This is a genomic window from Niveispirillum sp. (genome assembly GCF_052437035.1).
Lineage (GTDB): Bacteria > Pseudomonadota > Alphaproteobacteria > Azospirillales > Azospirillaceae > Niveispirillum.
In genome coordinates this window covers 403,018-460,688 of record NZ_JBQVOH010000003.1, presented here as the reverse complement: position 1 = coordinate 460,688, position 57,671 = coordinate 403,018, and the positions used below count along the sequence as shown (strand labels likewise).

The 57,671-nt window shown below is 63.1% G+C and carries 47 protein-coding genes (2 of these 47 only partly in view); 34 read left to right on the top strand and 13 right to left on the bottom strand.

The window, feature by feature from the left end; all coding sequences use genetic code 11:
* From ACT6Q8_RS11180 to ACT6Q8_RS11160, 5 genes are all read right to left on the bottom strand, one after another.
* On the bottom strand, positions 1-671 hold the 5' portion of the coding sequence (locus tag ACT6Q8_RS11180; protein ID WP_444732171.1) for an MlaD family protein. The gene continues 268 nt to the left of window position 1, outside the view; only the first 671 of its 939 coding nucleotides appear in the window; its start codon is at positions 669-671; its stop codon lies beyond the left edge, outside the window.
* A gap of 3 nt (positions 672-674) precedes the next feature.
* The gene (locus ACT6Q8_RS11175) at positions 675-1,442 is read right to left on the bottom strand and encodes an ABC transporter ATP-binding protein (protein ID WP_054166534.1); all 768 of its coding nucleotides are present in this window, start codon (positions 1,440-1,442) and stop codon (positions 675-677) included.
* A 1-nt stretch (position 1,443) separates the two neighbouring features.
* Positions 1,444-2,583 carry an ABC transporter permease gene (locus ACT6Q8_RS11170; RefSeq protein WP_444732172.1) on the bottom strand — a complete coding sequence of 380 codons (1,140 nt, stop codon included), beginning with the start codon at positions 2,581-2,583 and terminating at the stop codon, positions 1,444-1,446.
* Positions 2,584-2,700: 117 nt separating this feature from the next.
* Positions 2,701-3,480: an ABC transporter permease gene (locus ACT6Q8_RS11165; protein ID WP_444732173.1), complete on the bottom strand. Its 780-nt coding sequence runs from the start codon at positions 3,478-3,480 to the stop codon at positions 2,701-2,703.
* Positions 3,477-4,235: an ABC transporter ATP-binding protein gene (locus ACT6Q8_RS11160; RefSeq protein ID WP_444732174.1), complete on the bottom strand. Its 759-nt coding sequence runs from the start codon at positions 4,233-4,235 to the stop codon at positions 3,477-3,479. The genes ACT6Q8_RS11165 and ACT6Q8_RS11160 overlap by 4 nt, the downstream gene beginning before the upstream one ends.
* A gap of 108 nt (positions 4,236-4,343) precedes the next feature.
* Here ACT6Q8_RS11160 and ACT6Q8_RS11155 point away from each other — a divergent pair, with 108 nt between their 5' ends.
* The 3 genes from ACT6Q8_RS11155 to ACT6Q8_RS11145 all read left to right on the top strand — a co-directional run bounded on the left by ACT6Q8_RS11155 (position 4,344) and on the right by ACT6Q8_RS11145 (position 6,933).
* A complete protein-coding gene (locus ACT6Q8_RS11155) occupies positions 4,344-4,700 on the top strand; it encodes a hypothetical protein (RefSeq protein WP_444732175.1) in 357 nt (118 codons plus the stop codon).
* Positions 4,700-5,425 (top strand): SDR family NAD(P)-dependent oxidoreductase, encoded by a 726-nt coding sequence (locus tag ACT6Q8_RS11150; protein ID WP_444732176.1) that lies wholly within the window; start codon positions 4,700-4,702, stop codon positions 5,423-5,425. The genes ACT6Q8_RS11155 and ACT6Q8_RS11150 overlap by 1 nt, the downstream gene beginning before the upstream one ends.
* A gap of 164 nt (positions 5,426-5,589) precedes the next feature.
* Entirely contained in the window at positions 5,590-6,933 is a 1,344-nt protein-coding gene (locus ACT6Q8_RS11145; protein WP_444732177.1) for a glutamine synthetase family protein, read from the top strand.
* 106 nt (positions 6,934-7,039) lie between these two features.
* Here the strand turns inward: ACT6Q8_RS11145 and ACT6Q8_RS11140 are convergent, their stop codons facing one another.
* On the bottom strand, positions 7,040-7,510 hold the full coding sequence (locus ACT6Q8_RS11140) for an outer membrane protein assembly factor BamE (RefSeq protein ID WP_054166527.1): 471 nt from the start codon (positions 7,508-7,510) through the stop codon (positions 7,040-7,042).
* A gap of 235 nt (positions 7,511-7,745) precedes the next feature.
* Here ACT6Q8_RS11140 and ACT6Q8_RS11135 point away from each other — a divergent pair, with 235 nt between their 5' ends.
* The 10 genes from ACT6Q8_RS11135 (at position 7,746) to ACT6Q8_RS11090 (ending at position 15,264) form a co-directional block, all read left to right on the top strand.
* A complete protein-coding gene (locus tag ACT6Q8_RS11135) occupies positions 7,746-8,279 on the top strand; it encodes a ubiquinol-cytochrome C chaperone family protein (RefSeq protein ID WP_444732178.1) in 534 nt (177 codons plus the stop codon).
* 50 nt (positions 8,280-8,329) lie between these two features.
* A complete protein-coding gene (locus tag ACT6Q8_RS11130; protein ID WP_444732179.1) occupies positions 8,330-8,914 on the top strand; it encodes a YceD family protein in 585 nt (194 codons plus the stop codon).
* Between the two features lie 98 nt (positions 8,915-9,012).
* Positions 9,013-9,201: a 50S ribosomal protein L32 gene (gene rpmF, locus ACT6Q8_RS11125; RefSeq protein ID WP_054166525.1), complete on the top strand. Its 189-nt coding sequence runs from the start codon at positions 9,013-9,015 to the stop codon at positions 9,199-9,201.
* A gap of 49 nt (positions 9,202-9,250) precedes the next feature.
* Complete coding sequence (gene plsX, locus ACT6Q8_RS11120; protein ID WP_444732180.1) at positions 9,251-10,339, top strand: phosphate acyltransferase PlsX; 1,089 nt, start codon at positions 9,251-9,253, stop codon at positions 10,337-10,339.
* Positions 10,339-11,313, top strand: coding sequence for a beta-ketoacyl-ACP synthase III (locus ACT6Q8_RS11115; RefSeq protein ID WP_444732181.1), 975 nt, complete (start codon positions 10,339-10,341; stop codon positions 11,311-11,313). Before plsX ends, ACT6Q8_RS11115 begins: the two co-directional genes overlap by 1 nt.
* A gap of 116 nt (positions 11,314-11,429) precedes the next feature.
* Positions 11,430-11,741 (top strand): integration host factor subunit alpha, encoded by a 312-nt coding sequence (locus ACT6Q8_RS11110; protein ID WP_054166522.1) that lies wholly within the window; start codon positions 11,430-11,432, stop codon positions 11,739-11,741.
* Positions 11,742-11,749: 8 nt separating this feature from the next.
* Entirely contained in the window at positions 11,750-12,283 is a 534-nt protein-coding gene (locus tag ACT6Q8_RS11105; protein ID WP_054166521.1) for a MerR family transcriptional regulator, read from the top strand.
* 190 nt (positions 12,284-12,473) lie between these two features.
* On the top strand, positions 12,474-13,523 hold the full coding sequence (locus ACT6Q8_RS11100) for an aromatic ring-hydroxylating dioxygenase subunit alpha (RefSeq protein WP_054166520.1): 1,050 nt from the start codon (positions 12,474-12,476) through the stop codon (positions 13,521-13,523).
* Between the two features lie 11 nt (positions 13,524-13,534).
* Positions 13,535-14,266 (top strand): GntR family transcriptional regulator, encoded by a 732-nt coding sequence (locus ACT6Q8_RS11095; protein WP_054166519.1) that lies wholly within the window; start codon positions 13,535-13,537, stop codon positions 14,264-14,266.
* A gap of 26 nt (positions 14,267-14,292) precedes the next feature.
* Complete coding sequence (locus ACT6Q8_RS11090) at positions 14,293-15,264, top strand: PDR/VanB family oxidoreductase (RefSeq protein ID WP_444732182.1); 972 nt, start codon at positions 14,293-14,295, stop codon at positions 15,262-15,264.
* Between the two features lie 88 nt (positions 15,265-15,352).
* On the opposite strand, the gene ACT6Q8_RS11085 is transcribed toward ACT6Q8_RS11090, so the two are convergent.
* Complete coding sequence (locus ACT6Q8_RS11085) at positions 15,353-15,835, bottom strand: MarR family winged helix-turn-helix transcriptional regulator (protein ID WP_054166517.1); 483 nt, start codon at positions 15,833-15,835, stop codon at positions 15,353-15,355.
* Positions 15,836-16,032: 197 nt separating this feature from the next.
* On the opposite strand from ACT6Q8_RS11085, the gene ACT6Q8_RS11080 reads away from it, so the two are divergent.
* The 11 genes from ACT6Q8_RS11080 (at position 16,033) to ACT6Q8_RS11030 (ending at position 32,175) form a co-directional block, all read left to right on the top strand.
* On the top strand, positions 16,033-18,426 hold the full coding sequence (locus ACT6Q8_RS11080) for a TonB-dependent receptor (RefSeq protein WP_054166516.1): 2,394 nt from the start codon (positions 16,033-16,035) through the stop codon (positions 18,424-18,426).
* Between the two features lie 182 nt (positions 18,427-18,608).
* Positions 18,609-19,106 (top strand): TRAP transporter small permease, encoded by a 498-nt coding sequence (locus ACT6Q8_RS11075; RefSeq protein ID WP_444739378.1) that lies wholly within the window; start codon positions 18,609-18,611, stop codon positions 19,104-19,106.
* The gene (locus ACT6Q8_RS11070) at positions 19,096-20,400 is read left to right on the top strand and encodes a TRAP transporter large permease (RefSeq protein WP_444732184.1); all 1,305 of its coding nucleotides are present in this window, start codon (positions 19,096-19,098) and stop codon (positions 20,398-20,400) included. Before ACT6Q8_RS11075 ends, ACT6Q8_RS11070 begins: the two co-directional genes overlap by 11 nt.
* A 2-nt stretch (positions 20,401-20,402) precedes the next feature.
* Complete coding sequence (locus ACT6Q8_RS11065) at positions 20,403-21,479, top strand: TRAP transporter substrate-binding protein DctP (RefSeq protein ID WP_054166514.1); 1,077 nt, start codon at positions 20,403-20,405, stop codon at positions 21,477-21,479.
* Positions 21,476-22,684, top strand: a complete 1,209-nt coding sequence (locus ACT6Q8_RS11060) for a CaiB/BaiF CoA transferase family protein (RefSeq protein WP_444732185.1) — start codon at positions 21,476-21,478, stop codon at positions 22,682-22,684. The genes ACT6Q8_RS11065 and ACT6Q8_RS11060 overlap by 4 nt, the downstream gene beginning before the upstream one ends.
* A 10-nt stretch (positions 22,685-22,694) precedes the next feature.
* On the top strand, positions 22,695-23,687 hold the full coding sequence (locus ACT6Q8_RS11055) for a CoA transferase (protein WP_444732186.1): 993 nt from the start codon (positions 22,695-22,697) through the stop codon (positions 23,685-23,687).
* Complete coding sequence (locus ACT6Q8_RS11050; protein ID WP_444732187.1) at positions 23,684-24,883, top strand: CaiB/BaiF CoA transferase family protein; 1,200 nt, start codon at positions 23,684-23,686, stop codon at positions 24,881-24,883. Before ACT6Q8_RS11055 ends, ACT6Q8_RS11050 begins: the two co-directional genes overlap by 4 nt.
* Positions 24,880-26,133, top strand: coding sequence for a CaiB/BaiF CoA transferase family protein (locus ACT6Q8_RS11045; RefSeq protein WP_444732188.1), 1,254 nt, complete (start codon positions 24,880-24,882; stop codon positions 26,131-26,133). The genes ACT6Q8_RS11050 and ACT6Q8_RS11045 overlap by 4 nt, the downstream gene beginning before the upstream one ends.
* Positions 26,133-28,499, top strand: coding sequence for a 2-hydroxyacyl-CoA dehydratase (locus tag ACT6Q8_RS11040; RefSeq protein ID WP_444732189.1), 2,367 nt, complete (start codon positions 26,133-26,135; stop codon positions 28,497-28,499). The genes ACT6Q8_RS11045 and ACT6Q8_RS11040 overlap by 1 nt, the downstream gene beginning before the upstream one ends.
* 85 nt (positions 28,500-28,584) lie before the next feature.
* Complete coding sequence (locus ACT6Q8_RS11035; RefSeq protein WP_444732190.1) at positions 28,585-29,607, top strand: LacI family DNA-binding transcriptional regulator; 1,023 nt, start codon at positions 28,585-28,587, stop codon at positions 29,605-29,607.
* A 96-nt stretch (positions 29,608-29,703) separates the two neighbouring features.
* Positions 29,704-32,175 carry an MGH1-like glycoside hydrolase domain-containing protein gene (locus ACT6Q8_RS11030; RefSeq protein WP_054166508.1) on the top strand — a complete coding sequence of 824 codons (2,472 nt, stop codon included), beginning with the start codon at positions 29,704-29,706 and terminating at the stop codon, positions 32,173-32,175.
* Here the strand turns inward: ACT6Q8_RS11030 and ACT6Q8_RS11025 are convergent, their stop codons facing one another.
* Positions 32,176-33,033 (bottom strand): exonuclease domain-containing protein, encoded by an 858-nt coding sequence (locus ACT6Q8_RS11025; protein WP_444732191.1) that lies wholly within the window; start codon positions 33,031-33,033, stop codon positions 32,176-32,178. It abuts the gene before it with no gap.
* A 33-nt stretch (positions 33,034-33,066) separates the two neighbouring features.
* On the bottom strand, positions 33,067-35,247 hold the full coding sequence (locus tag ACT6Q8_RS11020; RefSeq protein ID WP_444732192.1) for an intermembrane phospholipid transport protein YdbH family protein: 2,181 nt from the start codon (positions 35,245-35,247) through the stop codon (positions 33,067-33,069).
* 121 nt (positions 35,248-35,368) lie between these two features.
* Between ACT6Q8_RS11020 and ACT6Q8_RS11015 the strand changes: the two genes are divergently transcribed.
* From ACT6Q8_RS11015 to ACT6Q8_RS10970, 10 genes are all read left to right on the top strand, one after another.
* A complete protein-coding gene (locus ACT6Q8_RS11015) occupies positions 35,369-35,968 on the top strand; it encodes a peptidylprolyl isomerase (RefSeq protein WP_444739377.1) in 600 nt (199 codons plus the stop codon).
* Between the two features lie 118 nt (positions 35,969-36,086).
* Entirely contained in the window at positions 36,087-36,566 is a 480-nt protein-coding gene (locus ACT6Q8_RS11010; RefSeq protein ID WP_444732430.1) for a peptidylprolyl isomerase, read from the top strand.
* Between the two features lie 166 nt (positions 36,567-36,732).
* On the top strand, positions 36,733-37,698 hold the full coding sequence (locus tag ACT6Q8_RS11005; RefSeq protein WP_444732194.1) for a GIN domain-containing protein: 966 nt from the start codon (positions 36,733-36,735) through the stop codon (positions 37,696-37,698).
* Between the two features lie 525 nt (positions 37,699-38,223).
* On the top strand, positions 38,224-41,523 hold the full coding sequence (locus ACT6Q8_RS11000; RefSeq protein WP_444732195.1) for a TonB-dependent receptor: 3,300 nt from the start codon (positions 38,224-38,226) through the stop codon (positions 41,521-41,523).
* A gap of 63 nt (positions 41,524-41,586) precedes the next feature.
* Positions 41,587-43,107, top strand: coding sequence for a tryptophan halogenase family protein (locus ACT6Q8_RS10995; protein WP_444732196.1), 1,521 nt, complete (start codon positions 41,587-41,589; stop codon positions 43,105-43,107).
* Entirely contained in the window at positions 43,104-44,618 is a 1,515-nt protein-coding gene (locus ACT6Q8_RS10990; RefSeq protein WP_444732197.1) for a tryptophan halogenase family protein, read from the top strand. The genes ACT6Q8_RS10995 and ACT6Q8_RS10990 overlap by 4 nt, the downstream gene beginning before the upstream one ends.
* A 19-nt stretch (positions 44,619-44,637) precedes the next feature.
* A complete protein-coding gene (locus tag ACT6Q8_RS10985; protein ID WP_444732198.1) occupies positions 44,638-46,572 on the top strand; it encodes a sialate O-acetylesterase in 1,935 nt (644 codons plus the stop codon).
* Between the two features lie 113 nt (positions 46,573-46,685).
* Positions 46,686-47,225, top strand: coding sequence for an RNA polymerase sigma factor (locus tag ACT6Q8_RS10980; protein ID WP_444732199.1), 540 nt, complete (start codon positions 46,686-46,688; stop codon positions 47,223-47,225).
* Positions 47,222-48,169 (top strand): FecR family protein, encoded by a 948-nt coding sequence (locus ACT6Q8_RS10975; protein ID WP_444732200.1) that lies wholly within the window; start codon positions 47,222-47,224, stop codon positions 48,167-48,169. The genes ACT6Q8_RS10980 and ACT6Q8_RS10975 overlap by 4 nt, the downstream gene beginning before the upstream one ends.
* A gap of 145 nt (positions 48,170-48,314) precedes the next feature.
* Positions 48,315-50,741 (top strand): TonB-dependent receptor domain-containing protein, encoded by a 2,427-nt coding sequence (locus ACT6Q8_RS10970; RefSeq protein ID WP_444732201.1) that lies wholly within the window; start codon positions 48,315-48,317, stop codon positions 50,739-50,741.
* Between the two features lie 106 nt (positions 50,742-50,847).
* Here the strand turns inward: ACT6Q8_RS10970 and ACT6Q8_RS10965 are convergent, their stop codons facing one another.
* From ACT6Q8_RS10965 to ACT6Q8_RS10950, 4 genes are all read right to left on the bottom strand, one after another.
* The gene (locus ACT6Q8_RS10965; protein ID WP_444732202.1) at positions 50,848-52,239 is read right to left on the bottom strand and encodes an alkaline phosphatase; all 1,392 of its coding nucleotides are present in this window, start codon (positions 52,237-52,239) and stop codon (positions 50,848-50,850) included.
* Positions 52,240-52,296: 57 nt separating this feature from the next.
* Positions 52,297-54,465: a TonB-dependent receptor gene (locus tag ACT6Q8_RS10960; RefSeq protein ID WP_444732203.1), complete on the bottom strand. Its 2,169-nt coding sequence runs from the start codon at positions 54,463-54,465 to the stop codon at positions 52,297-52,299.
* A gap of 229 nt (positions 54,466-54,694) precedes the next feature.
* Positions 54,695-56,191, bottom strand: a complete 1,497-nt coding sequence (locus ACT6Q8_RS10955) for a carboxylesterase/lipase family protein (RefSeq protein WP_444732204.1) — start codon at positions 56,189-56,191, stop codon at positions 54,695-54,697.
* Between the two features lie 13 nt (positions 56,192-56,204).
* A protein-coding gene (locus ACT6Q8_RS10950) for a glycoside hydrolase family 3 protein (RefSeq protein ID WP_444732205.1) crosses the window boundary here: on the bottom strand, positions 56,205-57,671 show its 3' portion. 486 nt of this gene lie beyond the right edge of the window; only the last 1,467 of its 1,953 coding nucleotides appear in the window; its start codon lies off the right edge, out of view; it ends in the stop codon at positions 56,205-56,207.

Here is a 57,671-nt window from a genome sequence, read left to right as displayed (position 1 = left end):
CCGACAGTGTCGTTGGCGGTTGCCATTAACACTTCCGCCTGCTTGCTGAGCGTGTCGGCCTGCCGGCGCAGATCGACGATCAGCAGGTTGGCGTTACGCATTGTATCATTGGCATTGCCCGACGCCTGCGCCAGATTGGCCAGCAAGGTGCCGATGGATTTCTGATTATCGTCGTTCAGCAGCAGGGTCAACCGGTTGGAGATCTTCATCAGATTCTCCAGAACCTCTGGCGCCTTGGACAGCACGGCGGCGATAGAACTGGGGCGCGACGGGATCACGGGGATGCCGCTGACCTTCTCACGCAGCAGGGGCGCGTCCTTGCTGCCCCCTTGGATTTCCACATAGACGCCACCTGTAACACCCACCGGTTCCAGCGATGCGATGGCATCGGTCTTGATGGGCGTATCCTCCGGCACCTCAATGGTCAGGCGCACTTCCTCGACATTGTCGGGATTGATGCGGATATCGCTGACCGTGCCGACATTGACGCCGCGATAACGCACAGGTCCGCCTTCCACCAGCCCCGTCACAGTGCCGGTGACCATGATGTAATAGGGCTGGATCGCCTTGTCGAATTGCACCTTGGCCAGCCAGATGACGAAGACGAACACCGCCGCCGCCAGCGCCAGGACGAAGGCACCGACAGCCGTATAATTGGCCCGTGTTTCCATGCCCTAACTCCCTTTCGCCGCACTGGCCGCCCGACCGCGGGGCCCATGAAAATAGTCACGTATCCAGGGATGTTCCTGGCGCAACAGTTCGTCAATCGTACCGATCACCAGCTTCTTGTCCACCAGGACAGCGATGCGATCACAAATGGCATAGAGGCTGTCCAGATCATGGGTCACCATGAAAACGGTCAGGCCCAGGCTTTTTTGCAGAGACCCGATCAACTCGTCAAAGGCCGTCGCCCCGATCGGGTCCAGGCCCGCCGTGGGTTCGTCCAGGAACAGGATCTCCGGGTCCATGGCCAGCGCCCGGGCCAAGCCAGCCCGCTTGCGCATGCCGCCCGACAATTGCGACGGATACTTATCCCCCGCATCGGGCGGCAGGCCCACCATCGCCACCTTTACCCGCGCAATCTCATCGATCAGGTCGGGCGGCAGTTTGGTATGTTCCTTCAAAGGGACCTTGATATTCTCCAGAACGGTTAGCGAGCTGAACAGCGCGCCATCCTGGAACAGCATACCCCAACGGGCTTGCAAAGATAGTCTTTCGGACTCCGACAGATTTTCCGTATCCTTGCCCAACACTTCGATCTTGCCGGCGGACGGAACCATCAGGCCCACAATCTCCCGCAGCAGCACGGATTTACCCGTGCCGGAACCGCCGACAAGGCCGATCACCTCCCCCTTGCTGACATCCAGGTCGACGCCATCATGCACGACCTGCTGGCCGAAGCGCGTCTTGAGACCCCGGACACGGATGACGGGCGCCGCCATGTCAGATCCCGATATAGGAGAAAAGGATGGAGAAGATGGCGTCCAGAACGATCACCAAGAAGATCGATACGACAACGGAACGGGTCGTCAGAAGGCCGACGCTTTCCGCCGACCCGCTAACGCGAAGCCCTTCGTAGCAGCCGACCAAGGCGATGACCACCGCGAAGACCGGGGCCTTGATCAGGCCCACGAACAAGGTGGTGGTACTGACGGCGATCTGCAACTGACGGGCAAACTGCCCGAAATTGATGTCGAGATAGACATAGGCCATCACGGCACCACCAGCCAGCGCCACCATATTGGCGAAGAATCCGATCAGCGGCAGGGCGATCAGCAGCGCCAGCATGCGCGGCAGCACCAGCATCTCCACCGGGTCCAGGCCCAGGGTACGCATGGCATCCACCTCCTGGTTCACCTTCATGGTCCCGATCTGGGCCGTGAAGGCGGAACCGGAACGGCCCGCCACGATGATGGAGGTCATCAGGATGCCGATTTCCCGCAGGACACCAATGCCCAGCAGGTTAACGACATAGATTTCGGCACCGAAACGACGCAGCTGATCCGCCCCCTGATAGGCCAGAACGATACCGATCAGGAAGGAGAGTAGGCCCACGATGGGCAGCGCGTTCAGCCCCACTTGCTCCAGGTGGAAAAACAGGGGCTTCAGCCGGATACGGTTTGGCGTGCGCAGCAGCCGGACAGCCGTAACGGTGACCAGACCCAGGAAGTTCAGCATCGACAGGATATCCTGCCAGATGCCGATCGTTGCGCGTCCGACACGGTCCGCCAACGGAAAGGCGGGCCGCTTTTCGGCGGGTGCAGGGGTTTTCGGCTCTGCACCCGCCGCTGCCCGTTGCACATCCTTCAGAAGGGCACAAAGGTCGGATCGGGCGCCGACAACTGCCACGACATGGCCCTGCCCCCGCAACCGCTTGATCAGCCGGTCAAGCAGCAAAGCGCCGGCAGTATCCAGGGCCGTCAGGCCAGAGAGGTCAAGACAGACGGGCGTGCCCTTGCGTCCAGGCATGCGGTCGCGCAGCATCGGTCCCAGCCGCTCGGCGGACGCAATGTCCCAGCGGCCGGACGCTGCCAGCACGAACTGATTCTCTTCCCAATTGGCGCTTAAGGTTCCGGTCTGCACGTTCCTGGCCCATGGTGCGCCGCATCGAACGACGACGCACCCCGCCAATTGACATTACCGGACAGGGTGGGTCAACAGCCCGTGAACGATGTGTCACCAATGGCTGTATCGCGTGACCTATTCCCCCCCGCCCGGATGCCAGCGGCGCAGCAGCAGGCGCTGTACCCAGGTCAACAGGGCGAAGATCAGGATTCCCAAGAGGGAGAGCAGGACCAGGGCCGCGAACAGGCGCGGCATGTTCAGGCGGTTACCCGCCTCGATCACTCGCCAGGCAAGCCCCGTCGCCGTACCTGACCCAGCCACAAACTCCGCCACCACGGCCCCGATCAAGGCCAGACCGCCGGAAATCTTGGCCCCAGCCAGAATGTAGGGCAGTGCCGATGGGAGCTGCAGACGCCACAGCATCTGCCAGCGGCTGGCCCCATATAGCCGGAACAGGTCACGCAGGTTGGGATCAACGGCGGCTAGGCCCGCCGTGCTGTTCGACAGGACAGGGAAAAAGGCCACGATCCAGGCGAGGACCAGCAACGCGAGGTTCACCCGTTCATACCCGACCCAGATGACGACCAGTGGTGCGATGGCCACGATGGGCGTTACCTGAAGGATCACGGCATAGGGGTATAATGCTGCCTCCAGCGTGCGGGACTGTTTGAACAGTACCGCCAGCGCCACTCCGCTGGTAAGGGCCAGCAGGAATGCCTGAACCGTGATGATCAGGGTGATCCAGCTTGATTGCAGCAGCAGCGGCGCATCGTTCCATAGCGCATGGGCCACAGCAGTCGGCGGCGGCAGAACGAAGGGCGGAATGTCCCAGGCGCTGACCGCGGTTTCCCAGCCCAGGAGAAACAGCACCCCCACCAGCGGCGGCAAAAGGCGCCGTGCCCAGACCCCGTTCATGCCGCCAACCCCATTGCGGCATGTAGCCGGTCAGATACATCACGGCAGATGGCGCCATAGTCGGTGCCCGTTCGCACCGACAGATCGCGTGGAAAGGTCAGCGGCACTGGCACCTCTGCCACGACACGCCCGGGCCGGGGACCGATGATGGCGATACGGCCCGACAGATAGACGCTTTCAAACACCGAATGCGTCACAAACAGTGCCGTAAAGCGCTGCGCATACCACAGCGACAGCAGATCATCGTTCAGTTTCAGCCGCGTGATCTCATCTAGTGCGGCGAACGGTTCATCCAGCAGCAGCAGGCGCGGGTTGGTGACCAGGGCGCGGGCCAGCGACGCCCTCATCTTCATGCCGCCCGACATTTCGGCGGGAAAGGCCTTCTGAAAATCACCCAGGCCGACGCGGGCCAGACCGTCAGCGGCCCGGTCATTCCCCTCCCCCTTCGGCACCCCGGCCAAGTCCAGCGGCAGACGGACATTGTCGATGATGCGTGCCCAGGGCATCAGGGTCGATTCCTGAAATACAAATCCGATATCCCCCCGCGCCACCGGTCGCAGCCAGTTCAGCCGCCCGCCCGTGGGTTCCATCAGCCCGGCAACCAGCCGCAGTATGGTGCTCTTGCCGCATCCGCTGGGGCCCAGCAGCGACACAAACTCCCCCTCCGCCACCGAGAGATCGACGCCTTCCAGGGCGCAGGTGCCATTGGGGTAAGTCAGCGACATGTCGGACAGTTGGAACAGCTCACCTTTCACGCGATGTTTCCGATCTTTTGCCAGGGTCGATCCATCAGCCTGTTCCTCTTTCACTGCCGGGCTGATATTAGCCCGGCATGTCATTTTGTCGAGGCGTCGGGCGTAGCCATGATCCCATCTCCCCATTTCCAGATTCTGGTGCGCGAGGTGGCAGTGATGCTGCCGGTGGCGGGGCGTGTGGGCGATCTGGACTGCCGCATTAATCTGCGCCTGGGCACCAGCGTTACAGGGCCGTTCACAGGCGACCCAGACGATATCTCCATGACCGTCGATTATTCACAGATCGTGCGGCATATCCTGGGTCCGTTCTGCGACAATGGCCCATTTGTCGATGCCGAAGGGGTTGCCCGCACGCTGGGCCGCTTCATCTTCGCTTTCGATGACCGCATCGTGACGCAGAAGATCAGTGTGGCCAGTCCCGCCGATACCGGCTTTGCCTGCCAAATCGATCTGGAGCGCCCCTGATGACATCGCCGCATGCCGTTCTGATCACCGAGGGCGCGCGCTGTTTGGGGGCAGCCATGGCATTGGCCTGTGCAGGTGCCGGTATGGATGTGGCGATCCATTACTGTACAGATGCGCCGAAGGTCGCGGCGACGGTGGATGCCATCCGGGCCAGGGGGGTACGCGCCGCCGCCATCGCCGCCGATCTGACCGATCCTGCACAGATGTCGGGCGTGGTGGCCGATGCGGCAAAGGCATTGGGGCGGCCCCTGACCGCCCTGGTCAACAGCGCCTCCATCTTTGAATGGGATGACATCACGACCCTGACCGCAGAGCGGATGCTGGCTCATTACCTGCCCAACGCCGTGGCTCCGGCTTTGCTGGCACAGTCCCTGCTGGCGCAGCTGCCCGATGGGGTGACGGGCGCCATCGTTAATATCCTGGATCAGGATATGACCAACCAGCATGGCGACCGAATGAGCTACACGCTCTCCCAATATGCGCTTGCAGGGCTGGGAGATATGCTGGCACGGGCCGGTGCGCCGCGTCTGCGCGTGAATGCCATCGCTCCCGGTTTCATGCCGGCTGTTTGCAGAGAAGTACGGACGGGTGGTGAGCCTGGAGCCGATCCTCTCGCCAAGGCCTGCATTCATCTGCTGGAAAGCCCGGTGATCACGGGGCAGACGATCCATCTTGATACCTGCATGCGTTTTGCCGGTTTGGGCCGGGATATCAGTTTCTATTGAAAGCTGCCGATCCTGGCTTGCCTGCCCCCCCTGCCCTCTGCCTATACTGATCCATCCGAAACAACGTGGAGGGCTGCGGGCGTAGCACCATTTCCCAGCCCCGAAGGCCGGACAAGCGTTCGGCTGCGACGGGTGCATCTGGGCCGCCAACCCGTGGCGTCATCATGAGTACATTGGAAGAATTCATCCGTTCACGGCGGATCACCGAAGTTGAATGTCTGGTGCCGGACATGGCCGGCATCGCCCGTGGCAAGATCGTGCCTGCTGAAAAATTCCTGCGCATTCTGCGGGACCGGGGCCTGCGCCTGCCCGAATCCATTTTCATCCAGACCGTTACGGGCGAATACCCGGAAGACGAGGATGTGACAAGCGTGGAGAACTGGGATGTCTATATGACGCCCGATCCTGCCACCGTCCGCGTCGTGCCCTGGTACAATGAACCTACCGCCCAGGTCATCTGCGACTGTTTTTATGCCGACGGAACGACCGTCGATATCTCCCCGCGTTCCGTGCTGAAGCGTGTGCTGGCCCTGTATGAGGCGCGCGGGTGGAAGCCCATTGTGGCACCCGAACTGGAATTTTTCCTGGTTGCGGTCAACAAGGACCCGGACTACCCGCTGGTCCCCCCCGTCGGTCGTTCAGGCCGGCAGGAAAGCGGGCGTCAGGCCTATGGCATCGACGCCGTCAACGAATTCGATCCGATCTTCGAGGATGTCTACGATTTCTGCGAGAAGCAGGAAATCGACGTGGACACGATGAGCCACGAGGCCGGCGCCGCCCAGATCGAGATCAACTTCAACCATGGCGAGGCGCTGGAACTGGCCGATCAGGTCTTCCTGTTCAAGCGCACGGTGCGCGAGGCGGCGATCCGGCATCAGGTCTATGCGACCTTCATGGCCAAGCCCATGCAGAATGAGCCGGGCAGCGCCATGCATGTCCACCAGTCACTGGTGGATGCCAAGACGGGCGTCAACCTGTTCGCCAATGCGGACGGGTCTGACACGCCGCTGTTCATGAGCTTCATCGCTGGGCTGCAGAAGTACCTGCCCTATGCGATGCCGCTTCTGGCGCCGAATGTGAACTCCTACCGCCGTCTGGTGCAGGGGTCGGACGCGCCGATCAATGTGCATTGGGGCCGCGACAACCGCACCACCGGCTTCCGCGTGCCGGTCAGCCCGCCGGAGGCGCGGCGTGTGGAGAACCGTGTGGCCGGCGCCGATGCCAATCCGTACCTGGCGCTCGCCGCGTCGCTGGCCTGCGGCTATATCGGCATGACGCAGGAGCTGGAGCCGTCCGACCCGGTCAAGGGTTCAGCCCATCGGCTGGCGTTCTCTCTGCCCCGCCACCAGGGCGATGCCCTGAATAAGTTCAACAGCTGCAAGCCGTTGAAGGAAGTTCTTGGGGACCGGTTCGTATCCGCCGTCAGCTCTGTGAAGCAGGCCGAGTATGACGCCTATCAGCGCGTGATCAGCAGCTGGGAGCGTGAGAACCTGTTGTTGAACGTATAAGCGTAAAAGCAAAAAACGCCGCATGCGGGGTACTCCCACATGCGGCGTCTTGTTTGGTCCCCTGCTGCCACACGGCAACCCGGCAACCCGGCAACCCGGCAACTGCTTATTTCTTCTTTTTCTTGTCGTCCTTCTTCTTACGCGATGGCTTGGACAGGTTGCCCAGCAGCTGTTCGAAGAAGTTCAGGTCGTGGCCGACGGTCGGGGTGACGCGGGCGACGGGTTCGACATAGGCTGCCTCTGCGGCGCCATCCAATTCCTTGATTTCTTGCACCGTCCCGCCCTCATCGAAACGGACGCGGATGATGCGCTGGGCCGTGACCTCCGGGTCCAGGAAGGCGGTCTGCTCGGTGCGCCGACCGATATAGTACCAGGTGGAGCCGTCCACGACACCGGTGGAGGTCGGTGTGCCCAGCACATACTGGACCTGTTCGCGCGTCGTCTGACCGGTCTGGATCTGGGCCAGACGGGTATCTTCCACCAGATTGCCGCGCTGGGCGATGATGGGGCTGCAGCCGGTGAGAGCAAGGCCCAAAAGGCCGAAGGTCAGCAGGGCGGTAGCTTGGGTCTTGCGCATCAACGTGACGTCTCTCGAACCTTGGATGTGACCAACGGCGTGGTGCCGGACAATGCACGGGGCAAATGCCCCGCTACCAGCGGCGATTTGTCATTCTTACCTAGTGAGAACCCTTTCAGGCACGCACCATGGCTTGACGACGGGGCCGCCGCCCCCTATCTGGCCGGTGACATTGGCACCGGCCTTGGCGCAATGTCAATGTCCGCAGCCTGCCAGCCATGGGAGAAGGCACGTCTTGTTCAGCCGCCTGTTCCAACGCCCCCGGCGTGAACGCACCATTGCCGCCCTCTATGGCGCCATTGTGGCCCAGTCGCGCCTGCCCGTATTTTTCAGCGAACGCGGTGTGCCCGATACGCTGGAGGGACGGTTCGAATCCGTATGCTTGCATGCCTGGCTGGTCATGCGCCGGTTGGCCATGGGCGGCACGGCGACGGCGGAGTTCAATCAGGCCCTGTTCGATTTCATGTTCGCCGACCTGGATTTTAACCTGCGCGAACTGGGTGCGGGCGACATGAAGGTTGGCGACAAGGTCAAGGATCTGGCCAGCCATTATTATGGACGCGTCGGCGCCTATGATGCGGGCATGGCGGCGAAGGATGACTCTTCGGTCCTGGAATCGGCTCTGGACCGCAATCTTTATGGCTCCACCCTGCCCGACCCGGCGCATGTGAAGGTGATGGCCGACTATACGCGCCGGCAACTGGCGCATCTGGAGACCTTCCCCATCGACAGGCTACTGTCCGGCGAGTTGGAGTTCGCCTCGACCTGATCGGAGGCTTGTCCTTATATTATACATATCTTACCTGAAGGATTCTCCCTATGACGGCCCCCTTGCCCGAACTGTCCCGCATCATCATCGCCGACAAGGTGACGACAGCAGGCGGGTTCGAGGTTGTGAAGGCGACAGACGCGGAATGTGCCGCGCTCGCTGAACGATTCGATCTTCTGTCCGTGTCCGGACTGACCGCAAAGCTGCGCCTGCGCCGCGTGCGGTCGGACTTCGTAAAGGTGACGGGGGAGTTGGAGGCGGACGTGGTCCAGCGCTGCGTTGTGACCCTTGAGCCAGTGCCCGCGCACGTTAAGGAGGAATTCTCTGCCCTTTTCGCCCCCGAGCATCTGATCCCCAAGGAGGAAGAGGATGGTGAGAGCGATCATTTCCAGTATCTGGGCAGTGACGAGGACTTCCCCGAAGCGATGCCGGGTGGCCGGATCGATATTGGCGAGTTGGTAGCACAGAACCTGTCGCTGGCACTGGAGCCCTATCCACGCAAGGAAGGGGTCGAATTCACCCCGATTCTGGAGGATGTCGGTCCCGATACTCTATCGCTGACCGAGGACACACCCCCGGAACCGCCCCGCCAGAACCCTTTTGCGGCCCTGTCCCGCTTAAAGAAGCCCTCTTGATCCGGTTTCGTACTTGCCCTCGCACACCATATCCAGTATTCAAGCGCCTCTGTCCGGGCGGCCCTAGCGGTCGCCTTAAAACATTGTGAGTTACGATCATGGCCGTTCCTAAGAAGAAGACCTCCAAGTCGAAGCGCAACATGCGCCGTTCGCACGATGGCTTGACCGCCGCCGCCTACAACGAATGCGGCAATTGCGGTGAGCTGAAGCGCCCGCACCACGTCTGCGGCTCCTGCGGCCACTATGACAGCCGCGAAGTGACCGCGACCGCCCCGGCTGCTGCCTGATAGCCGGACCGGTCCAGGTTTTCGCGGGTTATAGGGACGTCGAACGGAAGTGACAACGCGCCTGCGCATCGCCTTGGACGCCATGGGTGGCGACCATGCTCCTGACATGGTCGTCGCCGGCGCCGACCTTGCCCGTGAGCGTTGCCCTAACGTCGATTTCCTCTTCGTCGGTGACGAAGCGCGCATCAGCGCCCTGCTAGAGCGCCATCCGGCCTTGAATCTTATTTCCACGGTCAAGCATACGCCTGACTTCGTGGCGATGGATGCCAAGCCGTCGGTGGCGCTTCGTGCTGGGCGCAATTCCAGCATGCGGTTGGCTATTGATGCCGTCGCTGCCGGTGATGCTGCATGCGTGGTCTCCGCCGGAAATACCGGCGCGCTGATGGCCATTGCCAAATTCGTGCTGAAGACCCTGCCGGGCATCGACCGACCAGCCATCGCATCCATCCTGCCCACACAGCGGGGGGAGTTGGTGATGCTGGATCTGGGTGCGAACCTGGAATGCGACGCCGACAATCTGGTGCAGTTCGCCGTGATGGGTACGGTGTTTAGCCGGACCGTTCTGGGCCTGCTGAACCCGACCATCGGCCTGCTCAATGTCGGGTCAGAAGAACAGAAGGGGCATGAGCAGATTCGTGAGGCCGCAGCCGCTCTGCGCGCCACGCCGCTCGCCCCTTACTTTCATGGCTTCATTGAAGGCAACGATCTGGCGTTGGGCACGGTCGATGTCGTGGTGACCGACGGCTTTACGGGAAATGTTGCCCTGAAGACGGCGGAAGGCACGGCAAAGCTTTATGCCGAATTCTTGAAGCGGACCTTCCGGTCGTCACTTCTGGCCAAGCTTGGTTATGTTCTAGCGTCGGGCGCTTTCAACAAGCTGCGTCAGCGGATGGATCCGCGCCGCTATAATGGTGCGATGTTCCTCGGGCTGCGCGGCATCTGCGTGAAAAGCCATGGCGGCACGGACGCCGTCGGATTTTCAAACGCCATCGCTGTGGCTGCCAATATGGCCAATCACGGTTTCAACGAGAATATCCGCGACCAGTTAGCGGTGCTGCAAGCGGCATTGAATGCTGCGGCCACGGCTGATCAGGTCAAGGACGTAAGCGCAACGGGCAGCGAAACGGCGGTGCAGTAATGGCCATCCGGTCTGTGATCCTGGGTTGCGGGTCTTATCTGCCCGCAAAGGTGATGACGAATGCCGATCTGGCGCAGGTCGTCGACACCTCTGACGAATGGATTACGGAACGGACGGGCATCAAGTCGCGCCATATCGCGGCGGATGGCGAACTGACTTCCGACCTTGCCTATAACGCCGCACTTGCAGCCATGGCGCATGCCGGCGTAACAGCGGATGAGTTGGATCTGATTGTTCTGGCCACCGCGACGCCGGACAACACCTTTCCGGCCACCGCCGTGAAGGTTCAGGCCCGCCTGGGCATGACGCGGGGGGCGGCGTTCGACGTGCAGGCCGTATGCTCCGGCTTCATCTATGCACTGTCGGTGGCTGACAATTTCATCAAGGCCGGTCAGGCCAGGACGGTTCTGGTCATCGGCGCCGAAACCTTCTCCCGCATCCTGGACTGGAACGACCGCACCACCTGTGTGCTGTTCGGGGACGGGGCGGGTGCTGTGGTGCTGCGCGCTACCAATGGTGCCGGCACGTCGGAAGATCAGGGCATCCTCTCCACGCATCTACATTCCGATGGCAATCACCATGACCTGCTTTATGTCGATGGTGGCCCGTCCAGCACGCAGACTGTGGGCCATGTCCGCATGCGCGGGCAGGAAGTGTTTAAGCATGCGGTCGTAAACTTGGCCGATGTGGTCAAGGAAGCGCTGGCCGCCAATGGCCTGACGGCGGATGCCATCGACTGGCTGGTCCCGCATCAGGCCAACCGCCGCATCATCGAGGGCACCGGCCGCAAGTTGAAACTGCCGGCAGAGCGTGTGGTGATTACGGTGGATCATCATGGAAATACATCCGCCGCCAGCATTCCGCTGGCCCTGGCGGAGGCAGTGGCCGATGGTCGCATCAAGCGTGGCGACCTCATGCTGCTGGAAGCCATGGGTGGCGGTTTCACCTGGGGCGGGGCGTTGGTCCGCTTCTGATCCTCCCTGCCCCCGCATTTCTGCGGTGTGAGATCAGCATTTCCCGCCAACCATCTGAATTGACGGATTTCTCCGGTCCAAGTACCGTCATTCCCTGATAACCGGGGAGGACGAACATGACCGAAACTGTCACCCGCGCGCAGTTGAGCGAGGCCGTCTATCAGGAAGTCGGGCTGTCCAGGAACGAATCTGCCGATCTGGTGGAAAGCGTCCTGAATGAGATTTCCGACGCATTGGCCAATGGCGACATGGTCAAGATCTCTTCCTTCGGCAGCTTTGCTGTCCGGTCGAAGGGGCAGCGCATTGGCCGCAACCCGAAGACGGGTGAGGAAGTGCCGATCCTGCCGCGCCGGGTCCTGGTCTTCCGCGCGTCCCACGTCCTGAAAAGCCGCATCAATGAGCGGTTTGAAGACGGCGCGAAAGGCTGATCCTGTCGATGATCGAGGAAACCAGCGAAGGTGCGCGATCCAAGTCCGTGGCGTCGAAATCCGCCTCGGCCTTCCGCACCATCAGCGAGGTTTCCGTCGATCTTGAGGTACCACAGCATGTCCTGCGGTTCTGGGAAACCAAGTTTCCCCAGATCAAGCCGCTGAAGCGTGGTGGTGGCCGGCGCTATTATCGTCCCGACGATGTGGAACTGCTACGGCGTATCCAATCGCTGCTGTATCAGGATGGCTACACCATCAAGGGCGTACAAAAACTGTTGCGCGAGTCGCGGGGCCTTGCCGGGCTTCCCCCGCCCGGAACCCGCATGCCAAGCCTTTTCGATGATGACGAGGCGGGTGACGACAATTCGGCCGAAGAGTTGGCCCTGCTTGCGACGCAAGGGGATGAGGAGGATGAGTCCCCTCCCCTGGAAAAGAAGGCCGCCACCAAGCGGCGGACCAAACAGTCCCTGTCGCCGGAAGTGCGTGAGATTCTATCGGAAATCCTGATGGATTTGACGGCGTTGCGCCGGTTGTTGGACTGAACCCGGTCAACCCGATCAGATAAAATTTGGTGATGCAGTCGGTTAGGCGCCGTGCGCGGCCCAACCATGCCTGAATGCGCCCCATCCCCACAGTTTTGCCAAAAGTTTCCTCGATTAGCCATCGACTCATAATCTGATTATCTGTATACAGGTATTTAGATTATGAAACATAATAATGGGAGGGTGACCGATGGCTGCAAGTTTTCCCCTGAACGCATGGTATGTGGCGGCTTATGATGTGGAGGTTGGGCGCAAGCTTCTCCCCCGGACAATCTGCGGCAAACAGGTGGTTCTCTATCGAAAGCTGGACGGCTCTGCGGTTGCCCTGGCCGATGCCTGCTGGCACCGGTTGCTGCCCCTGTCGCTGGGGCGGCTGGAGGAAGACCGCGTTATTTGCGGCTATCACGGTCTGGCCTATGATGATACCGGGCGATGTGTATACATGCCGTCTCAACAGACCATCAACCCCTCGGCCTGTGTGAAAAGCTATCCGCTGGTGGAGCGTTACCGGTTTCTGTGGATCTGGCCGGGTGACCCGTCCCTGGCTGACCCTGCCCTGATCCCGGACATCCATTGGAACAATGATCCGACCTGGGCCGCCGATGGCAAGGTCATCCATGCCAAGTGTGATTATCGGCTGGTGGTCGATAATCTGATGGATCTGACGCATGAGACCTTCGTGCATGGCAGTTCCATCGGCAATCATGCCGTTGCGGAGGCGCCCTTCACGGCGACCCATTCGGACACCACAGCCACCATCACCCGCTGGATGGTGGATATCGAGGCGCCGCCCTTCTGGGCCGATAATCTGGGCCGCAAGGATCATGTCGACCGCTGGCAGATCATCAATTTCACGGCCCCCTCCACCATCATTATCGAGGTTGGTGTGGCGCCCACCGGCACGGGCGCTCCGGAGGGTGACCGGTCAAAGGGCGTGGATGGACGCGTCATCAACTGTCTGACGCCCGAAACGGAAACGACCTGTCACTATTTCTGGGCGTTCGCGCGGAATTTCGACATCCACAATCAGGCCCGCACCCATAAGATCAGGGAAGGCGTGGCCGGCATCTTCCGGGAGGATGAACAGATCCTGGAGGCGCAGCAGCGGGCCATCGACGATAATCCGGGTCATATTTTCTACAATCTGAATATCGACGCCGGGTCGATGTGGGCCCGCCGCCTGATCGACCGGATGGTCGAGAAGGAAAACCGCCCCACCCTGTCCGCCGCCGCAGAATAGGGACGGGAAGCATGAGCTACAACAAGGACGCCGCACAGACGGTGCGTGCCCTGGCCGGCATCCGCGATCTGATTCTGCGCGGCGATGTGGAACCGGGGGAAAGGCTGTCGGAACCGGGGCTGGCGGAAAGGCTGGGTATCTCCCGTACACCGATCCGCGCGGCGCTGGCCCGGCTGGAACAGGAAGGGCTGCTGGAGCGTGTGCCATCCGGTGGCCATATCCCGCGCCGTTTCACGATGGACGAGGCCATCGACGCCATTGAGTTGCGCGGCGTGCTGGAAGGTACCGCCGCACGCTTGGCGGCGGAGCGGGGCGTTGAGCCAAGGCGGATGATCGCCATCAACCGGGTACTGGACGGTATCGACGCCGTGATGGTCAGTGATATGGCAAACCCGCCATTGGACCGTTATACGGCGCTGAATGCGGAGTTCCATGCGCTTCTGTCCGGCCTATCGGGTAGCGAGACGATTGAGCGGGAGATCGACAGGATCACCCGCCTGCCTTTCGCATCGCCCAGCGCCTTTCTGGACAAGCCCGGATCAACAGTCGTGCCGCATTCACTGGTCCTTGCCCAGGCGCAGCACCGCGCCTTGGTGGAGGCGATCGGTCTGCGTGAAGGCGCCAGGGCCGAAGCCGTGGCCCGTGAACATGCGCGGTTGGCACGGCGCAACCTGGAACAGGTGATGGAGGGCGGCAGCGATGCCCTACGCCGCTTCCCCGCCCTGGCCCTGGTTGCTTGCTAAGCCATCCCATAAGGGAGGAAATCAGAATGAAGAATGATGCCGTCTGGCTTGACGCCGACATCGTACGTGTTGATGACATTGCCGAAGGGGTACGCCGGATTGAGTTTGCGGCGGCGGTTCCCCTTCCGGCTTTCGATCCAGGCTCACATATCGCGATCCGGACCAGCATCGGATCGGGCCATGCCATCCGTACCTATTCCTGTTTGCCCGACGCAGCCCCTGGCCATGTCGCGGTCGGGGTTAAACTGCATCCCAACAGCCGGGGCGGATCGCGCTTCATGTTCGGCCTAAAACCGGGCGACAAGGTGCGGATAACGACGCCAGAGAACCGGTTCGACCTGTCCTGGCGCGCGCCGGACTATCTGCTGCTGGCCGGGGGCATCGGGGTGACACCGATCTATGGCATGGCGCAGGCGTTGATGGCACAGGGGGCGTCAGTACGCATGGAATATGGGGGGCAGAGCCTGACCGCGATGCCTTTCATTGACCCGTTGCGCACCCTTCTGGGGGATCGGCTGGCTGTACATCCACAGGATCAGGGTGCGATGATCGATCTCGATAAGGTCATCGCCGATCTGTCGGTCGATGGTGAACTTTACATCTGCGGCCCCTTGCCGATGCTGGAGGCCGCAAAGCGCGCCTGGGCCAAGTCGGGACGCTCCACCAGCCGGTTCCGGTATGAGGTGTTTGGCGACACAGGTCGTTTCACCGAAACACCGTTCACCGTCCGGGTGGTGGGATATGACGGTGAGGTCACTGTACCATCGGACCAATCCCTGCTGGATGCGCTCGCCGATGCCGGCATTCCGATGATCCATGATTGCCGACGCGGTGAATGCGGGCTATGTGCCGTCGATGTGCTGAATCACAGTGGAGAGATCGATCATCGCGATGTTTTCCTGGCAGAATCGGAAAAACGTGAAGGATCGAAACTTTGTGCCTGCGTATCCCGGATTGCCGGCGGCGCAGCGGTGATCGACACAGGCTATCGGCCATAATCAATCAGTGAGTTAAAGGCCAGGTGGCTCAAAAGTCACCTGGCCATTTTTATTTTAGTGATGAAACATAACTAAATAACGTCAGGACTTAGCCCTTGAAGCAGCGCTGATAGACCTGATCCAGCAGACCCAGCAGCAGGACACGTTCCGCATCCGACAGATGGGCCATCACGTCCCGTTCCGTCTCTTCCAGATTGGCGAATAACTGGTCCAGGGCGTCCCGTCCCTTCGGCGTCACCACCAGTTCATAATAGCGCCGATCATTCGTGGACCGGCGGCGTTCAGCCCAGCCACGGCTTTCCAGATCGTCAACAATCTGCACCGTCGCAGACTTGTCCAACCCCACCTCCCGCGATAGGAGGTTCTGGGAAATCCCGGGGTTTGCCGAGATTATGGCCAGCGAACTGAACAATCCGGAGCGAAGGTTCCATTCCGCATTACGGGCGGAGAAATTGCGTGACAGGTGGTTCTGGATACGGCGCAGCCGGAAGCCGATGAAATCACCCAGTCGGCCCAGGTCAATCTCCGGCTGGTCGGTCGCATCGATCTTGTCATTCGCCATGGTCATCATCGGAAAGGGATCAGGATTTGCACAAAACCTTGATACCGTAAGCTGATCAATCTGTCCGCAAATTCCGTTCTCGGGGATCGCATTCAGAAAATTAGATAGTTGTGAACATCAACCGTCTATGTTATGAACAATAACGAAAGGCGAGAGTGCCTTCAGACGGGGGAAAGAACCCCGCCCGCACATCCAGGGAGGATGAAATGTTCCAGAAGTGGACGCCTCGCGGCGCCGCGCCCATTGCGCTGGCCGTCGGTCTTTACGCTATCCCCGCCATGGCTCAAGCCCAGCAGGCCGCAGCCCCCATCGTGCTGGAAGAGATTATCGTGACGGCGGAGCGCCGTTCCACGAACCTTCAGGACACGCCCATCGCCATCACGGCCCTGACCGCAGAGGATCTGCGCGAAAAGGGTGTCGTCGATCTGAAGGGTGTGGCCGACGCCACCCCGAATTTTCAGATGACCACTTCTGGCAACGGTTCCGGCGGCAGCAATTTCGCGCAGCTGTTCATCCGTGGCGTCGGTCAGCCGGACTTCATCATCACCAAGGACCCGGCGGTCGGCATTTATATCGACGGCGTCTATCTGGCGCGCGCACCCGGCGCGGTTCTGGAACTGCTGGATATCGAACGGGTGGAAGTGCTGCGCGGGCCGCAGGGCACGCTGTTCGGCAAGAATACATCTGGCGGTGCGCTGAATATCAGCACCAAGGCACCCAGTGATGAGTTTGGTGGCGTCGCGGAACTGCGCGTCGGCAATTACGGCCGCATGGATGTCGGCGGTTCCGTCAATGTGCCGCTGGTCGAAGACAAGCTGGCGCTGCGCGTCAGCGCCCTGTCGCGCGATCAGGATGGCTATTACAAGCGTCTGCTGCCCTCTGCCGATGGCACAAAGCGCAATGGCAATGACGTGAATGTCCGCAGCGGCCGCGCCACCCTGGCCTGGACGCCCACCGACAGCTTGCAGGTCACCCTGTCGGGCGACGTGACGCGCGAACGGCAGGCGGCAACGGATTACCAGGCCGTCGGCATCTTCAACAGCGCGGCGTCTGCCCCGAATATCGAGCTGTATAACCGCGTCGTGCTGGCCCCGCAGGGCCTGACCTACGATAATCGCTGGGTGGCACCAAAGCCCTGGACCACCTATTCCACCTCCACCAGCTACGCCAATTCCGATGTATGGGGTGTCTCCGGCGTGGTGGATTGGGACCCCGGAATGATCGGGGTGAAGTCCATCACCGCCTATCGTGACCTGGATGTGCGCAGCAAGGCCGATGCCGACGGTACCCCCGCCGACATCGTGGCCTCGGCCGGCATCAGCGTACAGCAGCACCAGTTCAGCCAGGAATTCCAGTTCAGCGGTGACGCCTTTGACGACCGCCTGAACTGGCTGGTCGGCCTTTGGTACTTTGAGGAAAAGGCCCAGGATACACAGTCCTCGCGTCAGCTGGTGGGTCTGGTGGAGGCGCTGCGCGCGGCCCCCAATCGCTCCATCTCACCGCCGGGCGTCGCGGCATCGACTTGCCCCGCCAACGGCACGGGTCCGGCCAGCTGCCTGGGTGGTGCGACGAACAACAATAATCTGCGCTATGACCAGATGCGCCTGGGCAACCGCTGGCTGGACGGGTCGTCCTACGCCGCCTTCGCCCATGCCGGATACAAGGTCACGGATGCGTTCAGCCTGACGGCCGGGGCGCGTATCAGCAAGGAGAAGAAGGACTTCCGCTATTACGAAGTCCGGCCGCTCCAAAACAATCTGGTCAGCTTCAACAATGTCACGGCGGGCGACACCTGGGACGTGTTCACGCCGAAGCTGGGTGCAGAATACAAGTTCGACCGCAACATGATGGCCTATGTCTCCTGGTCCAAGGGGTTCAAGGCCGGTGGCGTCAACGGTCGCCCGACCCGCGCCGACCTGTTCAACACCTTCGATCCGGAAAAGCTGACGGCCTATGAGGCAGGGTTCAAGGGCGACTTCTTCGATCGCCGCCTGCGCCTGAACCTCGCCGCCTATTTCAGCGAGTACAATGACATCCAGATCACCCGGAACACCACCGACAGCACGGGGGCCTTCATCCGCCTGGAAACCAATGGCGGCGATGGGGAGATCAAGGGTCTGGAAGTCGAAGCGACGGCATTGCTGGCCGAAGGGCTGACCCTGCAGGCGGGGCTGGGCTACACCGATTTCAAGTTCACCAAGCTGCTGCCGCAGCAGGCCACGGCGGGCACAGTGCTGCTGGGCCTGAAGAACGAACTGCCCTTCGTGCCGAAATTCACCGGTAATCTGGGCTTGACCTATGAGGTTCCGGTGTCGGCGGACGGTGCAGCGGTGCGTCTGCGTGGCGACTGGCGCCATTCCAGCAGCTATTTCATCGATATCGACAACACCGCCGCCGTGGCCCAGGACGCCTACGACGTCTTCGACGGGCGCATCACCTTCGTGCCCGCCGCCGGTAGCTGGGAACTGTTCGTGGCGATGAGCAATATCACCAACAAGGCCGTCATCGCCAATGGTGTGGCCTCCCCCGCCAATGGCAACCAGATGGTCACGTATAAGCCGCCGCGCATGACCTATGGCGGCATCCGGGTGACGTTCTGATGCGAATACAGCCCTTCCAAGCGCCTCTCCTGCGTCATCCCGGCGAAAGCCGGGATCCAGGGGCCACGGGCACTTGCGGTCTGGGTTGCTTCGCTGGACGCTGCTGACAGGTTGGGCACTTGGCCCCTGGATCCCGGCTTTCGCCGGGATGACGAGAAAGAGCGATTAGGGGGAAGCGCATCTTGGTTCAACGCTTTGACAAACCGCCCTCATCCGGTGGCGGACTGCTGACCCGGATTTCCTTCATGCTGGGGGCTGCCGGCCTGTTGATGGCCATGTCGGCGGATGCCATTGCGGTGCTGGGTCGGCATGTGGGCTTCACCCTGCTGGGTGCTATCGAGGTGGTGCAGGCCAGTGTGGTCCTGGCGGCATCTGCAGCCATGGTGGGGGCCACCCTGTCCGGTGCCCATGCCCGCGTTCACATCTTGATCGAACGGCTGGGGCCGACCTGGCATCAGCGCTACGACCGGGCATCGGATGCCGCCTGCTGCCTGTTCTTCCTGTTCCTGGCCGCCGGATCCACCTGGGTCGCCGCGGACCTGTGGAGTGGTTTTGAGGTGACGGAAATCCTGGGCCTGCCGCTGCGCTGGCTGCGTGTCGTGTGGGTCGGTTCCTGCCTGCTGATCGCCCTTCTGTTCCTGATGCGTGCGCTGGGCAAGGGAGGCAACCATGAGTCCTGAGATTTGGGGTGCCCTGGGCATCATCGCGCTGCTGGCCCTGCTGACGCTGGGGCTGCCCATCGGTGTGGCGCTGGCCGCTGTCGGGGCCGGCGGTATCGCCATCCTGGTCACGCCGGAAGCGGCCCTGATCAAGGCCGGGGTGGTGGCATTCGAGACCATCGCCAAGTATGAACTGGGTGTATTACCGCTGTTCCTGCTGATGGCACACCTGTGCTTCGCAGCGGGGGCCAGCCGGGACTTTTTTGACGCGGCGGCCCGGTTCATCGGGCACCGGCCCGGCGGTCTGGCCCTTGCCTCCATCGCCGGCTGCGCCGGGTTCGGGGCGATCAGCGGGTCCAGCCTGGCGACCGCCGCCACCATCGGGTCGGTGGCGCTGCCGGAGATGCGCAAGCACAATTACTCCCCCGCCTTTGCCACCGGGGCGCTGGCTGCCGGCGGTACCTTAGGCGCGCTGATCCCGCCGTCGGGCGCCCTGATCGTGTTCGGCATCATCGCTGAACAATCTATCGGTCGCCTGTTCGCCGCTGCTGTGATCCCCGGTTTGAGCCAGGCCCTATTCTACATGGTCGGCATCTATATCCTGTGCCGCATCTGGCCCGAACTGGGGCCGAAGACGGCGCGGGTGCCGTGGCGGGATCGTTTGCCGGCCCTGCGGCGGATCATCGATATCGTGGCGCTGGTCGTGTTCGTGGTCGGTGGCCTGATGGTCGGCTGGTTTACGCCGACAGAGGCGGCATCGGTCGGGGCCGTGGGTTCCTTCCTGCTGTGTGCCATCCGGGGTGCCTTGACGCGGGCCGCCATGACCAAGGCCCTGTCGGACACGCTGCGCACCACAGGTATGATCTATGTCGTCATCATCGGCGCCATCCTGTTCTCTACCTTCATCAGCCTGACGGGCATCACAGGGCACATGTCGGCCCTGGTCGCCGATCTCGACGCGGGGCCGCTGGCCGCCGTGCTGGTGATGACCTTGCTACTGCTGGTGCTGGGGTCGTTTCTGGATGGCTTGGCGCTGATGCTGCTGACGGCACCGATCTTCCTGCCCATCGTCGTCGATCTGGGCCTTTCACCAATCTGGTTCGGCATTTTCCTGGTACGGACCATGGAAATCGGGTTCGTGCATCCACCGCTCGGCCTTAACTGCTACGTCATCCATGGCATCGCCAAGGATATTCCGTTGGGCACCATCTTCCGGGGTATCGTGCCTTTCCTCGCCATCGATTTCGTGCATCTGGCGGTCATCATTGCCTTCCCGGCGGTGACCCTGTGGCTGCCCAAGATGTTGGGAGCATGACGATGGCCAAGAAACTGACCAAACTTCTGGCAGCCTGCGCCCTGCTTGCCTTGTCCGCCTGTGGTGGCAAGGAGGAGGTACCCGGCACCATCACCCTGTCCTATGCCAGCCCCTATCCGCCCGGCCATCCGTTCAGCAAGGCCGACATCGAATGGATGCAGGCGGTGACGGAAAAGTCCGGTGGCAAGCTGGTGATCAAGCCCTTCTGGTCGGGATCGCTGATCACGTCGGATCAGAGCATGGTGGAAATCCGCCATGGCGTGGCCGATATCGGCCTGATCACCCCCATCTATGCCCGCGGCGGCGCCCATGCGCTGCGTGGACAGGCCGGTTTCTATGGCGGGATCAAGGACTTACCCGATCAGGTCGCCATCTATAAATGCCTGGAAGCCGCCTTCCCCGTGTTCAGCCAGGAATTGCAGGGTCTGCATGTCCTGGCCGTCCAGGGCGGTAACTTCCCCGGCGTCCTGACCCGGCACAAGCCGATTGAGAAGCTGGAAGACCTGCGCGGTCTGCGGCTGCGGGCACAGACGGAGGCGCTGGGCGTGCTGCGTGACCTGGGTGCCGATCCCGTGAACATGCCGATGGGAGAGGTGTATTCGGCCCTGGCCAAGGGCGTGATCGACGGGGTCGTGGCCCCGGTCGATACCATCCATTCCCTGCATTTCGGGGAGGTCGCGTCCTACTTCACCGGGTTGCATTTCGACCGTGGCGCCTATCCGGCCCGCGCCATGTCCGACAAGGCTTGGCAACGCCTGACACCGGAACTGCGTCAGGTGTTGAAAGACGCGCAGCCAATCTGGGAAGCGGCCTTGTCGCGACAGATTTTGAGTGCCGAGGATCGCGGCATGGAGAAGGGCAAAGCGCTGGGCATGCGCATCACCGATGCCCTGTCCCCGGCGGATCAGGAACGGTTTCGGGCGCTGTACGCACAGAATGCCCGCCGTATCGCGGATGAACTGTCGCAGTTCAATGTGGATGGCCACCCGATCCTCGTCCATGCCCAGGAATTGATTGCGGCCCGAGGGCGGGGGGAGACACCCGCCTGTTTCAACAGCCAACCGGAGCAATCGCCATGACACGCGAAGGCCCCCAGAAAGGACCCCTCTCTGGGCTGCGGATCGCCGATTTCAGTTGGGTCGGTGCGGGTCCTCGCGCCACCAAGGATCTGGCCGATTACGGCGCCAGCGTCATCAAGGTGGAAAGCGCCAAGCGCCTGGACCTTGGTCGCCTGTCCCCGCCCTTCAAGGATGGAAAGCGGCACCACGACGCATCGGCTTTCTTCGCCATCACCAATACTGGCAAGCAGGGTGTGACCATCAACCTGAACGACCCGCGCGGTATCGAGGTGGCGAAAAAGCTGGTCGCCTGGGCCGATGTGGTGGTGGAGAATTTCGGCAAGGGATTCATGGACCGCATCGGCCTGTCCTGGGACATTCTGAAATCCATCAAACCTGACATCATCCTGCTGTCGGTCAGCGTGGCCGGGCGCACCGGCCCCCTGTCGGACCTGCGTGGTTATGGTAATTCGGCGGCTGCCCTGTCCGGCTTTGCTGCTCTGTCCGGCTGGCCCGACCGGGGGCCGCACATGGCCCCCTTCGCCTATGGCGATGTGGTAGCCCCCATGATGGCGACGGTGGCGGTGTTGGCCGCCCTTGAACACCGGCGGGTGACGGGCGAAGGCCAGCATCTGGATGTGTCGCAGGTGGAACCGATGATGCTGGTCACGTCGGACTGTCTGGCGGATATGCAGCGTGGGATCGAGCCGCGACGCGGCAATGATGATCCGCGCATGGAACCGCATGGCCTGTTCCCCTGTCGCGGTCCCGATCAATGGTGCGCCATTGCCGTACGCGACGATGCGGACTGGCAGGTTCTGTCCGGGCTGTCGGGGATCAACGATACGCGTTTCACCACGCTGGAAGGCCGAAAGCGCCATTGCTCCAACCTGTGCACCTCGTTGGCCACCTGGACCCGGACACAGGACAAGCACCGGCTGGCCGACCGCCTGTCCACCGCCGGGGTGCCGGCAGAGGCGGTGAATGACGGGCGCGACGTCTTTACCGATGCCGAACTGGAACGCGCCGGTCATTACCATCGCATCCGCCATGACAGGTTGGGCGACTGCGAGATGCCGGGGCCGCCCCTGCGCTTTTCCGATGCCGGCATCCATCTCGGCCCGCCGCCACTGCTGGGTGGGGACAATCGCGCCGTTTTTGTCGATCTGCTGGGTATGGACCCAGGAGCGGTCGATGAACTGACGGCCTCCGGCGCGCTGGCGTAAGGGGATGAGGATGCTGAACCATCTGACCATCATCGACGCTACCGGCGAGTTGGGTGCCCTGGCGGGCCATATGCTGGCGCAGCTTGGCGCATCGGTGACGCGGCTGATACCGGCGGCGGGCGATAGTGCCGATCCGGTCTGGAACCGGGACAAAGCGGCTTTGTCGCTGGATGATGCCGATCTGCCGGCGCTGCTGTCCAAGGCTGACATCCTGCTGCGCAACGGGCCGCTGCTGGGCGTGAACATCACGGATTATCCGCGCCTGATCGACGTGCTGCTGACCCCGTTCGCCTGTGCCGACCGCCCGGCCACCGACCTGACACTGATGGCGCGGTCGGGCCTGCTGCATATCGGCGGTGATCCCGACCGGGAACCGCTGCGCCTTCCGGGGCAGCAGACCTATGCCCTGGGCGCCATCCAGGCGGTAATCGGGGCGCTGACGGCGCTGCATGCCCGCAAGGACAAGGGGCAGCGGGTCACCGTTTCCGCCTATCAGTCCGCCGTTCTGGCCAACTACCGGGAGCCGGTCATGTGGGATTGGGCGGGCAAGGTCGGCGGGCGGCAGGGCAATCTGCTGGTGCGCGGCAAGTCCGGCGTCAATCAGGTCTGGAAGGTGGCCGATGGCTGGGTCACCTGGGCCCTGGTCGACAATCCCGGCATGATGCGCGCAATGGTCGCCCTGATGCACGCCGACGATATGGCAGGCCCGCTGGCCGGGGTGGAGTGGGAGAATATCCTGGTCGCCGATCTGCCGCAGGAAACCCTGAAAGAGTGGGAGAAGGTGGTAGGCGCGTTCTTCGCCACCAAGACCCGCGCCTTCCTGGCCGACCAATCCAACCGCCACGGCATGGGCCTGTCGGCCATCGATGAACCACAAGACGTGTTGAACAGTGCCCATCACAGGGCGCGTAGCGCCTTCGTCCCCTTCGACGATCCCGTGTCGGGCCGCACCATCCGGGTGCCCGGCCCCCTGTTCCGCACCAACCGGGAGGACGCGCGATGAATGGTCCGCTTTCCGGCCTGACGGTCATCGATTTCTCCAAGTTCTTGCCCGGCCCTTACTGCACCTGGATGCTGGGCAATCTGGGCGCCGATATCATCCGCGTGGAGAATCCACGCGAGTTGGCGAAACAGGCGCAGGTTTTCGGCTGGGACAAGCTGGATGCGAACGCCCGCGCAGACTTGCGTGCCCGCGACATCTATGCCCGCAACAAGCGCAGCCTGGTCATCGATCCTGGTCATGAAGATGCACGAACAGTGATCGAGGCGCTGGTGGCGAAGGCCGACATATTGGTGGAGGATTATCGGCCCGGCGTGATGGAGAGCATGGGGTACGGTGCCGCCGCCATGCTGGAACTGAACCCAAGGCTGGTCTATGCGTCGGTCACGCTTTGCGGACAGACAGGACCATACCGGGACAAGCCGGGGCATGATCCGGTGGCCCTGGCGATTGCCGGCGCCCTGTCACGCATCGGCGAAGACCCGGTCAAGCCCAGCTTCCCCGGCGTGCCCGTGGCCGATCTGTTGAGCGGTTCGAACGCCGTCATCGGCATCCTGTCCGCGATCATTGCGCGCGGTGTGACGGGCCGGGGCCAGCATGTCGATGTCGCCATGTCCGATGCCTCCCTGGCCCTGATCGCTAGCACGATCTCCCGCAATCCCGACCTGTCGAAGGTGCCGGGGCGTGGCAAGCGCCGTGCGGACAGCGGCATTTGGGAAACGGCGGACGGGCGCTTCATCACTACCACCGACATGGAACCCCGCTATTGGCAGCGTTTCTGCGTGGCAGTGGGCCGCCCGGACTTCGCCGCCTTGCAGATGGATGTCAGCCGCCGGGGGGAAATCGCGGACGCCCTGGCCGCCATCTTCCGCTCCAAGACCCTGGCCGAATGGCTGGACATCCTGGCGGCGGCGGATACGCAGTTCGCAGCCGTGCATGACCTGCCCAACGCCCTGTCCGACCCGCATAACCGGGCGCGCGGCATGGTGTTTGAGGTGCCGCTGCCCGGCGGCGGCACCGCGCCGCATATCGGCCTGCCCATCCGCCTGTCCGATACGCCCGCCGCCGCGCCGCGACCGGCGGCCCCGGCGGGTGGCGACAGCGACACCATCCTGGCCGGCATCGGCCTTTCCCAAACCGACATCCAGTCCCTGCGCGACAAGGGCGCCCTGTCCGCCCGTCAAGGATCACGAGCATGAGCACGACCGAGAACAGCCAGCAGCGTCCCCTGGAAGGACTGCGCGTCCTTGACCTGACCCGCGCCCTGGCGGGGCCTTACGCCACCTTGTTGCTGGCGGGGCTGGGGGCCGAAGTGATCAAGCTGGAGGACCCGGTCGGTGGCGATCTGGCACGGGAGAACAGCCCCTATGTCGGACGTGACGGGGTGGTGGTGGAACGCCGGCATGCAGACGATATCTCCATTTCCCACCTGACCCGCGCACGCGGCAAGCATGGCATCAGCCTGAACCTGAAGCATCCGGACGCCAAGGCGGTGTTCGCTGATCTGGTGAAAGGCTGTGACATTGTCGTGGAGAATTTCACCAGCGGCACCGCCGACCGGCTGGGTGTGGGTTATGAGGCCGCCAAATCCGCCAATCCGCGCGTCATCTATTGCTCCCTTTCCGGCTTTGGTGCCAATGGGTCAGAAGGCGGCAAGGCCATGGATGTGATCATCCAGGCACTGTCGGGCGCCATGTACACATCCGGCGCGCCGGGGGAACCGCCGGTGCGCATGGGCGTGCCCATGGCCGACATGCTGGCCCCCGTCTTTGCAGTCATCGGTATCTTGGCGGCACTGGAACAGAGGCACCGCACCGGGGTGGGGCAACATATCGACGTTTCGATGCTGGGGGCGCTGACCTCTTTCGTGGCCATTGAGAACTGGTCGGCCATGGCCGCCGCAGGCATGCCGTCGCGCACAGGCCTGACGGTGCAGCGCCTGTCGCCCTTCGGCGTGTTCGAATGCGCCGACGGCTATATCGCGCTGGTGGCCGTGCATGACAAGCTGGCCGCCGGCCTGTTCCGCGCCATGGGACAGGTGGAACTGCTCCAGCACCCGCAATTCGCCACCCGCGACGCCCGCGTGGCCAACGCCACGGAACTGGAGGCGCGGATCAACGCCTGGTCAAAGCAATTGCCGGTGGTCGATGTGGTGGCAGCGCTGGAGGCACAAGGCGTGCCCGTGGCGCCTGTGCGCCATCCGGAGGATGCGCTGGTCGATCCGCGGGTGATAGCCCGCAATGAGACCATGCCCATCGCCCATCCCAGCTACAGCTCCGACATCGACCTTCGCACGGCGGGCATCCCCATCCTGTTCTCTGGCGCGCGTACCGGGTTCGATCCCGTGCTGCCGGTGGCCATCGGGGAGCACAATGGCGATGTCTATGCCCGCCTGACAGGGTACAGCGCCGAACAGCTGGACAGCCTGAAGCGGCAAGGGGTGATCTGATGGCCCGCCATCCCACCCTAGCCCCGCTGCTGACCGCCGCCGATGATCCCGCCGGAACGCTTGAGGCGCTGCGAGGTCAGGGATATCGCCCCCTGCGGTTGCTGGGCGTGGATGGTCCCCGCGCCTTAGTGCGGGCGGCGGGGCTGCTGCCCGTCCGGCTGGTGCCAACGACGGCGCCGACGCCGATGATGGATGCGCTGATGGGCGGGGCCGGCCTGTCGGTGCGGGGCAAGTCGCTGCTGGAACAACTGGTGGGGGACGGTGCCAAACCTGATCCGGTCCTGATCACCAGTGCCGATAATGAACAGCCGCAGGTCTTCGCCGCCCTGCGCGAACTGGCGCGGGAGGCAGGGAACCGTCTGGGGCCGGTGCATTTCCTGGACCTGCTGCATGGCGGTGGGGAACAGGCAGCCCGATATAATGCCGTCCGTTTCACACAATTGCAGGAATGGCTGACCAGCCTGGGCACGCCCTTGGGCGATGTAGCGCAGGCGGAGAAGGATGAGGCCCGGCTGCGGGTGCTATTGGCACAGGCCTTGGGCCTGCGCCGGACGGGACAGTTGACGGGTGCGGAGGCTGTACGGATCGTTGCCGCCGCCGCCATCCTGCCGCCGGAACAGGTGGAAGCATCTCTGTCGGCCCTGCTGGCCGATCGGCCGCCGCCGGTTGTTGCCGTCCGGACCCTGTTCCTGACCGGCAGCACACAGGAGGATTTCCGGCTTTATGATCGCTTGGAAGCATCAGGTGCGATGGTGGTGGGCGAGGCACAGGATTGGGGCCGCCCCTGGTGCGGTGGCGTCACGCCATTGGCCCGCCGCAGCCCCGATGATCCCAACGCCCTTATCGCCGCCGCGAGGGTTGCGGGTGCAACGGCCCTGCTGCACACCATGCGCCCCGGTGACGAGGCCGCCCCCTGGGATGTGAAGCCGTTGCGTGGCGCCTGCGCCGCTGTCGGCCTACCCTTCTTGGCCGTTACCTGGGATGGCGGCGGGGAAATGCCCGCTGCCCTGGCCGCATTCCTGGCCGATCCCATGGCACAGCCAACACCAGCACCCCCGGCGCCATCCCCGTCACCCGCCCGCGCCGGTGGGGGACGCGCGGCCCTGAAGCCCCCGACGCGCAGCCGCAAATCGCTGTCCGCTGTAGCCAGCTTCGGGCAGTTCCAGCGGGACTGGTTCGCGGGCCTGCGTGAACAGGTGGCGGCAGGCGCGCCGCTGGCGGTCGTCAATGCCAATGCGCCGCAGGAAATCCTGCGCGCCATGGATATTCCCTTCGTCGTGAACCAATGGTGGGCCTCAATCGTGGCCGCAAAACAGCAATCGGGTCGCTATTTCGGCCTGTTGCGCGACCGTGACTATCCGGCGGATGTGGAGGCTTACAGCGCGCAGGGGCTGGCAGCGGCATTCGATGATGACATGGAAAACGCCCCCTGGGGCGGTCTGCCAAAGCCGGATTTCCTGGCCGCCGTGACTGGTACGGATGCAACCGCCCGTATTTTCCGCCATTGGGCGATGGAGACGGGGGCCGACCTGTACCTTTATCAGCGCAGTTTCGACAGCCGCTGGCAGATCCCCACCGATTGGTGGGAAGACCTTCCCGGCGATTGGGATCAGCATCTGGAACCGGAACGCCTGGACCTGATGGAAGGGGAATTGCGTGCCCATGTGGCGCGGCTGGAAACGGCGACAGGCAAGCAGTTCGATCCTGCCCGTTTCGCAGAGGTTATGGATCTGGTGAATGAGCAGGAGGAATGCTACCGCCGCACCCGCGATCTGATCGCCGCCACACACCCCGCCCCAGTCAGCATCGTCGATACGATGCCCGCCACTATGGTGCCGCAATGGCATCGCGGCTCTGTCTGGGCCCGCGATGCCGCGAAGGCGCTGTATGAGGAAGTGGCCGCCCGCGCGGCGGCGGGTGACGCTGCCTGCCCCAATGAGCGTGTGCGCCTGATGTGGGTGGGGCGTGGCCTGTGGAGCGACATGGCCTTTTACCAGCGCTGGGAGGAAAGCCATGGCGCAGTCTTCGTCTGCTCCATGTATCTGTCGTTGGCCGCCGACGGTTATATCCGCCATCACGACCGGGGGCGTGATCCCATGGGGGCCCTGGCGGCCCGTTTCGTTACCATGGGCGATGAATTGCGCATGCCCACCTGGGCCGGGGCTTGGCATGTGCGCGATGCCCGCATCCATGGGGTCCACGGGGCTGTCGCCCTGACCGACGCCGATCCGTTTGTGCTGCGGGCGTTGGAGGAAGCGGGCATCCCTGTGCTGCGCCTGGACCTGGATAACTACAATCAGGAAAGTGCGGATGCAGCCGCCGTCGACAGTGCCGTGACCCGGTTTATTGAGGGGCTTCAGACTTAACCCACCTGTTATTGCAATTGCCGCAAGCCTTGATGTCAGGCAGAAGGGAACCATTCCTTCGGCGGATACGGGGCAGACTTGCGGCATGGATGATGTGAAGGCGCGCGCTTCACGGCTACAGGATATCGCCCGGCAGGCCGGCGTGTCGGTTTCCACCGTATCGCGGGCATTGAGCGGCAGCAGTGCCGTGAATGCCGAAACCCGCCGCCGCATCTGTGAACTGGCCGAGGCGGCGCAGTATGACGCGCCCCCTCGCCGCGCACGGCAGACGACAGGCGGCGACCGGCCATCCATGATGGTGGTGATGCCACCGGCCCATGCCGGCGGGCAGTCGGTCGACCCGTTCAGCCTGGGTCTGGTCGGCGGGATCAGCCTTGCCATGCGCGAACGGGGGCTGGACCTGACCATCTGCCATGCCACCCCGGTTGATCAGCGCGGGCTAGCCGATCTGCTCGACAGCAGCCAGGCCGACGGGATAATCTTCCTGGGTCAGAGCCAGTTGCACGAGGCGTTGAACCGCCTGTTCCGCGATGGCCGGCGCTTCGTGGTCTGGGGTGCGACAGCACCTGATCAGGACTATTGCTCCGTCGGCAGTGACAATGTCCGGGGTGGACATCGCGCCGCGCTCCATCTGGCCCGATTGGGGCGCAAACGCATCGCCTTTCTGGGCGACACCCATACGATCGAACTTTCACAGCGTCATCAAGGCTATGTGAACGCGTTGCAGGAGGTGGGCTTGGCGCCCGACCCCAGCCTGCACCGGCGCTGCCGTCTGGTGCCCGATGCGGCGGTGGAGGCGGTGGATGATCTGTTGGATCAGGGGGTCGCATTTGATGCCATCGTGGCGGTCAGCGATCTGGTCGCCATCGGTGCCGTTCGCGCGCTGAACCGGCGTGGCCTGTCCGTACCGCACGACGTCGCCATCGTTGGCTATGACGATATCGAAATTGCGGCCCATGCCCACCCGGCCCTGACCACGATCCGCCAGGATACTGCCAAGGCCGGGCGTTTGCTGGTGGCCAAGCTGCTTCGCCTGCTGGCCGGCGACCAAGCCATGTCGGAACGGCTAAGCACCGATCTAATCGTCCGGGAATCCTGCGGCGCCTGATTTTTGCAGATTATTTGTTGCAATTGCAGTGCCCCTCACCCCACCTTCACGGAAAGGCTGAGCCGCCCAAGAACCATCATGACAGTTGGAGGAACCATGCCCCCGTCTCCGCGCCTGCTGCTACTGGCTACCGCTGCCAGCCTGTCGATCCTGGCACTGGATGCCGGACAGGCGGCCCATGCGTCGGAAACGCGGAGCTTTCGGCCCTATGCGCTGGAGCCAGGGGCCAAGCCTGCACGGGTGACGGTGGAGGCCAAGGGGCAGCCGGGAACGCGGCAGTTCCACCTGACCAGCAGCGCACCACAACGCGACAATACCCCCGGCACGCGCGATATCACGGAGCGCGGTGCCTACACCCTGACCGGCAATCTGCTGTTCGACGCGCTGTTCGCGCAGTCGGTGGACGATGCCGCCCAGGCCAGTGTCAGTTCGATCAAGGACGGGGCCTATAATGGTGGGCAGCCCATCGCCTGCAACTGTTTCGAGACGGGCGAGAAATGGAACTATGTCTGGACGCGGGACCTGTCCTACGCGCTGGACCTGGGGCTGGCGGGGCTGGACCCGGTCCGCGCGGTGGACAGTCTGTTGTTCAAGACCGGCAGTTTCCGGGCGGGCGTGACGGTGCCCGCCGAACTTCCCCCTGGGTCCACGCAGATCGTACAGGATACAGGCTCGGGCGGTTCCTGGCCGATCAGCACTGACCGCACCACCTGGGCGCTGGGGGCAGAGGCGACGCTGGCCAACCTGCAGGGCAGCGCCCGTGCCGATTTCGCGCGCAAGGCCTATGAAGCGCTGCGCGGCACTGTGGAGGCGGACCGTGTCGCGGCGTTTGACGCAGCCAACGGCCTTTACGGTGGTGAACACAGCTTCTTGGACTGGCGCGAACAGACCTACGCCCCCTGGGTCCGTGAACATCTACCGGCAATGGCTCAATCCAAGGCCCTGTCCACCAACGTCCTGCAATACCGTGCCCTGCGTCTTGCCGCCCGGCTGGCCAAGGAACTGGGGGATGGGGCGACGGCAGCCCGGTATGATGGCTGGGCGGATGACCTGACCAAGGCCATTGATGCGACGTTCTGGGACACGCGGGCAGGGATGTACGCCACCTTTACAATGGCGGAGCCGACGCCGGCCCGGATCGAGAAATACGATCTGCTGGGCAATGCGCTTGCCGTCCTGTCGGGTGTGGCATCGCTGGAAAAGGCCAGGTCGATATTTGATCGGTATCCCTTCGCCCCGTTCGGTCCTTCGGTCGTGTGGCCACAGGCACCGGGGGAGTTTGTCTATCACAACCGTGCGCAATGGCCATTCGTCACGGCCTATGCAGTGCGGGCCGCCATCGCCGCCGGCCATGTGGCCGCGGTCGACCAGGGGCTTGCAGCACTGGAAAGGGCCGCCGCCATGCACCTCTCCAACATGGAGAATCTGGAATGGCTGACGGGGCGGGCACAGTTTGATGACGGGCCGGAGATCAACTCCCGCCGTCAGCTCTGGTCTGTCGGCGCTTATTACGGTGCCGTGGTTCAGGATGTCTTCGGCTGGCAGCCGGGTGCCGGCGGTGTGCGTATCGCGCCCTATCTGACAACTGCGACCCGTGCCCAGTTCACTAAGCCCGAGGCGGTGCTGGGCGGCCTGTCCTTTGCGGGCAAGCCGGTGGAAATCGCGCTGATCCTGCCTGCCAAGGCGGCGGCGGGCGGTATCTATCCCGTGGCGAGCATCACCCTAAACGGTACCGCCGTGACCGGTCCGATCCATCCCGAACAATTGACGGCCAGCCGCAACCGGATTGAGGTCCGGTTCGGCACGGCGCAGATGTCGGACAGCAGGGTAACCATGGTCCCCGCAATCGACCCGGTCAGTCATCTGGAGCCGCGGGCCTTCATGCCCTGGACACCCGGCATTTCCGGCGCCAGGCGGACCATGGACAGTGTCGCCCTGGATTTCGGACCGACCAAGGACAAGACCCTGCTACGGTACCGCGTGCTGCGTGATGGCGTGCTGGTTGCCGACGGTGTTGCAGGGTCCGGCTGGACGGACAAGGCGCCGCCGCCTCCGGCGATGACCGCCTGCTATTCCATTGTGGCGGTGCATGTTTCGACCAACATCGCATCACAGCCATCGGCACCGGTCTGCTTGCGCGGGGAAGCGGCACAGACGATAGCGGTGGGTAAAATGGCCCGGCTGGGCCAGACGCTGGACCTTGGGCAGGTCGTTGTGGGGAGTGGCGGGCGGTACGCCCTGGCCACGACCTACGATAACCGGACCTACGCCGTGAATACCGGTGTGACCAATGCCGTCAAACGGCTGGTCCTGGTGGATGAGGCGGGCAAGCGGTACAGCGCCATTTTGCAGATGCCACATATCGATCCAGAGGGGGATCGCTATTCCACCCGCAGTTCCACCCGCGCCATCTTCGATCTGCCTGCCGGTCGTTACCGGGCCAGCATCGAGGATTTCTTCAATATGAGCGCGCTTTCCACCAATGCCAGCTATAGCGGGCCCGGCGGCATGACCGGCCCGGTGAACGAGGCCCGGATTGAAACATTGATGGTGGACCGGCTGCCCTGATTACGCCGGATTGATGCCCAGCATGGCCAGGAACTCCGCCTCCGTGGCCATGCGCAATCGACCATAACGCTGTTGCCGGGCATGGGCGGCGGTCAGTTTGGTCTGTCCGGGCGACAGGCCGACAATCAGCCAGTCTGTGTCCTGCGTGACATAAGTCTGGAACCGTCCACCGGCCATTTTGATGGCACGGGCGGCATCGGTCCTGGAACAGGCCGCAAGGGTGCCGGTCACCACGAAGCCTTGCCCATCCACGCGGCGGGTGGGCGTGGGCAGCCCCGGTCGGGGCGATGCGGATGGCGGACGGGCGGCACGGGGCCTTTCCTGTCCGATCCCCAGCTTTTCCGCCGCTTCGGCCACAGAACCCGCCCCGACCATCATGGCGACATGCTGGCCGATGGCGGCGCAGGCGGCGGCGTCGCTGCCCGCTTCATGGTGATCCAGTGGAATGCCCAGATGGTGGGCTACGATGTTCAGCTTGTGGCTGCGTAGATCGGGGAAAGCGGCGCGGGCCAGTTCGACAGTACAGATGAAGCGAATGCCGGGCACCGGCAGTCCCGCAGCGGTCAGGCAGGCCGTCAGGACACCGGAATCGAAACTGGCATTGTGCGCCAGCAGCACGGCCCCTTCCAGCCGGCGTGACAGATCCGGCCAGATGCCGGCAAAGGTCGGCGCGTGGGCCACATCGGTGGCTCGAATGCCATGCACCGCAACACAGAATGGGGAAAATTCGGCGGGTTCCGGGCGGATCAGGCGGCGGAAGATCGGTGCCTCGGGTCGAAACACCTCCGCCACACCAACGGCACAGGCGCTGTCGCGGCGGGCATTGGCGGTTTCGAAATCAATGGCAAGTTCGATCAAGGCAAGGCTCCGGTTCAGTCGCGCTGGTATAGCTCAATCCTTGCGCGCCTTGAACGCCGCCATATCGGCTGCAACCAAGCCGGATGGCCCCCCTCCTGTCGGCAGCGTCTTGGGCGGTGGCATTAGGATCAGGTTCATGGGCATGGCATAGCCGCCATAAAGCGACGGGTTGGCACCATCCAATGTCAGGCGCGGACCATCAGCGGCAAAACTGATACCCAGCGACCGGAAGCGATAGTCGGACAGGGCACGGCCAACCAACGCCAGACTGTCATTGCGGACAGGGTCAAGCCATGAAGGCAGCGGGCCAGCCGGCACGGACAATCTTCCGGGTCCAGTCGCCTGCAAGCCGCCGGCACTGGCATGGGCACCGGCGGCATCAATCCGGATCGGTACCGAACCGATCATTGTGCCTTCTGCCTGGGCATCCATAATTCCCAGGGCTGCCAACACATCGGCAACGGGCGTGGCGGGGATATCCAGACGCAAGTCCAGATGGTCATTGCCAAGGCGGAACGTGCTTTGCGGCAAGGTGACATTCTGCCCGGCCCATCTGAACGGTTCCGGTGCCAGACGCAGAACCCCGTCCGTCGGCAGTGACAGGCCCAGGCCACCGCCGGTCAGGGCAATGCCGGGATCGAAAAGGCCGATGGTCAGGGTCTGCTGTGGCATGGACAGCGGCGACAGCCGGTCGAAGCGCAGCACGCCATTGATCCCGGCAAGATGCAGGCCGGGAAGACGCACCCCCGCCTCTTCCAGCAGGATATCGGCGGTGCCATCGGCCTTCTCGCCGTTCCAGGCCGCCGTCAGGCGGGCCGCGATGGTGCCGGTCAGGGCGTGCGGCAGCGGCGCGCCGGGGAATAATTCTGCGGCATCCCCCTCCCCCAGCCTGATCGGGGCCAATTTTGCCAGTGCCCGCCCCCCGTCTCCGTTCAGCTCCACGGCACCCGTCAGGCTGGCCCCGCCATTGCCGGTCACCATGTTCCATTCCAGGCGCAGATCTTCCGCCGGGTCGCCCCGCAGCCTGGCCGCCAGTGTGGCCGGTGCCAGCCAGGGCAGGCGCAGATTTGCCGCACGGACATCAAGGTCCAGCGGCCATGCAAGCCGCCCTGTCAGCAGCAATCCTTTGGCCGACAAGCCGAGGGTCGGGATGCTCAGACTGCCGGGCGGTTGATCAGCGGCGGGGGACAGCCACCATTCCCCATCAATGCGCCGTGCGGTGCCGGACAGCGACAGGGCATTGTCACGCGGTCCCTGTCCGATGCCCAGGCTGCGGGCCTCAATGCTTACCGCAATATCGGGCCAGTCGCGGGGCGGCAGGTCCGTTGAAACATTGCGGGCTGAAAGGGCCAGGGTAACCGGACCACCGGTCAGGCCGGGATCGGGACGGCCCAGACGGGCAGCGAAGCCGGGCACATCATCCACCCGCAGGGTCGCGGCCAGACGCTGCCCGCCGGTTTCATCGGGGTCCAGAAGGGCATCCAGACGCGCAATACCCGGCCATTCCAGCAATGCCTGCCCCTGCCCCGCCTTCCAGCGCAGCACCATGTCTGGCAAGCCCTGCGGCAGCGCCTTAGCGGTGACATCCAGATCACCGGTCCAGCCACCATTGGCCAGACGCCGGACGCTACCCTGCCCCCCCAGACGTGGGCCACTGGGCGCAGGCGTCAACGTGAAGCCGGCAGCAGACAGGCCATCCCCGCGCCAATCGGCGGTGATGCGGGCGGGAACGCCCGTTGATCCAAGCGTCAGGGTCCCCTGCCCCTCCGCGTGCCATCCGCCTTCAGCCGGGCTGATGGCGGCATCCATCAGCAGGGGAACGGAGCCCATACCAGCAGGCAGGGCCAGGGTCAGGCGGGCCTGGGTGATCTGTACCGGGGCGTTCAGGGCGGGAAGATCAGTCATGGATACGGTGAGCGGACGTGACAGCCGAAGCCCCTGCACCTCCAGCCCGGTAAACCGCCCGGACCAAAGACCGGCAGGTGTATAGCGTGCAATGAATCGGTCCGCGCCATCCTCCTGCCCCAGGGAGAAGGCGCCGGTAGCCTGTGTCAGGCCGAAATCATCGATGGCCAGTTCGGCCTGTGGGAAGCCCAGGGCCCGCAATTGCGATGTCCAGCGCGCGGCCAGCAGGCCCGGCAAAGACAGCCAGAAGGCTAGCAGCCCCAGCGCCAGCAGGCCGCCGACCAGCAGAACCTTCTCCTTCCGCTTCACTGCGCGCAATCCGTTGCCCCCATCCGGCAAATTCCGCCGCCTTCGCGGCATCCGGTCTCTTTCCATGCAAAGATGCGACCGCTATCGTGGCGGGCGCAACGGTTGAGAGATGATGCCGCCCATGCTGTCCCGCCTTCTGGTCCTGCTCTGCCTGCTGCTGGCCGTTCCGCTGTCATATGCGGCGCGCCCGCCGGCCAATCCCGACGATACACTGATCATGGAGTTGAAGACCGGCACGGTTATCATCCAGATGCGGCCCGATCTGGCACCCATCCATGTGGCCCGTATCAAGCAACTGGTGCGGCGCGGATTCTATGATGGCGTTGCCTTTCACCGCGTCGTGGCCGGGTCGCTGGCGCAGACGGGGGACCGCAGCGGCACGGGCCGGGGCGGCACGGGCCGTTGGCTGGAACTGGAACCCAGCAAGGAACCACATGTGCGCGGGGTGGTGTCCATGGCGCGCGGCATGAACCGCAATAGCGGCGACAGCCAGTTCTTCATCCTGACCCACGCCCAGGACCCCTCGCTTGACGGCAATTACACGCTCTGGGGCCATGTCATCAAAGGCATGAACCTGATCGACAAGCTGAAGGCCGGCGACAAGAAGAAGGAAGGATGGGTGAAGGACCCGGACCGCATCATCAGCATGCGCATCCAATCCGATCCGCCGCACCCACCAAAGCCCGTACCTCAGACCACGCCACCGGCCCCGCCGAAATAGCGGGTGGGCCATCCCGCCGGCCTAGTTCCCATTGGCGTCACATGCCGCTATGGTGCCCGCCGACATGCAACCGAGAACCGGGGCAACCGGTTGGCAAGGATGACTGACGATGACTGACATGGATCTGGAAAACACCCTCTATCTCGACCTGGCCTCGGGCCGCGTCACCATTCAGCTGCGCCCCGACCTGGCGCCCAAGCATGTGGCGCGCATCAAGGAACTGGCGCGTGAAGGCTTCTATAACGGCCTGACCTTCCATCGCGTGATTGAGGGCTTCATGGCCCAGGGCGGTTGCCCCGATGGCAACGGCATGGGTGGTTCCGGGCAGAACCTGCCGCAGGAATTCTCGCGCGAGCCGCATGTGCGCGGCACCTGCTCCATGGCCCGCGCGTCCAACCCGAACAGCGCCGATAGCCAGTTCTTCATCTGCTTCGCCGATGCCCGCTTCCTGGACGGCCAGTATACGGTCTGGGGCAAAGTCGTGGACGGCATGGAGAATGTCGACAAGATCAAGCGCGGCGCCGGTCGGAATGGCGAGGTTCGCGATCCCGACCAGATCGTGAAGTTGAGCGTTGCTGCCGATGTCGAAGCCGCCTGAGGCCTCGTCCATTATCTGAAGTCTGGAACGCCGTCCCGAACCACCGGGACGGCGTTTCTGTTTGAGGGTGCTTTCAGGCGGACAGAAAATGGACCTGTGCAGCCGTACGGATACCGGATCAGTATGCAAACGGTCCGTATGATGGTCACGCACAGGAGCCCACCCGATGGCACGCCCGACAATCGCCGCAGCCCGCATCTCCCTGATTGCCCTGTCGGCGACGATGACCCTGCCTGCCATGGCGGCAGAGAAATCCTGGAACCTTTCCGGAAGCACACTGGCGATTTCAACACCCTGCGCCAAGCAGGTGGAAATCGTGCCGTCGTCGCGCAGCGGTGAGATCAGCGTCAGTGCCGTCGCCGAGCATCCCGAAGAAATCGACGCCCTGTCCGTCTTCAATAGCGACAACGGTGTGACGGTCACCAAGCAGGGCAATCGCTGCCCCTTGTCGCAATCGCGGAAGAAGGAAACCCTGCGCCTGACCGTCACGCTGCCGTCGGGCAGCGACCTGTCGGTGCGCGAAGGCGGAAGTGGAGAATATCGGATAACTGTCCCCGTTGACCGGCTGGACTTGCGGCTGTCGGGGTCCGGCGGCCTGTCGGCAGAACAGGTCGCGGGCCGGCTTGATGCCTCACTCTCCGGGTCCGGCGGTGGGCAGGTCGCGCGGATGGACGGTGGGGATGCCATCATCAGGGCGTCGGGCAGCGGCGGGATGCTGGTCGGGGGCCGTATCGGCAACCTGCAGGTTGACCTGTCCGGCTCTGGCGGGGTGGAGGTAGGCGCGGCAGGTGCCGCCATCCTAGAAACCAGCGGTTCCGGCGGCATTCGTGCGCAAAGCGTCAATGGTCCGCTATCCTTTGAGGCCACAGGGTCGGGCGGCCTGAAATTGGGAATGATCAGTGCGGACAATGTGAAGATACGCACCTCCGGCGATGGAGGTGTCAGCATCCGGGATGGCCGCGTGGGCAGCCTGCAGGTTTCCGCCACTGGCAGCGCTGACGCCCAGCTGGACATCGTTGCAGATCGGGCTGAACTGTCCACCAGCGGCAGCGGCGATATCCAGGTTCGGCAGGTCACCGGAAATGTCAGCCAGCGCCACTCCGGCAGCGGAAAAGTTCGTGTCGGCGGCTGATCGGTAAGACGGTGGATGGGTGGGCGTTGCCCACCCGAAACGGCGATTGACAGCGCTATTCAAGATTAATAATATGTTATTTACCTGTAAAACAGGGTGGGCGGCTTCGGTCGCCCTTATGTGGGTGCCAATAATAAAATCAAATTAAAAAAAGAACGTGACGGGGAGGTAGACGACATGAGCGGTCAGCGAACGCGGCACCCGGCGGCTCCGCCTGGGCGACTTCGACCTAGATAAAGATTTCAGATCAGGCCCTTTCCTGCATGGTGTTTGACGCCCTGCATCGGGTTCGCCTGCTGAAGAATCACGCCTGCTTACAACCGGGGCACCCGCCGCCACCGTTTGGAATGCCGCGTCTGGCCCCCGCCGGATAGGCCTCTCCGTACCTGACGGCCAAGACCCCGCGACAAACCGCCCCCGCCTGAGTGCGGGAGGGGAACGGTGGCTCTTTGCCGCCTCTCCCCCTCCCTGCTGACGGACAGGGGCCGGGGATCGACAACCAGGAAAGGCCCTTCGGGTAATCCAATGACATCCACAAAGATCAAGTTATTCGCGCTGCTTTCCGCCTCCGGTCTGGCATTGGCCGCCGGCGAGGCGCAGGCCCAGACGGCGCCCAAGGATGAGGCTGCCTCGCTGGAGGAGATCATTGTTGTTGGTCAGCGCAAGGCCATCAACAATGCACAGGAAACCAAGCGCAACGCAGAGGAGATCGTGGACTCGATCTCCGCCGTCGATATCGGCGCCCTACCCGACCGGTCGGTGACAGAGGCGCTGCAGCGCGTGCCCGGCGTTTCGATCGGTCGCACCAATGAGGTGCGCGACATCGACCGTCTGAATGTCGAAGGTTCCGGCGTGCAGATCCGCGGCCTGACCTGGGTTCGGTCGGAAATCAACGGCCGCGACAGCTTTGGCGCCAAGAATGGCCGTGCTCTTGGCTGGGAAGATGTGACACCCGAACTGGCCGCCGGGGTGGATGTCCACAAGAACCCGTCCGCCGACATCGTGGAGGGCGGCCTGGGTGGTACCGTCAACCTGCGCACCTGGATGCCGTTCGATGGGGCAGGCGAAAAGATCGCCGCCTCGCTGGATGCCACGCGCGGGGACCTGCGCAAGGAATGGACGCCGTCTGCATCGGGCCTTTACTCGAACCGTTTCGATACCGGCATCGGCGAAATCGGCTTCCTGGTGGATATTGCGCATTCAGAGCTGAAAAGCCGTCTGAATGCCATCGAGGTCGATCCCTATAATGTGCATTCGGCAACCACGAAGTCGTCCTACGACGGTGGCGCCACGCTGAACTTCAACGGCAATAACCGCATCACGGGCCAGCCACAGGACGTGGTGATGGTGCCGACGGGTGCACAATGGCGTCTGCAGGATCGCGACAAGACCCGCGACGGTGTCTATAGCGCCGTCCAGTGGAAGCCGAGCGAAAGCACTGAAATCTATTCGACCTTCTTCCTGTCGAAGTCGAAGCTGATCAACCAGGACCATTTCGCCCAGACGTCTGCCTGCTGTTCGGCGACCAACAACCAGAATTTCATGAACGCCCCCGCGACGGGGACCAGTTTCACCTATGATGAGAATGGCAATTTCCTGACCGGCACCATCGTTGATGGCGGTGGCGGCGGCAATGGCGTTGCCAACAGCTTCCTGATGAACCTGGGAACCCGCTATGGCGAGGACAAGGCGCAGACCTGGGACAGCTCGTCCGGCGTGAAATGGGAAGGCGACCGTTGGTCGGTGAAGGCCGATTTCCAGCGGATCGAGGCCAAGCGCGACGTTTATGACATGACCGTCTATAATACGGTCACCATGCCGGGCGGCATCGGCCTGGACCTGCGCGGCAGCGTGCCGAAGATCTCCGCCAGCGACCTGACCAAGTCCACCAGCGCCTTCAACCTGTATGCCGCGATGGATCATAATGAGATCGACCGCGCCAACCAGAATACGGGCAAGCTGGACATCGCCTATGATGTCGATGGGGACTTCCTGAAGTCGCTGAAATTCGGTGGCCGCGTCACCGACCGTCATTCGGTACAGAAGGATGGCGGGTATAACTGGGCCTTGATCACTGCGCCGTGGGCCTTCTCACAGACGGCGTCGGTGGACAAGTTCCCGCAGTATCAGGAAACGGTCAGCTTCGATAATTTCTTCCGCGGCAGCAGCACGCCGCCCAGCCTGTGGATGCCGTCCATGGAACTGGCAAAGAACAAGGGTAAGCTGTTCGACCATATCCAGGCCCTGCTCTACACGCCCAACCTGGGCAAGGGCCTGGCGGCCCCGACCTCCAACGATTACGGCTATTACTGTTCCACCTGCGGCAACGGCACCATTCCGTCCTGGGCTGCCAATGCTGACAAGTTCAGCCCCTTCCCCAATGGCAGCCTTGCCTCCTACCTGCCGATCTGGGCCGGTGCGCCGGTGGATGCCAACAACAAGCTGCTGGACCCGTCACGGCCGGTCGGCTCCAACATCAATTTCTGGGTGCCGTTCAACGGCAACTATGAATACGCCCCCACCTCCACCTCCGGTATCGGCACCAACGATCAGACGGAACGTACCCAGGCCGCCTATGCCACGGCACGCTTCGGTTCCGATACGCTGTTCGGGTCTGATCTGGAATGGGACGGCAATGCCGGCCTGCGTGTCGTACGCACGGAGAGCGTTTCCAAGGGCTTCGCCCATTTCCCGTCACTGTCGATCACCGGTGATCAGTCCGCCTATTCCCAGGCAGCGCGCGATGCCGTGCGCTTCGCCAACGGTGCCAATACCAAGACGCGGTACAAGAGCGACTATACCAACGTCCTGCCCAGCCTGAACCTGCGGTTCAAGCCGGATGATGACAAGGTGGTCCGTTTCGCGGCCGCCACCTCCATCGTGCGGCCAGACTTCTATCAGTTGCAGCCATCCTTCACGATGAACGGCACCTATCAGCAGCGTCGCGCAACGGCAGCCGATAATGTCCTCAACACCTCCGCCGGTCGTGCCTATACCCAATCGGAACTGGATGCGCTGGCGGCGGGCGGCAATCCCGTCATGTACAATACCGGTGTGGCCTTCAGCTACTTCTCCGGCAATCCCGACCTGAAGCCGATGCGCGCCCATTCCTTTGACATGTCATTCGAATGGTATGTGAAGCCGGGTTCGATGTTCTCCCTCGGCATTTTCGACAAGGAAGTGCGCAATTACATCCAGGGTGAACAGACGGCCCTGCAACTCACCAATAATGGTGTGACGCAGACTGTCGTGGGCACCATCCCGCAGAATTTCGGCAAGGGCCGTATCTACGGTATCGAAGGTCAGGCAACCTATTTCTATGACGAGTTGCCGAGCTTCCTTTCCGGCCTGGGTACGGATTTCAACTTCACCATCTTGCGCAGCGAGGGTACGCGTAACACCACGTCCAACGTCTTTGACGGCGTGCAGATCGGGGCGTCCAAGCTGGAGTTGCCGCTGGAGCAATTGTCCAAATACTCGTTCAACGCGGCGCTGCTTTATGTGAAGTACGGCTTCGATGTCCGCTTCGCCTATAACTGGCGTTCGCGCTACCTGATGTCGGCCTCGGCCTCAAATGTCCAGGCTCCGGCCTATATGGAGGATTACGGACAGATGGATGCGTCTGTGGTCTATTCCATCACCGACAATCTGAAGGTCGGGGTACAGGCCGCCAACCTGTTGAATACCAAGAACATCATCTCCGTCGATCAGCGCGACAACTGGTATTACGGTACCCAGGGGATGATGAGCAAGGACCTCATCTTCAAGCATAATTACACGGTCGCTGACCGCCGCTTCACCTTCGTGCTGCGCGCGGCCTACTGACCAGATGTGTTCCCCGGCGGGTGGATGTGCCCATCCGCCGGGTCTGTTTCAGGGGAGATCATCGTGGCTGCACCTATCCGGCATATTGTTATCGTCGGCGGCGGCACTGCCGGCTGGATGGCAGCGGCACTCTTGTCCAATGTTCTGCCGCGCGACCGGTTGCGTCTTACCCTTGTCGAAAGTCCGGACATCGGGACCGTCGGCGTCGGTGAAGCCACGATCCCCCCCATACAGTTCTTCAACCGCGCCGTCGGTATTGACGAGGCAGAGTTCATGCGGGCAACCGAGGGCACCTTCAAACTGGGGATTGCGTTCCGGGATTGGGTGCGACCGGGGCATCGCTACATGCATCCGTTCGGGCAGCCGGGGCAGGCGATCAAGGGCGTCTCATTTCACGCTTGGTGGTTGCGTCTGCGCACCGCCGGTTACACGGTGCCCTTGTCCGATTTCTGGCTGGCGGAGAAGCTGGCCGATGAAGGGCGCTTTGATACCCCGTCACCGGATGCAAGGTCGCCGAAATCCACGCTGGCCTATGCCTATCATTTTGATGCCGGGCTTTATGCCGCCTATCTGCGCACCATTGCCGAACCGCGCGGCGTGACGCGGGTGGAGGCAACGGTCGCGGATGTGGCGCTTGACCCAACCGACGGCACTGTCAGCCACGTGATCCTGGCCGATGGAAGGCGGGTCGACGGGGATTACTTCATCGATTGCACGGGCTTTCGCGCCCTTGTGATCGGACAGGCGCTGGGCCGGCCTTATGAGGATTGGTCGCATTGGCTGCCCGCCAACCGGGCCGTAGCGGTGCCATCCGCCCGTACGCGCGATCCTGTGCCCTTCACCACGGCCACGGCCCGATCGGCGGGCTGGCAATGGCGCATCAATCTGCGCCACCGCACCGGCAACGGCTATGTCTATGTCGCAGACCATATCGATGATGATCAGGCAGCAGCGACGCTTCTGGCCAATCTGGATGGGCAGGCGCTGGCCGATCCGCGTTTCCTCCGCTTTACCACGGGCCGCCGGACACAGTCGCGTTATAAGAACGTCCTGGCTGTGGGCCTGTCATCGGGGTTCCTGGAGCCGCTGGAAAGCACATCGATCCATTTCATTCAGCATGCGCTGATCAAGTTCGCGGCGACGTTCCCCCTGTCCAAGGACGATCCCCTGTCCGCCAATCTCTATAACCGCATGATTGGGGAGGAGTTGGAGCAGGTTCGCGATTTCCTGATCCTGCATTACCACGCCAATCAACGGGTCGGGGACCCGTTCTGGGACAGGATGCGCCATATGGACGTGCCGGACAGTCTGGCGGAGAAGATCGCACTGTTCCGCGCGCGCGGCTGCGCCATCTTTCCCAACCAGACCCTGTTTCAGGAACCGAACTGGCTGGCAGTCCTGCTGGGGCAGGAGGTGGAGCCGGCGTCTTACGACCCGCTGGCCGATGCGGGGGATCTGTCAGATATCCGGCAGGGATTTGACGCGACACGACAGATCATCGCTCAGACGGCCAGGGCGGCCCCGCGACATATGGATTATCTGTCCCGTCTGAACGCTGGTAGCAACCGCCGGGGAGCAGCATGACAAACCTGCGTCGCATCCTCATCGTCGGTGGCGGCACAGCCGGCTGGATGGCTGCCTGCGCCCTGAACCAAGCCGTCAAGCGGCTGGGCACGGTCGTCGAACTTGTGGAAAGCGAGGAGATCGGCACTGTCGGGGTGGGCGAGGCCACGGTGCCCACCATCCGCGACTTCAACCGTTCCATCGGCCTGGATGAGGTCGCCTTCATGAAGGCGACACAGGGTAGTTTCAAACTGGGCATCGCGTTTCAGGATTGGCGCGCCAAGGGCACCAGCTTCTTCCACGGGTTTGGGGATTACATCGTCAATGCCGGCCCCTACTCCACCCTGAACCATTGGCTGGTGGCCCGCCATCTGGCCGGGCAGGACGCCGTTGGTCCCTTTGATGATTATCACATGGCGGCGGTGATGGCCGCCGCCGGGCGTTTCGCAGCACCGGAGAGCGACCCCCGCTCCCCCTATGCCTATTTCAGCTATGCTTTCCATTTCGATGCCAGTCTTTATGCACGAATGCTGCGTGCCAAGGCGGAGGCGGAAGGGGTGGTCCGGCATGAAGGACGGATCACGCGGGTGGACCGGCACCCTGAAACCGGCTTCATCACCCAGGTCCATCTGGCCGATGGCCGCATTCTGGCCGCCGATCTGTTTATCGACTGTTCGGGCTTCGTGTCCCTTCTGGTCGATAAGACCCTGGCCGAACCCTGGGTCGATTACAGCCATTGGCTGCCGGTTGATCGGGCCTGGGCGGTTCCATGCGCCGGTAATGGCACCCCCGCCCCCTTCACCCGCGCAACCGCACTGGAGGCAGGGTGGCAATGGCGCATCCCGTTGCAGCACCGGACCGGCAATGGCTATGTCTTCTCCAGCGCGCATGTGACGGAGGACGCGGCGCGGGAACGGCTGCTGGCCGGGCTGGATGGCACGGTTCTAGCCGAACCACGCCTGCTGCGTTTCAGGACGGGCCGGCGGCAGCGCTTCTGGATCGGCAATTGCGTTGCCATCGGCCTTTCGTCCGGCTTTGTGGAGCCGCTGGAAAGCACCTCCATCTCCTTGATCCAGGGCGGGATCACGCGGCTGGTCAACCTGTTGCCCGATCTGGATTTCAATCCGGGGCTGGCGGCGGAATATAACCGTATCCAGGCGTTGGAATTCGACCGTATCCGCGACTTCATCATCCTGCACTACGCGCTGAATGGCCGTGAGGATAGTGAATTCTGGCGCGAACGCCGCCGTATCCCCCTGCCCGATACCCTGGCGGAAAAGATCGAAACCTTCCGTGCCACCGGGCAGGTGGTTCTGCTGAACGAGGAAACCTTCGTCACGCCCAGCTGGCAGGCGCTTTTCATCGGCCTGGGCCTGATCCCGCAGCGTCGGGACCCACTGATGGCGGCGCAGGATCGCGGGGAAGTGCTGGAGGCCCTGCGCCTGCGCCGGCAAAGCCTGGCTCAGGCAGCCGCACGCTTGCCCAGCCATGGTGATTTCATCAACCGCTTCTGCAAGGCCGATCCGGCCTGACCTTACGGAGACAATGCTGATGTCCGTGCGCCTGCCGCTGCTGTTGGCCATTTCCCTGCTGACCGGGACCGCATTCGCAGCCGATGCCCCGCTTCTGCACCCGATGTTCCAGGATCACGGGGTGCTGCAGCGCGACCGGCCCATCCCCGTCTGGGGCAATGCCAAGCCGGGGGAATTGGTGACGGTGACGTTGGGTCATGCCACAGTGACGGCCAAGGCGGGCAAGGATGGCGCCTGGCGGGCCGACCTGCCGGCACAGGCCGCCGGCGGCCCCGTCATTTTGACCGCGAAGACGGCGACCGACCAGCAGGTGGCCGCTGACCTGCTGGTCGGTGACGTCTATCTTTGTTCCGGGCAGTCCAATATGGAAATGCAGGTCGCCCGCTCGCTGGACAGCTGGACAGAAACCAACCGGGCCAAGCACCCCAATATCCGATACCTGTCGGTGGACCGCGCCACCAATACCGGCCCGCAGCGCGACTTCACCCACCCGGTACGCTGGCGTGCGGTGACGCCGGAAACGGTGGGTGACATGTCTGCGGTCTGTTATTTCTTCGGTCGGGAAATGCGGCAGATCGTGGATGTGCCGGTCGGACTGATCAATTCCTCCTGGGGCGGCTCCACCATTGAAAGCTGGATGGATTCGGCGGATTTGGCCAAGACAGGGCTTTATGCCCAGGACCTTGCCATCCTGTCGGCCTATGACAAGGACCGGCATGCCGGCATCCGCAAATATTTCGACGTTTGGGAAGGGTGGTGGAAGACGAAGGGCCAGGGCGAACCGTGGCGGACGGCGCCGGCGGCGGGCGATGGCTGGCGCGCGGTACCGTCGCTGACATCCTTCGTGACCTGGGGCGTGCCGGAACTGAACCCCTATGTCGGCATCGTCTGGTACCGCAGCACCTTCACCCTGACAGAAGCGCAGGCAAAACAGGGGGGCACCCTGCTGCTGGGTTCTGCCGATGATTATGATGTCTCCTGGGTCAATGACGTGCCAGCAGGCAGCCTCTATGGTCCGGGCGATCCGCGCCGCTATCCGCTGCCGGCCAGGACGCTGAAGCCCGGCATCAATCAGGTCACCATTGCCGTAATCAACGGCTATGGCGATGGCGGGCTTTACGGCAGTGCCGATGAACAGGCGATCCTGCTGGCCGAAGGAACCCGCGTGCCCATCGACGGCGGCTGGCAGTACATGGTGACGCCGGGCGAGATCGGCACGGCCCCGCATGCCCCCTGGGGTACTGTGGATGGCCTCTCAACGATCCGCAATGCCATGGTGGCGCCCATGGGCCCCTACGCCGTACGGGCCGCCCTTTGGTACCAGGGGGAAAGCAACACGGCCAAGGCCCTAGAATATCAGTCGCTGCTGGCGGGCCTGATGTCGGGCTGGCGGCGACAGTTCGGTGCCGACCTGCCCTTCCTTGTCGTGCAATTGCCGGAATATGGCTATCCCCAGGACAAGCCCATCGAAAGCGGATGGGCCAGGCTGCGCGAAAGTCAGCGGATGGCGGTCGCAGCCGATCCGCATGCCGCCATGGCTGTCACCAACGGCCTTGGCGACTGGTATGATGTCCACCCCGCCAACAAGCAGCAGGTTGCAAAACGCCTGACCCGTGCGGCCCGTCACCTGCTTCTGGGCGAGAAGGTCAGTGTCTCCGGTCCTGTCCCGGTCGATGCGCAGCGGCAGGGCGATGTGGTTCGCATCCGGTTCACCGATATCGATGGAAAGCTGAAGGCCTTGAACCATCACCGACCCATTGGCTTCGAGCTGTGCGGCGCCGGCTGGGACAGCTGCCGCTTTGTCGATGCCAGCCTGTCGGGCGATATCGTCACCCTACCCATCGGCGAAGGTCCCGCCATCCGCGTACGCTATTGCTGGGCGGAAAGCGGCATGTGCAACCTCTATGACGACGCGCGACTGCCGGCGGGACAGTTCGAAATCCCGGTTCGCTGATCCCACCCAAAAAAATTTACTTCCGGCATGGCGGATTTTGCCGGCAACCCCTTCTTCCTTCAGTATTGCGATGTCCGGTCTTTCCATGAAGGGCCGGACGGGGAGGAAGCACGGTGCGGACGACAACGCTCGACATCTGGTTCGCCACGCGCATCCTGCCGCTGGAGCCTGGGCTTCGCGGCTGGCTGGCGCGGCATGCCAATGATATCGACCCTGACGACATCATCCAGGAAACCTATGCGCGGCTGGCCAAGGAACAGGCCGGTATCCGCGATGCCAAGGCCTATATGTACGCGGTGGCACGTTCCATCGTGATCGAACAGTTGCGCCAACGCCGGGTGGTGAAGATCGTGCCTGTGCCCGACCTGGAAAGCCTGTCAGTGGCCGACGAGGCCCAGACCCATGAAAGCGATCTGATCAGCCGCGAGGATATCGGCCTTCTCCACGCCGCCCTGGCGCAATTACCGGAGAAATGCCGTCAGGTCCTGACCCTACGCAAGGTCGACGGCCTGTCACAGAAGCTGGTGGCCCGCCGTCTGGGCTTGTCTGAAAGCACCGTTGAAAAGCATGTCGCTGCCGGTATCAAACGCTGCGCGGCCTGGTTCGCGGCCCGGCAGGATGACCCGCCGGCCCGCCAGATGAGGAAACAATGATGGCCGACCGCCTGACCGCCACCGAGATCGAAACGGTCGCCGCCGACTGGCTGGCACGGGAGGATGCGCGCGCCTTGACCACAGCAGAGCAGGCCGAACTGGAACATTGGCTTGGGCTGGATGCGCGCCATCACGGCGCCTATATCCGCCTGCGCGCCGTATCCGCCCGGTTGGACCTGTTGCGTGGGCAAAAGGTGCAGAACGTGCCAGCCTGGCGCCGCTGGGGCCCGGTGGCCGCTGCGGTCGTGCTTCTGCTGGCTGCCGGTCTGGCATGGCGTGGTCAACCGCCGTCGACCCCGCAGGTGGCGGCCATCACCTATGAAACGGCAAAGGGGGAGATGCGGCGTTTGACGCTGCATGACGGGTCGGTGGTGGAGATCAACACTGCCTCCCGTCTGCGCGTTGCCTTCTCCGATGGCGCGCGGCAACTCTGGCTGGATCAGGGGGAAGCGAACTTTCAGGTGGCTCGTGATCCGCAGCGGCCCTTCACCGTTCATACCGGCGGCGGCAGTGTTACCGCCGTGGGTACGGCGTTCCAGATCCTTGCGGGCGCCGATGCGGCCCGTGTCACGGTTAGCGAGGGGACTGTCAGCCTGCGTGCGGGCACCATGGCCGCCGTGCCGCTGACCCGCAACCATGAAGCCCATATGACGAAGACCCGTATCGTCACCCGTGCCATGGCATTGCCAGACATGGAACGCCGCGCGGCATGGCGTGACGGGCGGTTGGTCTTTGCCGGGGAAACCCTGGCCGATGCAGCGGCGGAAGTCAGCCGTTACAGCCAGCAGCGCATCAAGGTGGACGGCGCCGTGGCCCAGCGCCGGGTCGGCGGCATCTTCCGCAGCACCGATGCCGAAGGTTTCGCCCAAGCCGTGGCCGCAAGCCTGCAATTGCAGGTCACGCGGGATGCCGACGGCACCCTGACCTTGGAGGCACGCCCCTGAACAGGGCGCTGTTCAGGCGTTGTAAGGAAAAACTTCAGACATACAATCGTATATAAAAAACAGGTGACAGGATGCCGGCAGGTGATGGATCGCGGATCAACCCGACCCACCCGCCGGACGGCGCGCGACAGGGAGGGAGGCGCCATTGGCTTATCGCGATGGATGGGTACTGCCCGTCCTGGCCTTGCTGCATCCGGGTGTCGGTTCCGCGCTCGCCGTCGAGCAAGCACCCCGGATCATGTTTGACGTGCCCGCGGGTCCGGCCGCAGCGGGCCTGAATGAATTGGCGCGGGTCGGCGGGCTGCACCTGTCATACCCGTATGACTGGCTGTCGGGCCGACGGTTGCCGGCAATCCAGGGACGCATGACCGCCCTGGATGCACTGGAGCAGGCGGCGAAGGCATTGGACCTGCGGATTGAAAAGCAGGTGGGCAATGCCGTCATCCTGTCGCCCGCCCCTGCCAGTCCGCGCCCCGCCACCCACCGGATAGCGGCCCCGGCGAACACGGCCATTCTGCCCGCCATCGTTGTGACGGCGGAGAAGCGGCCAGCGGCGGCACAGCGCACAGCCTTGGCCCTGTCGGTCCTGGACGCAGCGCAGTTGGCGGAACGATCCATCCTGACGCCGACCGACCTGTTGGGCCATGTGCCCAACATGCATGTGGGACAGGCCAATAATGAAACCGTGATCTCCATCCGGGGCGTCAGTTCCGCCGGCATCACGCCTGCTGCCGATACATCCGTGGCCTTCCATCTGGACGGCGTCTATCTGCCCCGACCCTCGGGTGCCGGCAGCCTTTTGTTCGACGTGGACAGGGTGGAGGTGCTGCGTGGACCGCAGGGGACGCTTTATGGCCGCAACGCCACCGCCGGCACCATCAATGTCATCACGGCCAAACCCCGCTTCATACCGGAAGCGGCGGCGGAACTGACGATCGGGTCGCAGCAACGGCTGACCGCGCGCGGCATGATCAACCTGCCTTTGGTGGAGGATCGTCTGGCCCTGCGTATCGCCATGATCAACCATCAGCAGGACGGGTATACGCACAACCAGGGCGCCGGACAGCCCGACGTCAATGACGCGGATCAGATGGCGGGCCGTGCCCTGCTGCTGGCCATGCCGACGGATGATCTGCGGCTGTTGCTGTCGGCGGATTATTATCATCGCGGCGGTGCCGGGCCGGGACAGGTCCTGATCGGTCGCAAGGACACGGACTTCCTGGACCTTGGTACTGCCCAGCCCTATCGTCTGGCCACGAATACAACGCCCAGCGTCGACAACGCGCTTTACGGTGTTCAGGGGCAGGTGGACTGGACGCCGGGTGATGTCACCCTGACCAGCCTGACCGCGTGGCGGGCCGACAATGCCGACAACACCACCGATCAGGATGGCGACGCGGTCAATACCCGTACCCTGCGTTTCTATAACTACAATCGCAGCTTCTCCCAGGAACTGCGCCTGTCTGGCCATACTGACGGGTTGGGCGACTGGATAGCTGGCGCCTATCACTTTCAGGAACGGAACAATGACAATCTGGATCAGTTCACGGATCTGGCCCGAACCCAGGGCGTCATCCTGCGCCGGCCACAGCGGCAGGCGCGAGCGGATGCCCTGTTCGCCAACCTGCGTCAGGACTGGACCGATGATCTGATGGCAACGCTGGGCCTGCGCCAATCCTGGGATCACAAGGAAAGCCCCGAGGGTGTAACACGCACTTTGGGGGAAACCACCAACAGCTTCAAACCCGACCACGCCGATTGGCGAAAAACCACCTGGAAGGCGGGGCTGGAATGGCAAGCCGACAACGGACGCCTTCTCTATGCCCATATCGGCAATGGATACAAGGCCGGCGGCTTTTCCAGCAACCAGATCTACGCCCCGGAAACCCTGATGGCCTATGAGGCAGGGGCAAAGCTGGATTGGTCGCGCCTGCGCCTGAATCTGTCCGGCTTCCGTTATGATTTTCGGGATCTGCAGGTCAACAGTTCCGCCCCTGACAGTGACGGGGTGGTCCGCACCCGGACCAGCAATGCCGGTCAATCCACGGTCTGGGGGCTGGAGGCGGAAGGCCTGCTGCTACCAGCGCCGGGATGGCGGGTGGAGGCGACCTTGTCCTACCTGTCAGCCAGCTTCGACCGCTATCCCATCGCGGGCGATCCGGTGTTCCGGACACAGCAGGACCTGTCGGGCCGCCGCCTGCCCCGTGCCCCCAGATGGACCGGATATCTGGCCGCCGACCGCTCATGGTCCCTGGAGGATGGTGGTGATATCAGTCTGCGGGGGGAGGCGCGGTACATGTCGCGCATCTTCTTCAGCCCGTTCAATGACGTTCCCATCATGGTCGCGGGCCGCCTGTCAAACCCTTACCGTCTGGCCAGCCAGGGGGCGGTTGCGGTGATGGCGGCGCGGCTGCGCTATTCGACGCCGGATGATTGCTATGCCGAACTTTCGGTCGATAATCTGACCAACCGGGCCGTGATGATGTCCGCGACCTTCGGCATGGAGGGAGAAATATTGGCAGGATATTCAGCACCACAGCGTTTCGGCCTGCGCATAGGGGCAAAATTTTAAAAAAGAGCCCCCGTGTCCATGCGCGACGACACGGGGGCCTCAAGCACGCCCCCGGTCCGCCCAGATGAGAGAGGACGGCGGACCGGCGGCGATCACAGGGACCGGGTCAGGGCAGATGTTTGCGCATGATGTCGAAGATGCCCGTCTGATCGAAACTGCCCGTCACCGCATCTGCACCGGGACCGATGGCAAAGGCGGAAACATTGGCGCCGGTGTGATACTGGTCGCCGTCGGCGCTGGTGCCATGGCCCACAAGCATGGAACCACCCTCTGCGGTGCGCAGCGCCAGGATGCGATGCGGCACGTGGCCCACCGTCAGCGGACGGCCCAGATCGGCCAGAAGATATGAGGGAATGGCCTGGGTCGACTGGGCGTGGTCGGCAGTGACGATCAGCAGGGTGTTGCCCTGGCGCTTGGCGAAATCCACGGCGGTCTGAACCGCACGGTCGAAGGCCAGAAGTTCGCCGATCATGCCGCAGGGATCGCCATCGTGCGCGGCCTTGTCGATGGCCGCCCCTTCCACCATCAGGAAAAAGCCCTTGGGGCCGGCATCCTTCTGCAAGCGTCCAATGGCCTGCCGCGTCAGGGTGGCTAGGTCCGGCATATCGGCAGGCCGCTTGGGGTTGGCTTCGCACGCGGCGGGAACCGGCTTTTCGATGGCACCCGTGGACGGGTCGGTGACCTTCGGCTTTTCCGCCTTGCGCCCGCCCGGCCCCTGCCATTCCAGGGGCACCACCTTGTCTGACAGCAGGGCAAGAACCGGTCCCTTCTCCGGCGCAGCGGCCCAGCCGGCGGGACCGGTCACCAGCGACACGCCCTTGGCCCTGGCATAATCGGCAAGCGTACCCTTGGATGCATCGGCAGGGTCCAGCGGCTGTCCCGCCATGGCGGCCCCGCCACCCACCACCAGATCGGCACCGGCATCGACCACCTGTTCAAAGATGGAACCTTTGCCACCCGCCGATTTCCGGTCACCCTCACAACCCGGCAGACTGGGGATGAAGGCCCCCATGCGCGACGGCGTCTCGCAAAAGCGCATGCGGATATGGGCCAGGAAGGAGGCGGGCGTGGCATCGGTCACGGGCGCCGTGGTGACCACACCGGTGCGCAGGCCGCGCGCCTTGGCCAGTTCCAGGATACTGGGCACCGATGCCCCGCCTGGTACAGTGCCGATGCGGCCAACCGATGTGCGCTTTCCGGCTGCCAGGGCCGTACCGCCACTGGCGCTGTCCCCGACATAATCGCCGATGGTTGGCCGCCCTTCTTCAGCCGCCTGCACGATCAGGGAGGCCAGGTGCGGCAAGGTTTCCAGGAACAGGGGCACCCCCTGCTTGTTGGCATAGGCGCGGGCAGCGGCGATTTCTGCCCCTCCCATCCCGTCACCGATCATCAGGATGATATTGGCGGGGGCCTTCGTGGCGGCCAGTGCCGCAGGCGTCAGGGCGCAGGCCGCCAGCAGTGCCGCCGCAAGGCGGCGCCCATTTTTGTTCAATCTCATGGGATTGTCCTTTGCAGAGACCGGGCGGGCGCACGGGGGCACCCGCCCGCAAACAGGTCACATGCGGATACCCAGCTTCACGCCAAAGGTGCGCGGCGGGCCGAAAGCGCCAAACGTCTCCCCACCCGTGCCATAGGTCACGGCGGTCAGGATGGCGTTGTTCTCCAGATTGTCGGCGAAGATTTCGGCGTACCAGTCACCTTCCGCCGGCTTGTACCGCAGCCGAACGGCGCTGGCCGTGTAGCCTTTCTGTACGGCCATGGCATAGGGGTTGACCGTTACTCCATTGGCAACAAAGGCCTTGTCATTGAAGGCGGAGAAGAAAATCTTCGACTGGTACCGGGTCTCACCATGCAGGGTCAGGGTGCCATGTTCCCCAACGCCCATGTCGAAATCGAACCCGATATTGCCGGTGAAGCGCGGTGCGCGCGGCAGGCGGTTGCCCGACAGGTCTTGCACCGTGCGGAACAGGCTGTCGCTGGCGCCGGGATATCTGTCGAAGCTGGCATCGAGATAGGCGACGGAACTATTGATCCGCAGATCGCGGGTCAGCATGGCCTGCAATTCCGCCTCCAGGCCCCAGACGGTGGAACCGGCGGCATTGGTGGTACGGGTACGGACAACCCCATCCTCGTCCGGTACCGTGGCGGTGACCTGCAAATCCTTGTAATCATAGTAGAAGCCCGACAAGTTCAGGCGCAGGCGGCGATCCAGCAGGTCATTCTTCGACCCAATCTCATAGGCCAGCAGGCTTTCCGGCCCGTAATTGCGGTTGGAACTGAACCCACCCGACTTATAGCCGTTACCGACATTAGCGTAATAGAGGGTCGTGTCATCGGCCTGCCATTCCAGTCCACCCTTCCAGGTGAACTTGTTCCACTTGCCGTAATCGGGACGAAAGCTGTTGGTGGTGGTGCCGATGGTCTGGGTCAGACCAACGGGGCTGCCCTTTTCGTCCCAGGACTGGCGCAGGCCGACGGTCGCGTTCAGATCATCCACCAGTTCGTAGCTGGCCTGACCGAACAAGGCCTTGGACCTTGCATAGCGTTCCGGGCGGCGCAGGATGACGCCCGTGGTGCGCTGCAGGTTCGTATACTGGTCCAGATTGTCGCGATTATGCTCATAGGTGTAATAGGCGCCGGCGATCCATTTGAAGCGGTCGGGGGCAGCCGCCGCCAGCCTCAGTTCCTGTGAGAAATTGCGGTTATAGTTGAAGAAGCGCGATGTCTGCGTCCCCGTCGCGGTCCCGTCCTGATCCGACGTCGTATCGGCATTGTCGCGGCGGAACGCGGTCAGCGAGGTCAGGTCGACTGCCCCCAGCCCCCAGGTCAGCTCACCGGAAATGCCGAACAGTTCATTGTCGACATAGGGGATGGTGTTGGTGGCGACCAGCCAGGGCTGGGAGGTGCCATTGGCGCGGAAATCATTGTTTAAGCGCCCGATCAGGACGCTGTTCGATCCCGCACCGCCGCGATGATAATAATCACCCGACAGCAGGAACCGGATATTCTCCGTCGGGTTGGTCAGCACATGCAGGCGGCCCGCGATCTGGTCGGCGTCGTTCAGCTTGGGCTGGCCATTACCGGCATTTCGGGTATAGCCGGCCTGACGATGCGACAAGAAGGCGCCGCGCACGGCCAGCTTCTCCTCGATCACCGGGACGTTCAGCATCCCCTGTACCGTGATGCGCGACAGGTTGCCCACCGCGATCTCCGCCGCTGATTGCAGGCGGTCAGTGGGCTTGGCCGTGATGACATTGATGGAACCGGCAGTGGCATTGCGGCCATACAGCGTGCCCTGTGGCCCGCGCAGCACTTCCACCCGTTCCAGATCGAAGAACATGGAACTGGCACCCGACGGGCGCGGCTGATAGACGCCGTCGACATGGAAGGCCACGGATGCGTCAGCGGCGGGCGTGATGCCCGCGGAACTGACGCCACGGATAGAAATCACCGTTTCGTTGCTGGCCTGCCCGATATGCAGGTTGGGCACCTGTCCCAGCAGGGCGGTGGCGGACAGGATATTCTTTTCCGCCAGCGCCTCGCCTGCCATGGCAGTCACGGCCAGGGCCGTCTTCTGCACGCTTTCGGACCGCTTCTGGGCAGTGACGATCACCTCCTCCAGCATGCCCGTCTGTTCCTGTGCGCCAACAGGCAGGGTCATGGACAGAAGGCAAAGGGTGGCCATGGCGCGGCCCGTGGGGCGGCGCAACTTCCGGGATGACATGATTTCCTCCAGGCATCAAACGGCGGCGATACCGCCTTATTGTCTTTGCGTGAAGGAAGAAGGAGATGATGGGAAAATCCACCATTGGATTTTAAAATAAATATGGGGAGTTAAAACTCCAAAAATCCGCTACAGGGCAATTAAATATTTTTCTATTTTTAAAATGAAAAGGCCGATATGCCCGGAAGGACATATCGGCCATCCACATTTTCGGAAATCAGGATCGTGCTTACTTCTGCGCCTTCTCCATCACGTCCAGACGCTGGCGCAGCGGATCCGGGATGAAGGCCGCTCCCCCTGCCCCATATTCCATCAACTTGTCATCAGCCGCACGGTAAGCCGGATAACCGGGACTACCGGACTTGGCGAAGGCCACGAAATGCTCGTGGAAAGCCTTGGAGATGGCTTGGTCCGCCGCGCTGACTGCACCGGGATAGCGCAGATCGACGGTGCGGAAGGCGTAGGGGATTTCGCTGGCATGGGTGGCGCCGGGCATGGTTGCCCGCTGGCTTTCCGCGACATAATTGAAACGGTAGGCATAGGCGGGCAACCCCGCTTCGGACCAGTGACGGGCCAGATAGCGTGCCGGTTCAATGAAGATGCGGTCACCCACGATCTTCCAGCTGGTCAGCAGCGGGGTCGGGCTGGCATAAGCCTGCCGGGCTGCCGCCTCATTGGCACCGAACCCCTTCAACAATGTCTCCGCATCGCCAATGGGGAAACCGTCCAGGCCCGTGGCGCCGATCATCATCGGCATGCGCGGTGCCTTGCCGTCGGCGATACTCTTCGCCGGCTCCTCGGTCAGAAACTTGCCGTCCAGCATGGGGCCGGCATAGTGATCGACGCCGTCACCCATGATGGACCGCATATCCAGCCCATCGACAATCCTGTCCGCCGGCAGAGCGCGAAGGGCCGCCAGACCGTTGGCACTCTCATCCGTCAGGCCGGCCTTGCGCGCGAAGTTTACCCCGCGCATTTCCGCTTGCCGAAGGGGCAGCAGGCCCAGGGTAGTGACACGCCCGCCGCCTGACATGATCAAGGCCTTGTCGAACAGACCCTTGGCCGCTGGGGCCGCCAGCAGCACATGCACCGACCGGCCACCGGCACTTTCCCCGAACAGGGTGACGTTGGCCGGGTCGCCCCCAAAGGCGGCGATGTTGCGGCGGACCCATTTCAGGGCCGCAACCTGATCCATGAAGCCGAAATTGCCGGTCGGTTCAGCCCCCGCCTCCGCCGTCAGGGCAGGATGCGCGAAGAAGCCGAAACGGCCCAGACGGTAATTCAGGCTGACCAGCACCACGCCGGATTTTGCGAAGGCGGAACCGTCATAGACGGCGGGCGATGAACCGCCATTCACGAAGCCGCCGCCATGGACCCAGACCATGACGGGCCGCTTCGCCCCCGCCTGCGGCTTGGGTGCCCAGACATTGACGAACAGGCAATCCTCCCCCATCGGGCCACCCAACGGGGCCGCATCGCCGGGAAAGGGGCTTTGGAGACAGTCAAGGCCATAGGTATCGGCCTTGCGCACCCCCTGCCAGGGGATGACGGGTTCCGGCGGGCGCCAGCGCAGCTGACCGACCGGGGCGGCGGCATAGGGAATGCCCTTGAACGCGACGATATCGCCATCGGCAACACCCTCCACCTTTCCCCCCTCAACAGTGACGGGGGCAGCAATGGCGGCGGGTGCCATGAACAGCAGCAAGACAACAAACAGGTGACGCATGATCATCTCCCGATCAACGGCCAAAGCCGATGGGATAGGCCGGATTGACGCTGTCATGCGGCAGGGCCGGCGACTGTGCCCGCACGGCGGACATGTCAGACGGGATTTCAAAGGGCAACTTGCCCTTCGGCGTCGTGACACCACGCAGCGCATCGAACAGGGCCGTATCGCTGATCCCGAAGGAGGTCAGCAGCAATGCCGCGTGCGGGCGCACCGCCGACAGGATCGCCGGCCGATCCATGTCCACCGCCAGGATGACGGGACCAGTAGCGGCGGCCTGTTTCACAACGGCCAAACCCGCATCATCCGGCTTGAAATCCAGATCGCCCTCATGCTGGCGCGATCCGAAGAAATATCCTGGATGCAGCATCTCATGCGGGGTGGCAAGGCGGATCAGGCTGATATCCGCCTTGTCGGCACTGTCCACGATGGTGAAGCCCGCCCCCTGGGCCGCCGCCGGATCGACACCATGCAGGAACAGGCGTTTGCCCTTGTCCGGAAGAGCCACCGGACCCAGCTTGTTCTCCAGCACAACAAGCGACCGTGCCTGCGCCGTGCGGCCGGCAGCAACCTTGTCCGCTGAACCGACGATGGCAGCAGCGCGGACGGGATCGACGAACGGGTTCTCGAACAGGCCCAGCCGGATTTTCAGGGCCAGGACATTGGCCACCGCAGCGTCAAGCCGCGACACGGGCAGCAGCTTCTGTTCCACCGCCTCGCGCACCGGAGTGCCGTCATCGACGCCGCCGAACTGATCAATGCCGGCCAGCATGCCCTTGGCAAAGCGCTGCGGCTTGGTCAGATCCTCCACACCCCAGGGCATGGCAATGTCCTTCGGGGCCTGCTTTGGCGTGCCCGTGCGGCAACTTTCATTGCAGTCATAGGTGATGGCCCAGTCGGACAGGATAAGGCCCTGATACTTGTGGACCCCGCGCAGCAGGTCGGTCAGCAGTTCGCGGGAGTACCCGCCACCCACCGGCTCCACCGGCTTGCCGTTCAGCACCAGCCCCTTCTGGATGGTATAGGTCGGCATGATGCCGGTGGCCCCAGCTTCGAACGCGCCCTGGAAGGCCGCGACATGCCGGTCGAAACCACCCTTGGTGAAGTCGGTGAAACGGCCATAGTAATTATGCCCGTCATACCCCTCCACGGCGGCGCCATATCCGACCCAGTGCTTGACCACCGTGGCGACACCACCGGGTGCCAGGCCGGCATCGGCCCCTTGCATGCCCTGGACGTAGGCCTTAACCTGTGCCGACACCCGCGCCGGGTCCTCCCCGAAGGTGCCGTTCAGGCGGGACCAGCGGGGTTCGGTACCCAGGTCAGCCTGGGGCGACAGAGCCATGGAGATGCCGACAGCGCGGTATTCATCCCGCACCATGGACGCAAAGGTCCGGGTCAGGGCCGGATCGTCGATGGCCCCCAGGCCCAACGTCTCCGGCCATTGCGAGAAGCCGGTGGTGGTAACGCTGGCACCTGC

What these genes read in the sequence shown, in the direction of transcription:
- ACT6Q8_RS11175 (WP_054166534.1), bottom strand. Translation starts at nt 1,442, where the DNA reads ATGGCGGCGCCCGTCATCCGTGTCCGGGGTCTCAAGACGCGCTTCGGC.
- ACT6Q8_RS11165 (WP_444732173.1), bottom strand. Translation starts at nt 3,480, where the DNA reads ATGAACGGGGTCTGGGCACGGCGCCTTTTGCCGCCGCTGGTGGGGGTG.
- ACT6Q8_RS11155 (WP_444732175.1), top strand. Translation starts at nt 4,344, where the DNA reads ATGATCCCATCTCCCCATTTCCAGATTCTGGTGCGCGAGGTGGCAGTG.
- ACT6Q8_RS11150 (WP_444732176.1), top strand. Translation starts at nt 4,700, where the DNA reads ATGACATCGCCGCATGCCGTTCTGATCACCGAGGGCGCGCGCTGTTTG.
- ACT6Q8_RS11145 (WP_444732177.1), top strand. Translation starts at nt 5,590, where the DNA reads ATGAGTACATTGGAAGAATTCATCCGTTCACGGCGGATCACCGAAGTT.
- ACT6Q8_RS11140 (WP_054166527.1), bottom strand. Translation starts at nt 7,510, where the DNA reads ATGCGCAAGACCCAAGCTACCGCCCTGCTGACCTTCGGCCTTTTGGGC.
- ACT6Q8_RS11130 (WP_444732179.1), top strand. Translation starts at nt 8,330, where the DNA reads ATGACGGCCCCCTTGCCCGAACTGTCCCGCATCATCATCGCCGACAAG.
- rpmF (WP_054166525.1), top strand. Translation starts at nt 9,013, where the DNA reads ATGGCCGTTCCTAAGAAGAAGACCTCCAAGTCGAAGCGCAACATGCGC.
- ACT6Q8_RS11115 (WP_444732181.1), top strand. Translation starts at nt 10,339, where the DNA reads ATGGCCATCCGGTCTGTGATCCTGGGTTGCGGGTCTTATCTGCCCGCA.
- ACT6Q8_RS11110 (WP_054166522.1), top strand. Translation starts at nt 11,430, where the DNA reads ATGACCGAAACTGTCACCCGCGCGCAGTTGAGCGAGGCCGTCTATCAG.
- ACT6Q8_RS11105 (WP_054166521.1), top strand. Translation starts at nt 11,750, where the DNA reads ATGATCGAGGAAACCAGCGAAGGTGCGCGATCCAAGTCCGTGGCGTCG.
- ACT6Q8_RS11100 (WP_054166520.1), top strand. Translation starts at nt 12,474, where the DNA reads ATGGCTGCAAGTTTTCCCCTGAACGCATGGTATGTGGCGGCTTATGAT.
- ACT6Q8_RS11095 (WP_054166519.1), top strand. Translation starts at nt 13,535, where the DNA reads ATGAGCTACAACAAGGACGCCGCACAGACGGTGCGTGCCCTGGCCGGC.
- ACT6Q8_RS11090 (WP_444732182.1), top strand. Translation starts at nt 14,293, where the DNA reads ATGAAGAATGATGCCGTCTGGCTTGACGCCGACATCGTACGTGTTGAT.
- ACT6Q8_RS11085 (WP_054166517.1), bottom strand. Translation starts at nt 15,835, where the DNA reads ATGATGACCATGGCGAATGACAAGATCGATGCGACCGACCAGCCGGAG.
- ACT6Q8_RS11080 (WP_054166516.1), top strand. Translation starts at nt 16,033, where the DNA reads ATGTTCCAGAAGTGGACGCCTCGCGGCGCCGCGCCCATTGCGCTGGCC.
- ACT6Q8_RS11070 (WP_444732184.1), top strand. Translation starts at nt 19,096, where the DNA reads ATGAGTCCTGAGATTTGGGGTGCCCTGGGCATCATCGCGCTGCTGGCC.
- ACT6Q8_RS11065 (WP_054166514.1), top strand. Translation starts at nt 20,403, where the DNA reads ATGGCCAAGAAACTGACCAAACTTCTGGCAGCCTGCGCCCTGCTTGCC.
- ACT6Q8_RS11060 (WP_444732185.1), top strand. Translation starts at nt 21,476, where the DNA reads ATGACACGCGAAGGCCCCCAGAAAGGACCCCTCTCTGGGCTGCGGATC.
- ACT6Q8_RS11055 (WP_444732186.1), top strand. Translation starts at nt 22,695, where the DNA reads ATGCTGAACCATCTGACCATCATCGACGCTACCGGCGAGTTGGGTGCC.
- ACT6Q8_RS11050 (WP_444732187.1), top strand. Translation starts at nt 23,684, where the DNA reads ATGAATGGTCCGCTTTCCGGCCTGACGGTCATCGATTTCTCCAAGTTC.
- ACT6Q8_RS11045 (WP_444732188.1), top strand. Translation starts at nt 24,880, where the DNA reads ATGAGCACGACCGAGAACAGCCAGCAGCGTCCCCTGGAAGGACTGCGC.
- ACT6Q8_RS11040 (WP_444732189.1), top strand. Translation starts at nt 26,133, where the DNA reads ATGGCCCGCCATCCCACCCTAGCCCCGCTGCTGACCGCCGCCGATGAT.
- ACT6Q8_RS11035 (WP_444732190.1), top strand. Translation starts at nt 28,585, where the DNA reads ATGGATGATGTGAAGGCGCGCGCTTCACGGCTACAGGATATCGCCCGG.
- ACT6Q8_RS11030 (WP_054166508.1), top strand. Translation starts at nt 29,704, where the DNA reads ATGCCCCCGTCTCCGCGCCTGCTGCTACTGGCTACCGCTGCCAGCCTG.
- ACT6Q8_RS11015 (WP_444739377.1), top strand. Translation starts at nt 35,369, where the DNA reads ATGCTGTCCCGCCTTCTGGTCCTGCTCTGCCTGCTGCTGGCCGTTCCG.
- ACT6Q8_RS11010 (WP_444732430.1), top strand. Translation starts at nt 36,087, where the DNA reads ATGGATCTGGAAAACACCCTCTATCTCGACCTGGCCTCGGGCCGCGTC.
- ACT6Q8_RS11005 (WP_444732194.1), top strand. Translation starts at nt 36,733, where the DNA reads ATGGCACGCCCGACAATCGCCGCAGCCCGCATCTCCCTGATTGCCCTG.
- ACT6Q8_RS11000 (WP_444732195.1), top strand. Translation starts at nt 38,224, where the DNA reads ATGACATCCACAAAGATCAAGTTATTCGCGCTGCTTTCCGCCTCCGGT.
- ACT6Q8_RS10990 (WP_444732197.1), top strand. Translation starts at nt 43,104, where the DNA reads ATGACAAACCTGCGTCGCATCCTCATCGTCGGTGGCGGCACAGCCGGC.
- ACT6Q8_RS10985 (WP_444732198.1), top strand. Translation starts at nt 44,638, where the DNA reads ATGTCCGTGCGCCTGCCGCTGCTGTTGGCCATTTCCCTGCTGACCGGG.
- ACT6Q8_RS10975 (WP_444732200.1), top strand. Translation starts at nt 47,222, where the DNA reads ATGATGGCCGACCGCCTGACCGCCACCGAGATCGAAACGGTCGCCGCC.
- ACT6Q8_RS10965 (WP_444732202.1), bottom strand. Translation starts at nt 52,239, where the DNA reads ATGAGATTGAACAAAAATGGGCGCCGCCTTGCGGCGGCACTGCTGGCG.
- ACT6Q8_RS10960 (WP_444732203.1), bottom strand. Translation starts at nt 54,465, where the DNA reads ATGTCATCCCGGAAGTTGCGCCGCCCCACGGGCCGCGCCATGGCCACC.
- ACT6Q8_RS10955 (WP_444732204.1), bottom strand. Translation starts at nt 56,191, where the DNA reads ATGCGTCACCTGTTTGTTGTCTTGCTGCTGTTCATGGCACCCGCCGCC.